52 protein-coding genes, 1 tRNA gene, 1 pseudogene and 1 other annotated feature (2 of these 55 cut by a window edge) are annotated in these 57,671 nt (G+C 33.6%); of the genes and pseudogenes, 41 read left to right on the top strand and 13 right to left on the bottom strand.

Annotated features, from left to right (window positions below; genetic code table 11):
- The 8 genes from HMPREF0446_RS07325 to HMPREF0446_RS07290 all read left to right on the top strand — a co-directional run.
- Positions 1–512 carry the 3' portion of a PIN/TRAM domain-containing protein gene (locus HMPREF0446_RS07325; protein ID WP_020991433.1) on the top strand. The gene continues 619 nt to the left of window position 1, outside the view, so the window shows 512 of its 1,131 coding nt (coding positions 620–1,131); the start codon falls outside the window, past its left edge; the stop codon is at positions 510–512.
- Between the two features lie 360 nt (positions 513–872).
- Entirely contained in the window at positions 873–1,811 is a 939-nt protein-coding gene (locus tag HMPREF0446_RS07320; protein WP_006703129.1) for an ABC transporter ATP-binding protein, read from the top strand.
- An 11-nt stretch (positions 1,812–1,822) separates the two neighbouring features.
- Positions 1,823–2,992 (top strand): ABC transporter permease, encoded by a 1,170-nt coding sequence (locus HMPREF0446_RS07315; protein WP_006703130.1) that lies wholly within the window; start codon positions 1,823–1,825, stop codon positions 2,990–2,992.
- Positions 2,992–4,086 carry an ABC transporter permease gene (locus HMPREF0446_RS07310; protein WP_006703131.1) on the top strand — a complete coding sequence of 365 codons (1,095 nt, stop codon included), beginning with the start codon at positions 2,992–2,994 and terminating at the stop codon, positions 4,084–4,086. Before HMPREF0446_RS07315 ends, HMPREF0446_RS07310 begins: the two co-directional genes overlap by 1 nt.
- Before the next feature lie 80 nt (positions 4,087–4,166).
- Positions 4,167–4,901, top strand: coding sequence for a DUF554 domain-containing protein (locus HMPREF0446_RS07305; RefSeq protein ID WP_006703132.1), 735 nt, complete (start codon positions 4,167–4,169; stop codon positions 4,899–4,901).
- A 49-nt stretch (positions 4,902–4,950) separates the two neighbouring features.
- A complete protein-coding gene (locus tag HMPREF0446_RS07300; RefSeq protein WP_006703133.1) occupies positions 4,951–5,268 on the top strand; it encodes a heavy metal-binding domain-containing protein in 318 nt (105 codons plus the stop codon).
- A gap of 541 nt (positions 5,269–5,809) precedes the next feature.
- A complete protein-coding gene (gene pflB / locus HMPREF0446_RS07295) occupies positions 5,810–8,125 on the top strand; it encodes a formate C-acetyltransferase (RefSeq protein ID WP_006703134.1) in 2,316 nt (771 codons plus the stop codon).
- A gap of 125 nt (positions 8,126–8,250) precedes the next feature.
- Positions 8,251–8,532: a hypothetical protein gene (locus HMPREF0446_RS07290; RefSeq protein ID WP_006703135.1), complete on the top strand. Its 282-nt coding sequence runs from the start codon at positions 8,251–8,253 to the stop codon at positions 8,530–8,532.
- A gap of 26 nt (positions 8,533–8,558) precedes the next feature.
- Here the strand turns inward: HMPREF0446_RS07290 and lacD are convergent, their stop codons facing one another.
- The 4 genes from lacD to HMPREF0446_RS07270 all read right to left on the bottom strand — a co-directional run bounded on the left by lacD (position 8,559) and on the right by HMPREF0446_RS07270 (position 12,760).
- The gene (gene lacD, locus HMPREF0446_RS07285; RefSeq protein WP_020991432.1) at positions 8,559–9,563 is read right to left on the bottom strand and encodes a tagatose-bisphosphate aldolase; all 1,005 of its coding nucleotides are present in this window, start codon (positions 9,561–9,563) and stop codon (positions 8,559–8,561) included.
- 66 nt (positions 9,564–9,629) lie between these two features.
- Positions 9,630–10,790, bottom strand: coding sequence for an N-acetylglucosamine-6-phosphate deacetylase (gene nagA / locus HMPREF0446_RS07280; protein ID WP_006703137.1), 1,161 nt, complete (start codon positions 10,788–10,790; stop codon positions 9,630–9,632).
- A gap of 46 nt (positions 10,791–10,836) precedes the next feature.
- A complete protein-coding gene (agaS, locus tag HMPREF0446_RS07275) occupies positions 10,837–12,003 on the bottom strand; it encodes an SIS domain-containing protein (protein WP_006703138.1) in 1,167 nt (388 codons plus the stop codon).
- Positions 12,004–12,025: 22 nt separating this feature from the next.
- Positions 12,026–12,760 carry a GntR family transcriptional regulator gene (locus HMPREF0446_RS07270; protein WP_006703139.1) on the bottom strand — a complete coding sequence of 245 codons (735 nt, stop codon included), beginning with the start codon at positions 12,758–12,760 and terminating at the stop codon, positions 12,026–12,028.
- Positions 12,761–13,036: 276 nt separating this feature from the next.
- On the opposite strand from HMPREF0446_RS07270, the gene sdaAB reads away from it, so the two are divergent.
- From sdaAB to HMPREF0446_RS07220, 10 genes are all read left to right on the top strand, one after another.
- Complete coding sequence (gene sdaAB, locus HMPREF0446_RS07265; RefSeq protein WP_006703140.1) at positions 13,037–13,708, top strand: L-serine ammonia-lyase, iron-sulfur-dependent subunit beta; 672 nt, start codon at positions 13,037–13,039, stop codon at positions 13,706–13,708.
- 20 nt (positions 13,709–13,728) lie between these two features.
- Positions 13,729–14,631 (top strand): L-serine ammonia-lyase, iron-sulfur-dependent, subunit alpha, encoded by a 903-nt coding sequence (gene sdaAA / locus HMPREF0446_RS07260; protein ID WP_006703141.1) that lies wholly within the window; start codon positions 13,729–13,731, stop codon positions 14,629–14,631.
- Between the two features lie 2 nt (positions 14,632–14,633).
- On the top strand, positions 14,634–15,155 hold the full coding sequence (msrA, locus tag HMPREF0446_RS07255) for a peptide-methionine (S)-S-oxide reductase MsrA (RefSeq protein ID WP_084443534.1): 522 nt from the start codon (positions 14,634–14,636) through the stop codon (positions 15,153–15,155).
- Between the two features lie 306 nt (positions 15,156–15,461).
- The gene (locus tag HMPREF0446_RS07250) at positions 15,462–17,414 is read left to right on the top strand and encodes a BglG family transcription antiterminator (protein ID WP_006703143.1); all 1,953 of its coding nucleotides are present in this window, start codon (positions 15,462–15,464) and stop codon (positions 17,412–17,414) included.
- Entirely contained in the window at positions 17,404–17,868 is a 465-nt protein-coding gene (locus tag HMPREF0446_RS07245) for a PTS sugar transporter subunit IIA (RefSeq protein WP_006703144.1), read from the top strand. Before HMPREF0446_RS07250 ends, HMPREF0446_RS07245 begins: the two co-directional genes overlap by 11 nt.
- 101 nt (positions 17,869–17,969) lie before the next feature.
- Positions 17,970–19,295, top strand: a complete 1,326-nt coding sequence (locus HMPREF0446_RS07240) for a PTS galactitol transporter subunit IIC (protein WP_006703145.1) — start codon at positions 17,970–17,972, stop codon at positions 19,293–19,295.
- A gap of 12 nt (positions 19,296–19,307) precedes the next feature.
- Positions 19,308–19,592, top strand: coding sequence for a PTS sugar transporter subunit IIB (locus HMPREF0446_RS07235; RefSeq protein WP_006703146.1), 285 nt, complete (start codon positions 19,308–19,310; stop codon positions 19,590–19,592).
- Between the two features lie 3 nt (positions 19,593–19,595).
- On the top strand, positions 19,596–20,420 hold the full coding sequence (locus HMPREF0446_RS07230) for a class II fructose-bisphosphate aldolase (RefSeq protein WP_006703147.1): 825 nt from the start codon (positions 19,596–19,598) through the stop codon (positions 20,418–20,420).
- A gap of 13 nt (positions 20,421–20,433) precedes the next feature.
- The gene (locus HMPREF0446_RS07225; protein ID WP_006703148.1) at positions 20,434–21,129 is read left to right on the top strand and encodes a triose-phosphate isomerase; all 696 of its coding nucleotides are present in this window, start codon (positions 20,434–20,436) and stop codon (positions 21,127–21,129) included.
- Entirely contained in the window at positions 21,126–21,647 is a 522-nt protein-coding gene (locus tag HMPREF0446_RS07220) for a YjbQ family protein (protein WP_006703149.1), read from the top strand. Before HMPREF0446_RS07225 ends, HMPREF0446_RS07220 begins: the two co-directional genes overlap by 4 nt.
- Positions 21,648–21,968: 321 nt before the next feature.
- Here HMPREF0446_RS07220 and HMPREF0446_RS07215 read toward each other — a convergent pair whose 3' ends face one another.
- Positions 21,969–23,249 carry an ISL3 family transposase gene (locus HMPREF0446_RS07215; RefSeq protein WP_020991431.1) on the bottom strand — a complete coding sequence of 427 codons (1,281 nt, stop codon included), beginning with the start codon at positions 23,247–23,249 and terminating at the stop codon, positions 21,969–21,971.
- A gap of 161 nt (positions 23,250–23,410) precedes the next feature.
- Complete coding sequence (brnQ, locus tag HMPREF0446_RS07210) at positions 23,411–24,727, bottom strand: branched-chain amino acid transport system II carrier protein (protein WP_006703151.1); 1,317 nt, start codon at positions 24,725–24,727, stop codon at positions 23,411–23,413.
- Between the two features lie 170 nt (positions 24,728–24,897).
- Here brnQ and HMPREF0446_RS07205 point away from each other — a divergent pair, with 170 nt between their 5' ends.
- From HMPREF0446_RS07205 to HMPREF0446_RS08190, 15 genes are all read left to right on the top strand, one after another.
- Entirely contained in the window at positions 24,898–25,839 is a 942-nt protein-coding gene (locus tag HMPREF0446_RS07205) for a nucleoside hydrolase (RefSeq protein WP_006703152.1), read from the top strand.
- A gap of 140 nt (positions 25,840–25,979) precedes the next feature.
- Positions 25,980–26,999, top strand: a complete 1,020-nt coding sequence (gene dusB, locus HMPREF0446_RS07200; protein ID WP_006703153.1) for a tRNA dihydrouridine synthase DusB — start codon at positions 25,980–25,982, stop codon at positions 26,997–26,999.
- Positions 27,000–27,089: 90 nt separating this feature from the next.
- Entirely contained in the window at positions 27,090–28,148 is a 1,059-nt protein-coding gene (locus tag HMPREF0446_RS07195) for a DMT family transporter (protein ID WP_040507651.1), read from the top strand.
- Positions 28,149–28,384: 236 nt separating this feature from the next.
- Positions 28,385–29,890: a lysine--tRNA ligase gene (lysS, locus tag HMPREF0446_RS07190; protein WP_006703155.1), complete on the top strand. Its 1,506-nt coding sequence runs from the start codon at positions 28,385–28,387 to the stop codon at positions 29,888–29,890.
- Between the two features lie 151 nt (positions 29,891–30,041).
- Positions 30,042–31,427 carry a replicative DNA helicase gene (gene dnaB / locus HMPREF0446_RS07185; protein WP_006703156.1) on the top strand — a complete coding sequence of 462 codons (1,386 nt, stop codon included), beginning with the start codon at positions 30,042–30,044 and terminating at the stop codon, positions 31,425–31,427.
- 26 nt (positions 31,428–31,453) lie between these two features.
- Positions 31,454–32,749: an adenylosuccinate synthase gene (locus HMPREF0446_RS07180; RefSeq protein ID WP_006703157.1), complete on the top strand. Its 1,296-nt coding sequence runs from the start codon at positions 31,454–31,456 to the stop codon at positions 32,747–32,749.
- Between the two features lie 38 nt (positions 32,750–32,787).
- Complete coding sequence (gene yycF / locus HMPREF0446_RS07175; RefSeq protein ID WP_006703158.1) at positions 32,788–33,504, top strand: response regulator YycF; 717 nt, start codon at positions 32,788–32,790, stop codon at positions 33,502–33,504.
- Between the two features lie 74 nt (positions 33,505–33,578).
- The gene (gene walK, locus HMPREF0446_RS07170; protein WP_006703159.1) at positions 33,579–35,429 is read left to right on the top strand and encodes a cell wall metabolism sensor histidine kinase WalK; all 1,851 of its coding nucleotides are present in this window, start codon (positions 33,579–33,581) and stop codon (positions 35,427–35,429) included.
- Positions 35,420–36,754, top strand: coding sequence for a YycH family regulatory protein (locus tag HMPREF0446_RS07165; RefSeq protein WP_006703160.1), 1,335 nt, complete (start codon positions 35,420–35,422; stop codon positions 36,752–36,754). The genes walK and HMPREF0446_RS07165 overlap by 10 nt, the downstream gene beginning before the upstream one ends.
- Positions 36,744–37,574 carry a two-component system regulatory protein YycI gene (locus HMPREF0446_RS07160; protein WP_006703161.1) on the top strand — a complete coding sequence of 277 codons (831 nt, stop codon included), beginning with the start codon at positions 36,744–36,746 and terminating at the stop codon, positions 37,572–37,574. Before HMPREF0446_RS07165 ends, HMPREF0446_RS07160 begins: the two co-directional genes overlap by 11 nt.
- A gap of 30 nt (positions 37,575–37,604) precedes the next feature.
- On the top strand, positions 37,605–38,411 hold the full coding sequence (locus HMPREF0446_RS07155; protein ID WP_006703162.1) for an MBL fold metallo-hydrolase: 807 nt from the start codon (positions 37,605–37,607) through the stop codon (positions 38,409–38,411).
- Between the two features lie 150 nt (positions 38,412–38,561).
- On the top strand, positions 38,562–39,875 hold the full coding sequence (locus HMPREF0446_RS07150; protein ID WP_006703163.1) for a S1C family serine protease: 1,314 nt from the start codon (positions 38,562–38,564) through the stop codon (positions 39,873–39,875).
- A gap of 465 nt (positions 39,876–40,340) precedes the next feature.
- Positions 40,341–40,428: transfer RNA gene (locus tag HMPREF0446_RS07145), tRNA-Ser, on the top strand.
- 158 nt (positions 40,429–40,586) lie between these two features.
- Entirely contained in the window at positions 40,587–42,590 is a 2,004-nt protein-coding gene (locus HMPREF0446_RS07140; RefSeq protein WP_006703164.1) for an AAA family ATPase, read from the top strand.
- A 30-nt stretch (positions 42,591–42,620) separates the two neighbouring features.
- Positions 42,621–43,358 carry an AAA family ATPase gene (locus tag HMPREF0446_RS08190; protein WP_051349246.1) on the top strand — a complete coding sequence of 246 codons (738 nt, stop codon included), beginning with the start codon at positions 42,621–42,623 and terminating at the stop codon, positions 43,356–43,358.
- A gap of 38 nt (positions 43,359–43,396) precedes the next feature.
- Here the strand turns inward: HMPREF0446_RS08190 and larD are convergent, their stop codons facing one another.
- The 4 genes from larD to larA are packed head-to-tail and all read right to left on the bottom strand — an operon-like array spanning position 43,397 to position 47,608.
- On the bottom strand, positions 43,397–44,128 hold the full coding sequence (gene larD / locus HMPREF0446_RS07135) for a D/L-lactic acid transporter LarD (RefSeq protein ID WP_006703165.1): 732 nt from the start codon (positions 44,126–44,128) through the stop codon (positions 43,397–43,399).
- Positions 44,129–44,159: 31 nt separating this feature from the next.
- On the bottom strand, positions 44,160–45,581 hold the full coding sequence (gene larC / locus HMPREF0446_RS07130) for a nickel pincer cofactor biosynthesis protein LarC (RefSeq protein WP_020991429.1): 1,422 nt from the start codon (positions 45,579–45,581) through the stop codon (positions 44,160–44,162).
- Positions 45,578–46,321, bottom strand: a complete 744-nt coding sequence (larB, locus tag HMPREF0446_RS07125) for a nickel pincer cofactor biosynthesis protein LarB (protein WP_006703167.1) — start codon at positions 46,319–46,321, stop codon at positions 45,578–45,580. Before larB ends, larC begins: the two co-directional genes overlap by 4 nt.
- A gap of 9 nt (positions 46,322–46,330) precedes the next feature.
- A complete protein-coding gene (larA, locus tag HMPREF0446_RS07120) occupies positions 46,331–47,608 on the bottom strand; it encodes a nickel-dependent lactate racemase (protein WP_006703168.1) in 1,278 nt (425 codons plus the stop codon).
- 164 nt (positions 47,609–47,772) lie between these two features.
- Here larA and HMPREF0446_RS07115 point away from each other — a divergent pair, with 164 nt between their 5' ends.
- The 8 genes and pseudogenes from HMPREF0446_RS07115 (at position 47,773) to HMPREF0446_RS07080 (ending at position 55,559) form a co-directional block, all read left to right on the top strand.
- Entirely contained in the window at positions 47,773–48,435 is a 663-nt protein-coding gene (locus HMPREF0446_RS07115; protein ID WP_006703169.1) for a Crp/Fnr family transcriptional regulator, read from the top strand.
- A gap of 27 nt (positions 48,436–48,462) precedes the next feature.
- A complete protein-coding gene (larE, locus tag HMPREF0446_RS07110; protein ID WP_006703170.1) occupies positions 48,463–49,284 on the top strand; it encodes an ATP-dependent sacrificial sulfur transferase LarE in 822 nt (273 codons plus the stop codon).
- 60 nt (positions 49,285–49,344) lie between these two features.
- The gene (locus HMPREF0446_RS07105; RefSeq protein WP_006703171.1) at positions 49,345–49,875 is read left to right on the top strand and encodes a DUF924 family protein; all 531 of its coding nucleotides are present in this window, start codon (positions 49,345–49,347) and stop codon (positions 49,873–49,875) included.
- Between the two features lie 134 nt (positions 49,876–50,009).
- A complete protein-coding gene (locus HMPREF0446_RS07100; RefSeq protein WP_020991428.1) occupies positions 50,010–51,404 on the top strand; it encodes a D-alanyl-D-alanine carboxypeptidase family protein in 1,395 nt (464 codons plus the stop codon).
- Between the two features lie 187 nt (positions 51,405–51,591).
- Positions 51,592–52,191, top strand: a complete 600-nt coding sequence (locus HMPREF0446_RS07095; protein ID WP_006703173.1) for a nitroreductase family protein — start codon at positions 51,592–51,594, stop codon at positions 52,189–52,191.
- 39 nt (positions 52,192–52,230) lie between these two features.
- A pseudogene (locus tag HMPREF0446_RS07090) lies at positions 52,231–53,073 on the top strand (VOC family protein).
- A 54-nt stretch (positions 53,074–53,127) separates the two neighbouring features.
- Positions 53,128–53,346, top strand: a binding site (T-box leader).
- 91 nt (positions 53,347–53,437) lie between these two features.
- Positions 53,438–54,718 carry a serine--tRNA ligase gene (serS, locus tag HMPREF0446_RS07085; RefSeq protein WP_006703175.1) on the top strand — a complete coding sequence of 427 codons (1,281 nt, stop codon included), beginning with the start codon at positions 53,438–53,440 and terminating at the stop codon, positions 54,716–54,718.
- Between the two features lie 190 nt (positions 54,719–54,908).
- Complete coding sequence (locus HMPREF0446_RS07080) at positions 54,909–55,559, top strand: TMEM175 family protein (RefSeq protein ID WP_006703176.1); 651 nt, start codon at positions 54,909–54,911, stop codon at positions 55,557–55,559.
- Positions 55,560–55,614: 55 nt separating this feature from the next.
- Here HMPREF0446_RS07080 and HMPREF0446_RS07075 read toward each other — a convergent pair whose 3' ends face one another.
- The 3 genes from HMPREF0446_RS07075 to HMPREF0446_RS07065 form a co-directional block, all read right to left on the bottom strand.
- A complete protein-coding gene (locus HMPREF0446_RS07075; protein ID WP_006703177.1) occupies positions 55,615–56,664 on the bottom strand; it encodes a sensor histidine kinase in 1,050 nt (349 codons plus the stop codon).
- Positions 56,661–57,359 carry a response regulator transcription factor gene (locus HMPREF0446_RS07070; protein ID WP_006703178.1) on the bottom strand — a complete coding sequence of 233 codons (699 nt, stop codon included), beginning with the start codon at positions 57,357–57,359 and terminating at the stop codon, positions 56,661–56,663. Before HMPREF0446_RS07070 ends, HMPREF0446_RS07075 begins: the two co-directional genes overlap by 4 nt.
- Before the next feature lie 70 nt (positions 57,360–57,429).
- A protein-coding gene (locus HMPREF0446_RS07065; RefSeq protein ID WP_020991427.1) for a fibronectin-binding SSURE repeat-containing protein crosses the window boundary here: on the bottom strand, positions 57,430–57,671 show its 3' end. Its footprint extends 1,381 nt past the window's final position; only the last 242 of its 1,623 coding nucleotides appear in the window; its start codon lies beyond the right edge, outside the window; it ends in the stop codon at positions 57,430–57,432.

Below are 57,671 nucleotides of genomic sequence, written 5' to 3'. Positions count from 1 at the left end.
AATTACAATATATTGCGGATAGTTCCGATAGTGTGAAACGAGTTCGTGGACGTAGAGGATTAGATATTCTGAATGCTTTACAAAAAGAATCGAAAGTTCCTGTTGAAACATATGATGGAGACTATGATGATATTACAGAAGTGGATCGTAAGTTAATTCGATTAGCTAAATCGATTGATGGAGTCATTATTACGAATGATTATAATTTGAATAAAGTCAGTGAGTTTCAAAATGTTCCTGTCTTCAATATTAATGCATTAGCAAATGCGATTAAACCTGTTGTGATTCCTGGAGAAATGATGAAAATTCAAGTCATCAAAGCAGGAACTGAGCGACAACAAGGGGTCGCTTATATGGATGACGGGACAATGATTGTAGTTGAAGATGGTCAGTATTATATGAATCAAGAAATTGACGTCATTGTAACGAGTGCGTTACAAACAGCAGCAGGAAGAATGATTTTTGCAAAACCTGCTCATTCGCAAAAGAAAATGAATCGACCAGAAGACTAGAGTTTAGGAAATACTTTTTCGATTAATAGTGTAGATAGTACTAGAGTATCGTTTTGAAAATTTTACTTCCTATTTATATAGAAGAAAAGTGTAAAAGTGAGAAGAAACAAAAATGTTTTTTCTCACTTTTTTGTATCGAAAAAAGTGACTAAAGTCATTCTAGTTGGTGACTAAAGTCAGTAGGCGAGTGTAGGAATAATTTGTATAATAAGGATACAGTAAAGCGAAGGGAAGAGAGAGTATGATGACCTATCAAAAAGGAAAAGAAAAAATTGTAATCGTCATATTAGGAATACTCTTAGCTTTTGTCTTTTATAAATTTTTCTTACATTAATAGTAACTTTAAAAAGGAGAACAAATATGGCATACGTTGAAATTCAATCTATTACAAAATCATTCGATGAGAAAAAAGTATTAAATCAAGTATCTTTTGAAATTATGAAAGGGGAATGCTTTGGATTATTAGGTCCTAACGGTGCTGGTAAATCAACACTGATTGATATTATTACAGGATTAAAGAAAACAGATCAAGGAGATGTCTTGATTGATGGGCGTTCGATTAAAGAAGATGCCTTGACGATTCGACAAAAATTAGGAGTTGTTCCACAAGAATTAGCGATTATTGAAGAATTAAATGCAGTCGATAATTTAACGTATTTTGGTGGACTATATGGCTTATATGGGAATACGTTAAAAGAGAGAATTGCAGAAATTCTAGCAGTAACTGGATTAGAAGAAAAGAAAAAAGAAAAGGTAAAAACTTTTTCAGGTGGGATGAAGAGACGATTAAATATTGGGATTGCGCTCTTACATCAACCAGAATTTTTAATTTTAGATGAGCCAACGGTTGGGGTTGACCCACAATCGAGACAGCATATTTTTGACTTTTTAGAAACTTTAAATCAACAAGGAACTACTATTTTATATACTTCGCATTATATGGAAGAAGTGGAAGCATTATGTGACCGTGTATTTATTATGGATCTTGGAGAAGAAGTGGCATATGGAACAAAAGAATATGTGAAAGAATTAGTAGGTTTAACGTATTCTATTGAAGTATTACTGGATCGTATTCCACAAGGATTTGAGCAAGTGGTTCTAGATAGTGAAAATGGTATTCAAGAAGTAACGGTTGAAAATCGTCAAATGAATTTAGTCGTGGATCGTTCGATTTACTCGATGATGAAATTTATTTCTTTAGTAGAAGAAAATCACTTAGTCATTAAAAAAGTTTCAGTCAATGAAACAACATTAGAGGAAGCATTCTTGAAATTAACAGGAAAAGCATTACGAGATTAAAGGAGAGTAATATGAAATTTTGGTATTTTTTAAAAGCAAATCTTCAGATGATGTTCAAACAGTTTCATATGCAGTTTTTTATGATTGTATTAGCACCTTTAGTAATAGGACTGTTTATTAATTTTTCAGGGAAAAGTGTGGTTGAACGTAAACCGAATAAAGTAGATACATTATTATATGTGGAAAATCAAGATCAAGAAGTGTTAGGAAATATTGTCCAAAAAGCACTTGAACAATTGAATGAACGAGAAATCATAGCCCTTACAACTGATAAAGAAAAGGCAGAATTGATTGCTACCATTCCAACAGATTTTTCCAAAACTGTATCGGAAGGACAGCAAACAAATCCGATTCAAATACAAAAGAAATCAAAAGTTTCAACTAGTAATCAATTGACGTATGAAATCATTTTGAAAAATATTACAGGTCAATTATTAGAACAAGTGGAATTGAAAGAATTGGTGAAGAATAAAAAACAAGTGGATGATGCAACAGCAGCTGTATTGTCTACGCAAATTCTTCAAAAAACAAATGAGGTTCTTAGTACAGAACTCTATCAACGAAATGATTATCAAACGAGCCGAATGTTGACAAGCGAGCAATATTTTTCTACTGCGCAATTAACGATGATTTGGTCCATGGTTTTATCAATAGTGGTGGCAGGTGCTGTGAAGCCTGAATTAAGTGGATTAAATAAACGAGTGAAATTATTACCACTTAGTGTTCGACAAAGAGAAACATATGGATTCATCTCGAATTTTATACAATTTTATATTTTCACCTTATTATATGTAGGAAGTTGGAAGGTGATTAATCCATCAACCTTTAATGGCAATCTATTTGGGATTGCAGGAATTTTAGTCATTCAACTATTTGTGATGCTATCGATAGCAGGATTTGTAAGTATTTTTATTACGGAGAAAACATTAGGATTATTTTCTTCTATTATCTCAATTGGATTTGTTCTTTTTTCAGGAGCTATTCCACTTGATAAAATGAGTCCAATGTTTCATTGGTTTGGAGATAATCCATTTAGAAGAGTATTGATTGAACCAATCATTCGTATCATGCAACAAGAATCAGTAGGAGATTTTATGATTATCTATGTTGTAATCGTCATCGTAGCTTTAATAATTATTGAATTACAAATTCGTTGTTTACAAAGAAGGGAGGAATACTGATGGATTTATTAAGAGGAATAGGATTTCATATTAAAAGAATCGTAAAAAGTCCAGCATTAATAGGTCAAATGGTAATTCTTCCAACAATAGTGACACTTTTTATGGTATTCATTCAATTATCGAGTACAAATAAAAACAATTCAACAACTTCGTCATCAACTCCTTCATTGGCGATTGTATTGGAAGAAGGAAATGAGGAGTTTCAAAAAGAATTAGAAAATTTATATTCTAAAAATGTTTTTTATACAGATAAAGAAGAAGCTCTAAATGAATTGGAAAAAGGATATATTCGAAGTGTATATGTTGTTCCTAAAAATTTTGTGCAATCTTTAGGAAATGGACAAAATAAACAGATGGAAGTGTATAGTCGTCAAAAACAAAAAGAAGTTTTATTAGAACAAGATATGCAAGGAATCTTGCAAAAACAATTAGTTGATACAGCTCTTCAAAAAGAAGGAATCTTAGAAAAGGGAGAATTATTCAAGCAAAGTGAAAATCAACTCGTTCATTTTGAAGAAGAAAATGCAACAACTGTAAGCTATGTCTTACTGCTAATGTTAGTGCTGTTTTATATTTTGTTTAATGCCGCTTCTATTTCGTTTGACTTAATTACTTTTAAGAAAAATTTTGTATTGAAACGTTCATTATTAGCGCCACGTTCTAATGCGTGGATTACAAAGAGCTTTTTGGGAGCTTACTTTGTAGTGATGTTTGTTGCGAATCTATTTATAATTTTCTTTATGGATAGAGTGATGAATGTAGGCATTCCAAATTGGTTTAACGTTTGTTTATTAGTTGCAAGTGGAATTATTTATAGTTTGAGTCTAGGATTATTTTTATTTAGAATTTTTAAAAATCCAATGATGGCACAACAAGTTGGAGTTTTCGGAACCCTTTTACTTGCGGGACTTGGAATGGCACCAAAACTATTTCAGTCTGAGATTATTGATATTGTAGCGCATTTTAGTCCAGTTTATTGGTTTGTTCAAATCATTGATCGTCAAGAATTACTTCCAGGTATTCCAATGGTATTAGTAATGGCACTAGTATTCTTTACAGCAGGGAATTATCGTTTAGAAACTTATGTTGATTAATATAAAAAAGTATATCAATTGCATAGAAGTTATAATAATGGTAGGATGAATTGACAAAATTTAAAAATTAAGGAGAATTTATGCCAGTAGGAATTATAGTTGATTCAATTGCCATTTTATTAGGAGGATTTGTTGGGGGATTTGCAGGACATAAAGTACCATCTGAAATGAAAATTCAATTAAATTTAATTTTCGGGTTATCATCTATGTTATTGGGAATCACTTCAATGGGATTAGTACAAAATATTTCAACCGTAATATTTTCAATGATTTTAGGGACGATTGTGGGTGTGTCTTTCAAACTTGGACATCGAATTAATCAGTTGGGATTATTATTAGAACGACCTGTAACAAAGTTAATAGGTTCAGATCATGATGGATTAAGTCGTGAAGAATTTTTAACGCAGTTAGTAACGGTAATTGTGTTATTCTGTTTTGGTGGAACGGGTATTTATGCTTCACTAGATTCAGGAATGACGGGAGATCATAGCGTTTTAATTGCAAAATCAATATTAGACTTTTTTACGGCAGCTATTTTTGCATGTAATATTGGTTATGTTGTTTCATTAGTAGCGATACCACAATTTGCAATTTTCTTTTCATTGTATTTAATTGGGGCACAGATTTTTCCTTTAACAGATCCTGTTATGTTAGCAGATTTTAGAGCCTGTGGAGGAGTAATTATGTTAGCAACAGGAATGAGAATTGCAAAAGTAAAAATGTTTCCAGTAGCGGATATGCTTCCGGCAATGGTCTTTATTATGCCGATAAGTTGGGGATGGGTTCATTGGATTTTACCATTGATTACGGGATAAACTGGGTGTATAATGAAATTGATAAAAAAATCACAAAGGAGTGGTTAGGATGATTATTACAACAACACCAACAATTGAAGGACATAATATTGTTGAATATAAGGGAATTGCTTTTGGGGAAGTCATTTCAGGGGTAAATGTGTTAAAAGACCTTGGAGCAAGTTTTCGTGATTTCTTCGGTGGTCGTTCTCAAGGGTATGAAGAAGAATTGTTAAAAGCTCGTGAAGATGCTCTTCGTGAATTAGAAAAACGTGCAGTTAATTTGGGAGCTAATGCAGTTGTAGGAGTGAAAATCGATGCTGAGACAGTAGGAACAGGTGGTATGTTAATGGTAATGGCATCTGGTACTGCGGTTGTTATTGACTAAGCTTCTTATTAAAAGATAGAAATCATTTATAAGGTTGATGGGTTTTCCGTCAACCTTTTTTAGTTCCCTTTTAAGTAGTAAAAAAACTTACATGATGTATTAGAACAGTGAAAATGGTAAGGTATCTTAAAAATATATAACATTTAAGGATTTAAGTGAAGAATAAAAGGAAGAAAAATGCAAGCGGATACAGTAAAATCAAGAGTTTCCTAAATTGAATGGTGTAAATGATAATAGATTTAATCGTTTATTACATTTATTTTATAATTCTTATCTGTACCAAACTGTATTAATACAGTTGACTTAAGGTGTTTTATTTTGTTGAAAACAGTTGTTTTTAAGAATGAGAGCTTTAAATATAGGCTTTTTAATAGTTTTTCTTTATAAAAAATGAACAAACTGTTTGTATTAAATATCACTTATGTGAAAAAATAGTACAGATTTTTGTGATTATTCCATTGATAATTATTGAGAAAAGATGTATAATGTGCTTGTTAAAAGAAAAACAAAAAACAAAACCCAAAAGAAAAGAGGAAAATAAATGGTTAATAAAGCAGTTGTAGAATCCCAAGAACTTTTTGAAAAAGCTTGGGAAGGCTTCAAGGGTGTAGATTGGAAAGAAAAAGCAAGTGTATCTCGCTTCGTTCAAGCTAACTACACACCTTACGATGGAGATGAAAGCTTCCTTGCTGGGCCAACAGAACGTTCTCTACACATTAAAAAAGTAGTAGAAGAAACTAAAGCTCACTATGAAGCAACTCGTTTCCCAATGGACACTCGTCCAACTTCTATTGCTGATATTCCTGCTGGATATATCGACAAAGAAAACGAAGTAATCTACGGTATCCAAAATGATGAATTGTTCAAATTGAACTTCATGCCAAAAGGTGGTATCCGTATGGCGGAAACTACTTTGAAAGAAAATGGATATGAACCAGATCCAGCTGTTCACGAAATCTTTACAAAATACGTAACAACAGTTAACGATGGTATCTTCCGTGCTTATACTTCAAACATTCGTCGTGCTCGTCACGCTCACACTGTAACTGGTCTTCCAGATGCATACTCTCGTGGACGTATCATCGGGGTTTATGCACGTCTTGCTTTATACGGTGCAGACTACTTAATGCAAGAAAAATTAAACGACTGGAACTCAATTGAAGATATCAATGAAGAAACAACTCGTTTACGTGAAGAAATCAGCTTACAATATCAAGCATTACAACAAGTTGTTCGTTTAGGTGACTTATACGGAGTTGATGTTCGTAAACCAGCGATGAACGTTAAAGAAGCTATTCAATGGGTAAACATTGCTTTCATGGCAGTATGTCGTGTTATCAATGGTGCTGCTACATCTCTAGGACGTGTGCCAATCGTTTTAGACGTTTATGCTGAACGTGACTTAGCTCGTGGTACATTTACAGAATCAGAAATCCAAGAATTCATTGATGATTTCGTTATGAAATTACGTACAGTTAAATTTGCTCGTACAAAAGCTTATGACCAATTATATTCTGGTGACCCAACATTCATCACAACTTCTATGGCTGGTATGGGTAATGACGGTCGTCACCGTGTTACTAAGATGGACTACCGTTTCTTAAACACATTAGACAACATTGGTAACTCTCCAGAACCAAACTTAACAGTTTTATGGACTGATCAATTACCATACAACTTCCGTCGCTACTGCATGCACATGAGCCACAAACACTCTTCAATCCAATATGAAGGTGTAACAACAATGGCTAAAGATGGATACGGCGAAATGAGCTGTATCTCATGCTGTGTATCACCACTTGATCCAGAAAATGAAGAACAACGTCACAACATCCAATACTTTGGAGCTCGTGTAAACGTATTGAAAGCTCTTCTAACTGGTTTAAACGGTGGTTACGACGATGTACACAAAGACTACAAAGTATTTGACATCGACCCAATCCGTGACGAAGTTCTTGAATTCGAATCAGTTAAAGCTAACTTCGAAAAATCTCTAGACTGGTTAACAGACACTTATGTAGATGCATTAAATATCATCCACTACATGACAGATAAATATAACTACGAAGCTGTTCAAATGGCATTCTTACCAACTAAACAACGTGCAAACATGGGATTCGGTATCTGTGGATTCGCAAATACTGTAGATACATTAGCAGCGATTAAATACGCTACAGTTAAACCAATTCGTGACGAAGATGGATACATCTACGACTACGAAACAATTGGTGAATACCCACGTTGGGGTGAAGATGACCCTCGTTCAAACGAATTAGCAGAATGGTTAATCGAAGCTTATACAACTCGTCTACGTAGCCACAAACTATATAAAGACGCAGAAGCTACAGTTTCATTATTAACAATTACTTCTAACGTTGCTTACTCTAAACAAACTGGTAACTCTCCAGTTCATAAAGGGGTATTCTTAAACGAAGACGGTACTGTAAACTTATCTAAACTTGAATTCTTCTCACCAGGTGCTAACCCATCTAACAAAGCTAAAGGTGGTTGGTTAGATAACTTGAAATCATTATCAAGCTTAGACTTCAGTTATGCAGCTGATGGTATCTCATTAACAACTCAAGTTTCACCTCGTGCTTTAGGTAAAACTCGTGATGAACAAGTAGATAACTTAGTAGCAATCTTAGATGGATACTTCGAAAGCGGCGGTCAACACGTTAACTTAAACGTAATGGACTTAAACGATGTTAAAGATAAAATCTTATCAGGTGAAGACGTAATCGTACGTATCTCAGGATACTGTGTAAACACTAAATACTTAACTCCAGAACAAAAAGCTGAGTTAACTCAACGTGTATTCCACGAAATCTTATCTATGGATGATGCTTTAGCATAAAAATAGAACTTACACCACCTAGTCTGTTGGCTAGGTGGTTTTTGTTTCCGAATACTAGTTTATCCTATTGACAAGCTTATAAGAATTGAGTAGAATACAACAAACAAGAAAAGTAGGTGAATGGAATGAGAGAGTGGTATAGAGAACTACGTGAAGATTATAATGTTAGCCGTTCATATCATGAAGGATTTTGTGAATGGTATATAAAAAGAAAAGCACCAGATAGTGTTAGACAAATCTTAGCTTATTCCATCTTTTTCTTTGGAGTATATTTATGGACTAACATACAATTAAGTATATTATTAATTGAATTAGGTTCAGTAGGATATATTTTAATTGTATTGTATGAATGGATTCGAGATATCAGAATTGCTTATCAAAAGAAACTAAAAAAGGCTGGAGAATAACTCCAACCTTTTTTGTATTTATGAATTTATTTTACTTCTACGCGATCTAACCAAGAAGTAGCTGTTGCATCTAACACAACATTTAAGTCTTCAATATTTTGACGACCAGTTGATGCTAACCATTCACGACCTTTTTCGTCTCCTTCGTTAGCGTAAACTGCTACTGAATCTTTCCAAGTAGCACGTCCACATAATACACCATTGAATTTAGAACCTGCTTCTTGAGCAAAGCGTAAAGTTTCTTGGAATAATGATGCAGATACACCTGCACTTAAGAAGATAAATGGTAAGTGAGTGATTTCTGATTGTTCTTTAAAGTATGTTAAAGCTTCTTGACGAGTATATACAGGTTCAACCCCTTCTGCTGTAAAGCCTTCTACAAAGTTCATATTTACAGGAACTTCAACTTTTAAGACATCTACTTGATAACGAGGGTCAGAGAATACTTTCATCGCATCATTTACTTTATGAGGTTTTAAGCTTGCGTAGTGAGCAGATTTTACATCTTCGTTACTTGCATCATAAGAAACGATTTCTAAGAAGAAAGGAATATCTTCAGCAGTACATTCACTACCAACACGTTCTACCCATGCATGTTTGATATCATTGATAGCTGGATCTTCATCAATATCATAGTATAGTAATACTTTTACAGCATCCGCTCCGATTTCTTTAATACGTTTAGCTGACCAGATTGGTAATAAGTCAGGTAAGCGTCCAACTTCAGTAGCATCATAACCTGTTTTTTCATAAGAAATTAATAATCCACAATCTGCATTTCTTTTTTCTGCAGCAGGTAATCCATATTCTGGGTCTAATAAAATTGAACTTGAATATTTTGTTAATTCTTCAGAAATTAATTCTTTAAAATGAATAATTCCTTCATCACCTGTTTGGTCTGGATTTCCAGCAGCAATCATTTTTTTAAGAGAACCACGTTGGTCGATAGCTAATGCGCCGATAACATGATTTTCATTTGATAAACGACGTAGATGTTCGTATTTTCCTTTTGTAACTGTTAGTTTTGACATATTTAACACTCCTAATCATTTTATTGCAAGGGTTTCTCACGCCTTATATTCTCTGTCTAACTTTTTTTATTTTTCAAAATAAGCTTTACCGTCTAAATAAGTGGCTTGTAATTGTAAGTCATCATCTAAAACGATAAAGTCAGCTGCATATCCTGGTTCTAGGTGTCCGCAAACATCATCAATTCCTACTGATTTTGCAGGGACTAAACTAGCCATTAATAGAGCTTCGTGAGGAGTTGCGATTCCCCATTTTACAACATTTTGTACTCCTTGGATTAGTTCTAAAATACTTCCAGCAAGGCTGCCATTATGTTTCAATCGAGCTGTGCCATCTTTTACAATAACGTCAAATTCTCCTAATGTAGATTCGCATTCGCCTAATCCACCAGCACGCATACAGTCTGTAATTAAAGCTGTACGGTGTCGGCCGCAACAATTCATGACAATATTCGCAGCAACTGGATGAACATGGTGACCATCACAAATTAATTCGTCAAACACATCAAATTCATTTGGAAGAGTTAAGGCTGCTCCAACTACACCTGGTTCACGGTGGTGAAGTCCACGCATACCGTTATAAGTATGAACGAAAATATTTGCACCTGCTTCAACTGCATTTTTACATTCTTCATATGTTGCATCTGTATGAGCTAAGGCAACGTAGATATCTTCTTTTACAGCATGTTTGATAAAGTCAACGGCTCCATCACGTTCAGGAGCAATCGCAATTTTCTTTACCCAACCATTTGCTTTTTGTTGCCATTCATCTAAAATTTCTGATTTTGGATCTCCCATATATTTAGGATTTTGAGCCCCTTTATGAATTTCACTAAAGAAAGGTCCTTCTAAGAAAATTCCTCTAATTTTCGCACCAGGAATAGATGCAGCATTATCCCCGATTGTTTGACAAACATCATTTAGTAACTCTCTAGAAGCTGTTAGAGTAGTTGGTAAGTAGGAAGTAACCCCACAACTAGGTAAACCAGCAGAAATGGTTTTTAAGCCTTCTACATCATTATCCATGACATCTGCGCCTTTGTATCCATGAATATGTGTATCCACAAGACCTGGGGCAATGCTATAGGTAGCATAGTCTATAATAGAACCATCTGTTGGTCTTTCTTCTTGAAATTCTCCAAACACCCCTGATTCTAAAATTGGTAAATATCCAGGGCCTTTGACAACATCTTCAAAATAAAATTGTTTTGCATAAATATAACTAGTCATAATATCCCTCCTTTTAATCTTTTTTTACGATATATTTATGAACGAATTAAACATTTAATGGGTGAATGGTTACCCCTTTTACAACACGGTTTACTGTTCCACTTGGAGAAGGTGTGTCAGGTTTATTTCCCACTTTAACAGAAGATAATAGTCCAATTGTTTGTCCGAAGATAGCATATGGTAGTGCTAAATAAGCATCTGGAACTGAAGAGAATTCTTCTGCAAAATTAAAGCTTGTTCCTTCATATTGACCTTCAACAGATACTCCTACTGCACAAACTAATGGAGCAATACTGTCCCCATTCATTTCTTCTAAAATATCTAAGTCATATTGACGTGTATAAGCATCATTTGAAACAAAGACAAATGCTAGAGAACGAGCATCTACGAATGATTTAGGACCGTGACGGAATCCCATAGAAGAATCATAGATTGTAGCAATTTTACCAGCTGTTAATTCTAGAATTTTTAATTGTACTTCACGTGCTAGACCCGCTAATGGACCAGATCCAAGATAAATGACACGATTATAGTCTAAGTCTACAAATTGTTGTAAGACATGTTCACGTTCTAACACACTTTCTCCCATTTGACGAATAGCTGTTATAAAAGCTGCTTTTTCTTCAAGTGAGTGTCCTTCATCGAAAATTAATAAAGCTGTTAATGTCATACAAGTAAAGCTACCAGTCATCGCAAAACCAGCATCATTTGAGCGGGCAGGCATCATTAATAATAAGTTATGGTCATCGCCAGGTGCTGCTAGAGCTAATTTTCCTTCTGGAGCACAAGTAATGGTAATTTGATAGAAGTCTTTCACAATTTGTTGTCCTAATTGAACGCTGGCTAAACTTTCTGGAGAATTTCCGCTACGTGCAAATGATACTAAAATAGTAGGGATTTCTGCTTTGAAATAATCTAGAGGATTACTTACTAAGTTAGTTGTTCCTACAGATTGGAATTCAAAACGATCCTCACGTCCATGACGTTTTAAATAAGGTAAAATTGTATCTCCTACATATTGAGATGTACCTGCACCGGTAAAAATAACACGATAGTGATCATGTGGTAATGACTTTAAGAATGCTTGAATACGGTTTAAGTTTTCTGAATAATAATCAAATGCTTCCTGCCATAATTCTGGTTGTTGGCGAATTTCACGAGTTGTGATTTCTGCTGTTAGTGCTTCTAGTTGTTCTTTTGAAAATTGAAACATTTCAAAACCTCCCATTTTTGATTTATTTATGTGAATTTCTATGGTAACGAACTTTATAGAAGAATTGGTCACTTCTTGCAACACTGATTGTAAATTCGATGACATGATTTTCGTTATTTACACTAATTCTTTTTAAGCGTAGACAAGCAGCATGCATCGGTGTTTCCAAGATAGGGGCCTCATCTTTTGTAAGAATACTCGCTGAAAATTCCTCATCTGCATAAATGATTTTTTGTTGAAAATCATCTGAGAAAACTTCATACAAGGAACGATTTTGTAATTGTTCTTGTGTGAGATTAGGGAATAGTCTAGCGGGTAAGAAGGTAGTTTCCTTCATCATTGGTACGCCATCTGCAAAACGAATTCGTTTGAGTCGATAAATATATTCACCAGTTTCAATTCCTAATTGCTGAGCAATATAGCTATCGGCTTTGTAGTAATGAAATGCAGTAATACTGGTTGAAGGAGTTCTGCCTAATTCTTTCATTTGTTCCGTAAAACTATAGCCTTCTAGTAAATTTTGACGTTCTTTCCATTGGCTAGAAATAAAAGTGCCTTTTCCATGGCGTTTGTAAATGTAGCCTAAGGATTCTAATTCTTTTAAGGCTGTGCGGACAGTCGTGCGACTTACACCATATTCTTTACAAATTTCTCGTTCGGACAACATTTTTTGGTGTACTTGTCCATGTGTTGTAATATATTCGATAAGATCTAAACTTAATTTAGAATAAAGTGGCACTTGTTCTGTTTCTACCATTGGATTTCCCTCCTTTCTAAAACATTAACGTATACTGGTCATTACCAGTTATTGTTATTTTAAGTTTAAAAAACTCATAAGTCAAGAATTCTATCAAAAAAACTATTCTAAGCGAGAATTTTCCTTTCTTAGAAATAGTTTAAAAGAGAGTAGGCAATCTATAGCAAAAAGTGATGAGTGGTTTGTATTATTTTGAATAGGAGAAGATGATGCAAAACTTGACGAGCTTCTTAGAAAAAAAGTACAATAAAGGGTACAAAAGAGAGGGGTATCATTGTGGATAAAGTGTTCAATTATAAAAGTTGTTTCGATATTATCGGTCCTATTATGATTGGACCATCAAGTTCTCATACAGCAGGAGCGCTTGCGATTGGAAGATGCGCTAGACAATTGTTTGGTGGAACTCCCAAAAGTGTCCAATGTATTTATTATGAATCATTTGCTCAAACTCATAAAGGGCATGGCACAGATTTTGCCATTATTAGTGGAGTTCTGGGCTTTGAAACAGATGATGAACGTGTTCCACAAGCGGTGGAGATTGCTACGAAACAAGGCGTTTCCATTGAATTTATCGAAAGAGATGAACCAAGTCCAGTCGCTCATGCGAATACGGCGGATTTAACGTTGATGTCTGCAACAAGACGAGTCCGTTTAATCGGGACTTCTATTGGTGGAGGAACTGTGGAAATCAAATATGTGGAAGTAGATGGATTTATCTCCAATTTTTCAGGACCATTACCGATTATTTTAGAAATTCTTCCAATTGAAGAAAATTCAATAGTGAAACCTCTATTAGAAGAATTTGGTGTTTCGATTGGGAAACAAAAAGAATTAAAGGAAGGTTCATCGCGCTTTATTAGTTATGAATTGAATGGATTAATTTCTCCAACTCTTCAAGAAAAATTACAATTCATTCAACAAGAAAAAACAATCTATGTCTTTACATAAAATAAGAAAGGAATTTCGTGATGTTTGTTAGCATACAGGAATTAGTCGCATTAGCAACTAGCCAAAATAAATCTATTTCTGAAGTAATGATTGAACAAGAAATGGAAATGACCCAACAAAGTCGAGAATTTATTTGGGCGAAGATGGAAAAAAATCTTCAAACAATGAAAAATGCGGTAGAAAGAAGTGTACAGGGTCAAGGTGTATTCTCTCCAACAGGACTAACCGGTGGCGATGCTGTAAAAATGAAAAAATATCGCGAAAAGGGAAAAACTTTATCTGGAGATAATATTTTAGCAGGAGTGCAGTACGCTCTAGGAACAAATGAAGTGAATGCAGCAATGGGAATTGTGTGTGCGACACCAACTGCGGGAGCAAGTGGGACATTACCAGGCGTTATATTTTCCATTGCAGATAGCATGGACTTAACTCAAGAACAGCAAGTGAGATTCTTGTTCACTGCTTCAGCATTCGGAATGGTCGTTGCCAATAATGCGATGATTTCGGGCGCTATGGGTGGTTGCCAAGCAGAAGTGGGAAGTGCTAGTGCGATGTCTGCAGCAGCAGCTGTTGAAGCTGCTGGAGGGACGCCGCAACAATGTTCAGAAGCTTTTTCGATTGCATTAGGGAATTTGCTAGGATTAGTGTGTGACCCTGTTGCCGGATTAGTAGAAATCCCATGTGTGAAGAGAAATGCGATTGGAGCAGGAAATGCATTGATTGCGGCTGATATGGCGTTAGCAGGAATTACAAATGTCATTCCAGCAGATGAAACGATTGAAGCAATGCGTTCTATCGGTAGAAGAATGCCAAGTGAATTAAGAGAAACAGGATTAGGCGGAACCGCCGGTACTCGAACAGGACTAGCGATAAAAATGAAAATTTTCGGGCAAGATGTTTCGCTAGAAAAAGAGGAGGAATAATGATGGCAAAAGAAATCGCAACATTTGCAGGAGGCTGCTTCTGGTGTATGATTAAACCATTTGATACACAACCAGGAATTGAATCTGTCATTGCAGGTTATACAGGGGGACATAAGGAAAATCCTACTTATAAAGAAGTTTGTTCAGGAAAAACAGGACATACAGAAGCTGTACAAATTACCTTTGATCCAGAAATCTTCTCTTATGAACAATTAGTGGAAGTCTATTGGCAACAAACAGACCCAACAGATGCGATGGGACAATTTGTAGATAGAGGCGATTCTTATCGACCAGTGATTTTCTATCATTCTCCTGAACAAAAAGCGATCGCAGAAGCTTCGAAAAAAGCTTTACAAGAAAGTGGACGATTTAAAAAAGATATTGTAACAAAAATTGAACCAGCTAGTACATTTTATCCAGCTGAAGAATACCACCAAGATTTTTATAAGAAAAATCCAGATCATTACTACCGTTACCGTGGGATGTCTGGACGTGATACGTTTATTGAAGAAAGTTGGAAATAGGATTTCAGTTGAAGTTATTTAAAGAATTGAATCATAAGAAATGTGGACAACCCGTTTTACTTTTTAGGAAGTAAGCGGGTTGATTTTTTGTATTAGTATAGAAATAATCTTTATATATATTGAAAAAATACGAAATTTATAGGAACAAATGTTGTTGACAAATAGAGTTGAGGGGATAAAAATAGAAACACTTCCACATTAATATGGAAGTACATTGACTAAAAAATGGCAACTGCTTACTTTATACTAATAGTAAGTTAAACGGTACCATTAAATTCAATGAAACCTTGAGTTAGGGGTGAGGGGATGAATAAAAGGCAAGTATTATTATTAGAGTACCTAATGAAAAATATAGAGTATTTATCTGCTAATCAATTAGCTGATAGATATAAGGTTTCGACTAAAACTGTTTATCAAGATATTGATAAGATTAATGATTTTTTGAAGGGGAATTCAATAGAAACAGAAGTAATAAAAATTCCAAGAAAAGGAATTAAATTATTATCACAATTGGAAAATAAAAAGATTCACACGAAAATAATAAAACTGAATGGAGAAATGAAAGAATCATTTTCTCCTGAATATCGTGAAAAAGAGCTTATAAGGAAATTATTTATTACTCATGAAAAAGTAGACTTATATGAATTTTCAGAGGAAATGTTTGTTACTGACTCTACGATTCATAGACTGATTGATAAATTAAATAGTATATTTATTTCCTTTGACGTGAAGTTAAAAATAAAAAGGGATGAGATAATTCTAAAAGGAAATGAAAGAAATATACGTAAGGCTCTTGAAATATTTATTGTGAAATTTGTATCAAACGATAGAGATCGTTTTAAAAATTTGGAATTATTTTTTTCGAAAGAAGATATAAATAATTGTCAAAAATCTATTGTTAAACTATCAGAAAAGTATCAATTTCATTTTACAGATGAATACTTATATTCATTATTACTTGATTGTTTAATTTTTAAAAAACGAAACGAGGCTAATGAAATTTTAACTAATAGATTAAGTAACTTAGTTAATGATGTAAACCATTTAGAAGTATATTTCTTTGCTGGAGAATTATTAGAGACTATTCTAAATTTTACTCTTGAAAAAATTTCTCCTTATGAAATTGAAGCGATGGCATATAATTTATTAGCCTTTGGATTTAATATCCAGTCTGTTGAATATATGAAAAATGTTAACGAACAAGTAAAAACATTGATACAAAAGGTTTCTAATTTATTAAGTTTAAATCTTACAACAGACGAGCATTTACAGATGATGCTTAGTGCTCATATTTCAAAAATGATTATAAGATTACGAAATCAAAATTTTATTTCTAACCCTGCCTTGGAGGAAATAAAAAAACAATATTCTAGTTTATTTAATGTCATTTGGTTATCAATAAGAACTTTATCTCAATATTATGAATTAAGTATACCGAATGAAGAATTGGCTTTTATTGTTATACATTTTCAAGTAGCTATTGAAAAAATAATGAAACCTTTGAATATTGTCGTAATTTGCCAAAATGGAATTGCTACTTCTGAATTAATCATGAATAAGCTACGTAGAATCTTTTCTAGCAATGAGAAACTGACAACTATTAGTTTAAGAGAGCTAGATTTCTATGATTTAAGAAATATTGATTTAGTAATTTCTACTATTGGATTACCTGAACTAAATATACCTGTTATAGAAGTTAGTCCTATTATTACAAAAGAAGAGTTAAGAATGATTCAACAGTTTTATGCTGAACAAAGTACAGATAACTATCGAATGATGAAAACTTCTTTAAATGGAAGGGAATTTAATGTAGCATCTTTGAATACTCTATTAAAAGAACCAAAATTAATTAAGATAAATGTCAAAAATAAACAGGAATGTATTGAACGACTGATAATTGAATGTAGTATTGGAAATCAAACGGAAGAATTTAGAGATTCCATTAACCAAAGAGAGTTATTAGGAAGTACGAGTGTTTATACAGGTATAGCTTTACCACATTGTGATCCAAAAGTTGTTAAACAATCTGAACTAATTTTAATGAGTTTAGATAAACCTATTGAATGGGGAAAAAATCAAGTTAGTTTAGTATTACTAATAGCAATCGCTGAACAGGATATTCCAGTATTTAAAGACAGTCTAATAGCCTTATATTCCGTTATAGAAAATCAAAATTTGATGTCGGAATTAATGTTGATGTCAGATGGAAAGAAAATTAAGAATAAAATACTTGAGGAGGTGAGTCAAAATGCTAGATAAAGAAATTTTTGAAATTAATATAAAAAATATTAGTTCTAAAGAAGAAGCGTTGACTTATTTGTCAGATAAACTGATTGAAAAAGGAATTGTGAAAGAATCGTATAAGGAAGCTATTTTAAATAGAGAAAAAGTATTTCCAACAGGATTACAGTTTGAAAAATATGGAATCGCTATTCCTCATACAGATGTAGAACATGTTAATAAGGAACAAATAGCAGTAATGACGTTAGAAAATCCAGTTTCATTTTATCAAATGGGGACAAATGATGTGGAAGTTTCTGTAAAAGTAATTTTTATGCTTGCTTTGAAAGAGGCTCATAGTCAATTAACGATTTTACAACAATTAATAGAAATTCTTCAGGATAAAGAAATCATGGAGAAATTAATGAATATGGATGAATATACAACATCCAAAGAAGTAAAAGAATTGCTAGCAATTAAAAATATAAAATAATAAAGGAATAAGTTTAGTAAAAAAGAAAGGAGGAAAATTTACTAAACAACCAGAATCAGACTGTTTAAACTGAGTATTTTAATTATTAGGAGGAAAAGATTATGTTGGCATTATTTCAAAAATTTATCGATTTAGGCGCAATTGTAGTATTACCAATTTTAATTTTTATTTTTGGTATGATTTTAGGAACTAAACCTAAAAAAGCATTTGTATCGGGTGTAATTGTCGGGGTTGGTTTTGTTGGATTGAATATGGTAGTTGATTTATTAGGAGGTAGCTTAGGACCTGCAGCTCAAGCAATGGTTGAAAGATTTGGATTACATTTAACAACAATTGACGTTGGTTGGCCTGCAGCAGCAGCAATTTCTTATGGAACATTATTAGGAAGTTTAGCTATTCCAATTGGTATCGGAATTAATGTTTTATTACTATTCTTAGGATTAACAAAAACATTAATGGTAGATATGTGGAATTTCTGGCATGCAGCTTTTGTAGCATCTTTAGTATATGCACTTACTCAAGATTTTACATTAGGATTATATGCAACAATTGTATATTTAGTAATGATTTATTTATTAGCAGATATTATTGCTCCAGCTATTAAAAAATTCTATGGATTCCCTAACATTACATTCCCACATGGAACATCAGCACCTGGATTTTTAGTAGCTATTCCATTAAATTGGGTGTTTGATAGAATTCCTGGGTTTAATAAAATTGAAGCAAATCCAGAAAGTATTCAAAAGAAATTTGGTATTTTTGGTGAAAGTACAGTATTAGGTCTTGTAATTGGTATTGTTATGGGATTATTAGCAGGTTACGATCCAAAAGGTGTTTTACAATTAGGTGTTAAGATGTCAGCTGTTATGGTCATTATGCCTCGTATGGTATCACTTTTAATGGAAGGTCTTACTCCAATTTCTGAGGCTGCAAATGAATTTGTTCAAAAACGATTCCCTGGTCGTGAAGTAAATATTGGTATGGACTCTGCTTTATCAGTTGGACATCCAGCAGTATTATCAAGTTCATTAATTTTAGTTCCAATTACAATTTTATTAGCAGTAATTTTACCAGGAAACCAAACATTACCATTTGGTGATTTAGCTACAATTCCATTTGTAGTATGTTTAATGGCAGCTGTATTTAGAGGAAATATTGTTCGTACAGTTGTTGGGGGAACAATTTATATTGCAAGTATTTTCTACATTACTTCATGGGTAGCTCCTTTAGTAACAAAAGCAGCTCAAGCAGCAAACTTTGATTTAGGTGGAAATACAAGTATTACTGCTTTAGCAGAAGGTGGATTATGGCCAACATGGTTGTTTGTGTTTGCAGGAAAAACTGCACCTTGGGTAATTCTGTCAGTAGTTCTAGTAGCTTCATTAGCAGGATTATATTATGTAAATAAAGTTCGTGCAGAGAAATAGGAGAATAAGATTATGAAAAAATTATTAATTATGTGTGGTTCTGGAATTGCAACATCAACAGTTGTTGCTGGGAAAGTAAAACAATGGTTAGCTGATAATAATTATTCAGATAAAGTTCAAGTTTTTCAATCTAAAGTTTCAGAAGAAGTTAATCGTATTGATGAATATGATATTGTAATTTCTACAACAGTTGTACCTGATTCAATTAAAGATAAAGTGATTATGGGATTACCTTTATTGACGGGTATGGGAATTGACGCTTTATGGAGTGAATTGAAAGCAGCGTTGGAGGCTTAGTCAATGAAAGCATATATGAGAGATGTATTAGGGAAAGCAAAACAAGGTAATTTTGCAATTCCAGCAACAAACTTTATTGATTGGAATTCTGCCAAAGCATATGTAGAAATGAGTGAAGAATTGAATCTTCCACTAATTTTAGCTTTTGCACAAGTACATTCTCCTTATTTAAGTTTAGAAGAGGCTGCTAATATTGGGAAATATTTTCAGGAAAAAGCAAAAACTCCAGTTGTGTTACATCTAGATCATGGACAAGATTTAGCATTTATAAAAAGAGCAATTCAATTAGGATTTAATTCTGTAATGATTGATGCATCTTTAGATTCTTTTGAAGAAAATGTTAGAAAAACAAAAGAGGTTGTTGAAGTTGCCCATGAATTTGGAGTTGATGTTGAAGCAGAAATTGGTTTTGTTGGAGCAAATGGAGATGTATCGAAAGACGAAATAAAGTCTATTTATACAAATGTAGAAGATGCTGAAAAATTTGTTCAAGAAACTAATGTGGATTCTTTAGCAGTTTCAATAGGGACTTCTCATGGCTTGTATAAAGGTATTCCAAAAATTAATTTCCAACGATTATCTGAGTTACGTAATGTATTAAATATTCCATTAGTTTTACATGGTGGATCAGGTTCAGGAGATGATAATTTGAACCGTTGTGCACGAGAAGGAATTTCAAAAATTAATATTTATAGTGATTTTATGGACGCTGGTGCAAAATCGGTTTCTGAAAAATCATTTACAAACTATATTGATGTATTAAAAGCTTCAAGAGAAGGTATGAAAACTACTTTAAAACATTATTATCGTGTGTTTGAGACTAAATAAAAGGAGAAAACAAATGGAAACTATTAAAGATAAATTTTTCATTTTTAATCCGAAGTCATATTTATTTGGAAATGAATTATTAGAATTAGCAAAAGAAGCTGATCGATTAGCTGAACAGTATCCAGAAATTAGTATTTTTGTGACGTGTCCATATGCAGATATTCATAAAGTATCTAGCGAAACGAAACATATTATTGTGACAGCTCAACACTTAGATGGAATTGATTGTGGTAGAGGAATGGGAGCAGTTTTGCCAGCTTCATTATATAACGCTGGAGCAAGAGCTACTTTTTTAAATCATGCTGAACATCCATTAACAACATCTCAAGTAGTCGCTTCAATCAATCAAGCTGAAAAATTGGGACTTATAACGATTTTGTGTGCAGATTCTATTAAAGAAGCACGAATGTTGGCAATGTTAAATCCAACAATCATGTTATGTGAACCTACAGAGTTGATTGGGACAGGACAAACAAGTGACGATTCATATATTTTAGAAACTAATCATCAAGTGAAATCTGTTAATTCAGATATTTTAATGATGCAAGGTGCTGGAATTATGAATGAGAATGATGTCTATCGTACAATTAAGCTTGGTGCAGATGGTACAGGCTGCACAAGTGGAATTGTTAAAGCAAAAGATCCGAAACTAATGTTAAAATTAATGATTGAAGCTATTGACAAAGCAATGAATGAGGAGAAAAAATGACGGTATTTCAAAAAGAATTTAAAGTAGATGCAAAAGAAGGTCAAGTATCATATATTGATATTACAAATTCTATACATCAAACTATTACTGAAAGTGGTATTCAATCAGGAATATGTACAGTTATCACAGCACATACAACATGTTCTGTTTTCTTTGAAGAGGATACACATGATAAAGATGAAAATGGTGTAGATTATTTACAATTAGATTTAAATACTATTTTAGACAAGATTATTCCACCCCATTTAAGTGCGGATAGTTATCATTATCCTGGTGAAAAACATTATCAAGAAGTTGAATCTTGGCCTAACCCTGAAGAATGGTTACCAAATGGAGATAGAAGTGCATTATGGAATGGAGATGCTCATCTAAAAGCCACAATCTTGGGTTCTAGTGAAACCTTAGCTGTTGTAGATGGTAAACTGGCAATAGGAAAAACAGGTTATGTTTATTTTGCAGACTTTGATAAAACTCGAGAAAGAACAAGAAAGTATCGAGTTGTGATTATTGGAGAATAATTAATAGATATACAACAAACCCCGAGGAAATTCGGCTCATCGACAAATTCTGTTGGTGAATCAAATGTAACACCAAATTAAGTATTTAATTTTTAATAAATAAGGTGGGAGAAACTGAAATATTTAGTCTATTGATGAATCCACCACAAACATAACTATGAATGAAATCTAGTTTTAACTTTATAATGAGCAGGGGCATGTTATCCGCGATTAGCGATTTGGGGGCTGTGAAATTTGATATTATTTTTCGCTTCTCCCAATTCAACATGCCCATGGAGGCTCATTGTCAAGTTAAAATGACTCTATACAACCTTTCTTAAATCATAATGACTTTCTATTGACCGGGGTAAAGAAACATCCTTTGATAATCTTTATTCTTAATTTCATATTCTCAAAGTTTCGATATCCATATGCCACTCGTTTAATTACTTTAATGAAATTATTCGTCCCTTCAATAGCTCCATTGGAATATCCTGTCGTAAATGCTTCATAAATCCCATTCTTAAAACGTTTGAATACTTCAAACTTCTTCTTAAATTCATAAGGTAATTGTCTTGGAATCTCCTTTATGCATGTCATAAACACCTCATAATCTTTCTTCTTATAAGCTTTTCTAAGTTCTTGGATGAATTCATAAGCTTCTGATAGTATTTCGTCAAAACTCAATAATTTTTCCACTAATTGTGCTTGGGTGAGATGCGTCTTAAAGTGATAGTTATAGTGCAGTTTTTCTTCATCCAATTCTTCACTTGGTTTTAACAGTAGTTTCCAGTAGCGTTTTAATGTCTTCTGTTGTGTTGATTTAGCAGAGAATTGCTTCATAATCACAACTCGAAGTTGATTAAAATTGCGATTCATATGTTGAACGATATGGAATCGATCTACTACGATAACAGCGTTTGGAAATACTGTTTTAATAAGGTTTTGATAAGAAGCATTCATATCCATCACTAAATATTTTACTTTTAAACGTTGTTTACGGGAGAACTTCATAAAGAAAGAAATCAATTCATGAAGTGTTCTACCAGGTAAAATATCAATTAATTGGCGATTTTCTCCATCTAAACAAATGAAATTCATTTTCCCTTGTTGCGTTTTAACGCCTCTAAATTCATCTAAACAAAGTATTTTAGGTAAATAGTTATATCGTTGCATTGTCTTTATTTTAAATTTTTTCATCACTCTTTCGACTGTCTTGTCAGAAATTGAAAGAAGTTTGGCAATTGTTTTTCTAGAAAAGTTTTCTTTTAAGTACAACATAATTTGGCACGCTAAATCATAAGAAATATTACTATTTTTAGGAACAAGAGGGCAATCTGTAACCCAAGTTTTACGACAATCTTTACAGATAAATCGTTGTACTTTTAATTCTAAAAGAGTTTTATTCCCGTATAGATGTGGAATTCTAATTTTATGTTCCATAGGAGAATGCTTAATAACATTTTTACTAGAACAATATGGACAAGAAGTACAAGTATTTGTCCAAGTTCCTTTAACTTTATGAACAATTTCGTGGTTTTCTGTCACCGTTTCTAACCAATTTTCATCCGTAATAAAATTTTCTTCTGTTAATCCAAGTAATTTTCGTATACAATAGTCCATGAGAGAAATCCTCCTTTGATTTGTTTTGGTCGACTTAATCATAACCTGGATTTCTCTTTTTTGCATGTAAAAAATCCTGTCGGTGATTTCTCACCAACAGGATTTGTCGAACAACCGGAAATTCGAAAAATGAAATTCCTCGGGGTTTCTACTTAATGTATTTAAAATCTCTTACTCCCCAACCCAGTGAATTTACTAATAACCGTAAAGACTACTGAACCGATAATAGCAGGTACTAACCATTCAAATCCAAATTGATGTAATGGTAAGGTGTTTGTCCAATCGGCTAATCCAGAGAGGAAGTTGCCACCTTGCATTTGAGAGAATAGATGAATAGCTTGAATTCCTCCAATGAAGAATGCTCCAACAACTGCACCGGTATAAGTCCAGTTATAAACAATATAGCGGTCAAAAATTGATAAAAAGATTAAGGCGATGACCATTGGGTAAATAGCGCTTAGTACTGGAACTGCTAATTGTAATAAGGCATCCACTCCTAAAAGTGATAGAAGGAATGAAAGAACGACTGATACTACAACAATTTTTTTGTATTCTAATTTTCCATTTGTTAAGGTTGAAAAATAATGACCACAAGTTGTAATTAATCCAACAGATGTTGTTAAGCAAGCAAAGGATACAGCAATTCCCATAGCGACTTTACCAAATGAACCTAATAATTGTTCAATTAATCCGATTAGTAATGCAGGACGTTGAATTGTTGAGTCATAAACCGTACTTACAGTAGCTCCAGCATACGTTAAGCTGCTGTACACTAATGCTAGTAAAATGAAAGATACAATGCCGACTCCAAACATCATTTGATGTTGTTCTTTTTTCTCTGTATAACCTCGTCTAGTTAAGTCAGAAATCACAACTCCTGCCATTAAAGCTGCGCCAAGTGCGTCCATTGTTTGGTAGCCTTCTTTAAAACTTTGAGAAAATAATCCTGCAGAAGTTGTTGTTTGGAAGCCTGCATTTGGCTGAACTACAGCTGCAATAAATACTAGTAATAGAATGATTAATAAAATTGGAGTTAAATATTTTCCAATCGCATCAATAACGGTGTGCGAATGAATCGCAATATATAAGGTTAATCCAAAAAAGATAAGAGAGGTAATCCATTGTGGAGCAGTTGGTACAAAGGATTGTACAAAAATTTCATGAGTAGTAGCTCCGGTTCTTGGAACGGCAAATAATGGTCCAATTAATATAATGGAAATCGCTCCAATAATGATAGAAAAATGTTTACTAACTCTTTTTCCTAAGTCTGTTGCTTGTCCACCTAATAGAGCTGTTACAATAACCCCAAGAATCGGTAATAATGGATCTGATAATAAAAAGGCGATATTGGCAATACCCCAATTATTTCCAGAGATAACTCCTAAATAAGGTGGGAAGATTAAATTTCCAGCGCCAAAGAAGATGGCGAATAATGCAAAACCACAAATCATAATGTCAGTGAGTTTTTTTCGAGACATAAATTTCCTCCTAGATATATTCTTAAAAAATGATTAAAAAACAATTACAAATAGTGTACCACTTCTTTTTTTGGATTGCTAGTGATATGTACAAAGTTTCACGAGTAGATTTTATAAGAGTAATTGATTACAATGTTAGTAGGAAAACAATTTGTTAGGAGGTTGCCCTTTTGCGTAAAGTATATTTAAACCATGATGGTGGAGTAGATGATTTAGTCTCATTATATTTATTATTAAAAATGGAAGATGTTGAACTAGTTGGTGTAGGTGTTATTGAAGCCGATTGTTACTTAGAACCTGCGGTTGAAGCAAGTAAGAAAATTATTCAAAAATTTGGTTCTACAAAAGATCAAAGAATCCGTGTTGCTTCTTCAAATTCACGACCGGTTCATCCATTTCCCAAAGAGTGGAGAATGCATGCATTTACAGTAGACGCTTTGCCAATCTTAAATGAACATAAACCGATTTTAGTACAAGATTCCCCTTATAAAGCACATGAGGATTTAGTGCATGTTTTAAAGGAATCAACGGATAAAGTGGATTTATTATTTGTAGGGCCATTAACGGATTTAGCTCGAGCATTAGATTTGGATGCAAGTATTGAAGAAAAAATTGGAAAACTATACTGGATGGGTGGTACATTTTTAGAGCAAGGAAATATTGAAGAACCCGAGCATGATGGAACAGCAGAATGGAATGTTTATTGGGATCCATTTGCAGCGAAACGTATTTGGGAATCCTCGATTCCGATTGAATTAGTTGCCTTAGAAAGTACTCGTATGGTTCCATTAACGTTAGATGTACGTGATCGTTGGGCGAGAGAACGTAAAGTAGAAGGAATTGATTTCTTAGGACAATGTTATGCCATTGTTCCTCCATTGACGCATTATGTTACGAATTCAACCTATTTCCTATGGGATGTATTAACAACAGCTTCTTTTGGAAAAGAAGATTTAGTGAAACGAGAAGTTGTTCCTTCAGATGTAATTACAACAGGAGCAAGTTCAGGTAGAACGATTCGTGTAGACGACGGTCGTCCAGTTGACCTTGTTTATTATGTAGACCGTGATGCATTTTTTGATTATATTACAGACTTAGCAAGAAAAGATTAAAAAGTTAGATTGACTACAAAAGGGAGAGATTCTTTTTGTAGTTTTTCTTTTTTATTATTGAAATAAACCATGATAATACACGAATGATAGCTATCTATGGTACAATAGCTAAGCAGAATGATTGAAAGTGAGGAAATGAAATGAGTTTTAAGATTGGCAATATTCAAATTGACAATCCAGTAGTCGTTGCACCGATGGCTGGAATTAGTAATTCAGCTTTTCGTGTAACGGTCAAAGAATTTGGAGCAGGCTTAGTTGTTTGCGAAATGATCAGTGATAAAGGGATTCAATTTAGAAATGAAAAAACATTAAGCATGTTGCATATTGAACCAAATGAATATCCATTAAGCGTCCAAATTATGGGCGGAAATAAAGATACATTAGTAGAAGCTGCCAAATATGTAGCTGAAAATACAGAGGCAGCAATTATCGATATTAATATGGGATGTCCAGTTAATAAAGTGATTAAAGCTGAAGCTGGTGCAAAATGGTTATTAGATCCGAATAAAGTTTATGAAATGGTTGCTGCAGTAGTGGATGCAGTGGATAAACCTGTAACGGTTAAAATGCGTACCGGTTGGGATGACGAACATTTATATGCCGTTGAAAATGCACTTGCAGCAGAACGAGCAGGTGCAAGTGCTGTTGCGATGCATGGTAGAACTCGTGTACAAATGTATGATGGAAAAGCAAACTGGGAAATTCTTGGGGAAGTGAAGAAAAACTTAACACGCATTCCATTAATTGGAAATGGAGATGTGCGTTCTCCTCAAGATGCTAAGAAAATGATTGAAATAGCGGGTGTTGATGGAGTCATGATTGGTCGAGCTGCTCTAGCAAATCCATGGATGATTAAACAAACCGTTCATTATTTAGAAACGGGAGAATTATTACCGGAAAATACAGTTCCTGAAAAAATTGAAATTGCTAAAACTCATTTAGATCGTTTAGCTAACTTAAAAGGTGAGTCAGTAGCGACAAAAGAATTCCGTAAATTAGCTGCTTATTACTTAAAAGGAATTCCTCGTGCAACAAAAACAAAAGTTGCGATTAATGAATCTACAACGGTATCTCAAGTGAAACAAATTTTAGACCAATTTGTTCAAGAACATTTAGAACGTGTTGAAAGACAGTTAGAACGAGGAAAAGAAGTAGAGTAAAAAATTATCGAATTTACTATTATCACTAAAAATAGAGGTTGTTCTGATTAAGAATAGCTTCTTATATTTTTCTAGTATTGGGGATGAGATATTTTGAAGGGGAAAACAAAGACAAGTGCGATTATATTAGCGTTCTTAGCAGCTGTATTTTATGCCATTAATACACCGTTTTCAAAAATTCTATTGGAAAATGTTCCACCAACTTTTTTAGCAGCTTTTCTGTATCTTGGAGCGGGTGTTGGGGTTGGAATGATGTATTTATTTCACATCAAAAAAGAAGATAAATCAGAGAGACTTACAAAACAGGATTTACCTTATACAGTTGGAATGATTCTATTAGATATAGTTGCACCTATATTTTTAATGATAGGAATAAAAATGGGGACAGCATCTAATGCCTCACTCCTCGGTAATTTTGAAATTGTAGCAACTACATTAATAGCGTTACTTATTTTTAAGGAAAAAGTATCAGGAAAACTGTGGATTGCAATAGGGTTTATTACATTATCAAGTATTGTTTTGTCATTTGAGGGAATCGGTAGTTTTCAGTTTTCTATAGGCTCTCTTTTCGTTATCTTAGCAACTTGTTGCTGGGGGCTTGAAAATAACTGTACAAGAAAGATATCAGAGAAAAGTACATATCAGATTGTTTTGTTAAAAGGAATTTTTTCCGGGGGAGGCGCATTTGTTATTGCTGTCTTACTTGGTGAAAAGATTCCAGAAATGAAATATATTGTCATGATTATGTTGCTTGGTTATGTTTCATATGGATTAAGTATTTTTCTTTATATACGAGCACAAAGAAATTTAGGTGCAGCTAAGACGAGTGCCTATTATGCAGTAGCACCTTTTGTAGGATCGTTTTTAGCGTTTGCAGTAAATGGAGAAAAACTAGCTGTAGAATATTTTGTGGGATTAGCTTTGATGTTCATTGGAACGGTGTTTGTCGTGTATGATACTATGATAAAAAATCATCTTCATGGGCATATGCATACGATTGTTCATACACATAATGGGGTCACACATACTCATTTGATTACTCATACTCATGAGCATTATCATTTTGGAAATGAAGAGTTTCATCATCATGAACATGAAGATTTTATCAATAGTCATGAACATAAATTGGCTCATGAGAATGGAGTATAAAATTCAGTTTATCACGTGAAATAGAGACGCAATAGGCGATAGAAAGGAAAAATCTATCGTCTTTTTTATATGTATGTTTAAAAAATATTGACGATGATAAAGGAAAAAGACCAGAATGTCAGGAAGGCTTAATAAAGAGAAATAAACATAATCATAAACGCTTTATTTATCAGTCAATAATTGGTACAATAGACTAGAAATACAGTGACTCATGTCACAAAAAAGGAGGAAATACAGTGTCTAACGAAGTAGAAGTACAAGAAACACTGAATGATCAATTACAAGTTCGCCGTGAAAAAATGCATCAATTACGTGAAAAAGGAGTAGAGCCTTTTTCAACAGGATTTAAACAAAAACAATCCACTGAAGAAATTCATCAACAATTTGAAGGTGCAACAAAAGAAAGCTTAGCTGAACAAGAAGAAGTGACTGTTCAAATCGCAGGTCGTATTATGACAAAACGTGGAAAAGGAAAAGCAGGTTTTGCTCATATTCAAGATGGTAAAGGTCAAATTCAAATTTATGTTCGTAAAGATGTTGTCGGAGACGAAGCTTATGAATTATTTGATAAAGCTGACTTAGGAGATATCGTTGGTGTTGTAGGGACAGTTATGGTGACAAACACTGGTGAATTATCTGTTAAAGCTACTCAATTTGTTCATTTAACAAAAGCTTTACGTCCATTACCAGATAAATATCATGGATTAACAAATGTAGAGCAACAATATCGTCAACGTTACTTAGATTTAATTAGTAATCGTGACAGTATGGATCGTTTCGTAACACGTAGTAAAATTATCCGTGAAATCCGTCATTACTTAGATTCTCGTGATTATTTAGAAGTGGAAACACCAGTATTACACACATTAGCTGGGGGTGCGAATGCTCGTCCATTTATTACTCACCACAATGCTTTAGATATGGAATTATACATGCGTATCGCTCCAGAATTACACTTAAAACGTTTAGTAGTAGGTGGAATGGAACGTGTTTATGAAATCGGTCGTGTATTCCGTAATGAAGGAATTGATACAACTCACAACCCTGAGTTTACATCTATCGAAATCTATACTGCTTACACTGACTATCAAGATGTTATGGACTTAACAGAAGGAATCGTATCAAGTGTTGCGCAAGAAGTTTTAGGTAAAACAAAAGTTCCTTATGGAGAATATGAAGTTGAATTAAAAGCTCCTTGGAAGAGAGTTCATATGGTAGATGCCATTAAAGAAGTAACAGGAGTAGACTTCTGGGTAGAAATGACAGATGAAGAAGCTCGTGCGATTGCTAAAGAAAAAGGTGTGAAAGTTGAAGACTCAATGACTTATGGTCACGTCGTAAATGAGTTCTTCGAAACATTTGTAGAAGAAACATTAATTCAACCAACATTCATTTATGGACATCCAGTAGCAGTGTCTCCACTTGCTCGTAAAAATGATGAAGATCCACGATTCACAGATCGTTTCGAATGCTTCATTTGTACAAAAGAATATGCAAATGGATTTACAGAGTTAACTGATCCAATTGATCAACGTGAACGTTTCATGAAACAAGTAGAAGAAAAAGAAACAGGTAACGATGAAGCTCATCCATTAGATGAAGATTTCGTACAAGCATTAGAATATGGATTATCTCCAACTGGTGGGGTAGGTATCGGTATTGACCGTTTAGTAATGTTACTAACAAATAGTCAATCAATCCGTAACGTATTACTATTCCCAACAATGAAACATCAAGATTAATTATTAGAAAAAGGCACTTCTTAGAAAATCCAAGATGGAGAAACCGTCTTGGATTTTTTCTGTTCTACGAAAGATTCTGTCTGTTTCTTTTGTAGAATTTATGGTAAAATGAAACCGTATGTATTGAATGAAAGAAGGTGTCAATGGACAAGTGGATGAACAATTTGAAGGAAGAATTCCACCGCAAAATTTAGATGCAGAACAATCTGTTTTAGGAGCAATTTTATTAGATCCAGATTCAATTGTATCTGTAATGGAATTTTTAATGCCAGAAGATTTTTATCGAGTAAACCACCAAGTGATTTTTAAAGCGATGGTGGAATTAAATAATGATTCTTCACCCATTGATATTGTTTCAGTTGCAGAACGTTTAAATCAAAATAAACAGTTAGAAAATGCAGGAGGACAATTTTATTTACTAGAATTAGCTGAAAAAGTTCCGACTGCTTCGAATGTAGAATATTATTCTAAAATCGTTAGTGAAAAATCAACTTTACGAAAATTAATTCGAACTTCTACGGATATTGCAACAGATGCATATGGTGAAACAGATGAAGTAGCAGCAGTGTTGGATAGAGCTGAGCGAAGTATTTTAGAAGTTTCTGAAAAGAGAAATCGAGCAGGTTTTGTAGATATTACAAAAGTCTTGAACGAAGCGTATTTATCTCTTGAAGAGCGTATGAAAAATACGGGAGAAATTACAGGGATTCCAACAGGATACATTGATTTAGATCGAATGACTTCAGGACTCCATTCAGATGAATTAATTATTTTAGCAGCACGTCCATCTGTTGGTAAAACAGCGTTTGTATTAAATATTGCTAAAAATGTTGCGACAAAAACAAATGAAACAGTAGCAATTTTCAGTTTAGAAATGAGTGCCGAGTCCCTTGTAAACCGGATGTTATGTTCGGAAGGCAGTATTGATGCAAGTAATATGCGAAATGGTCGTTTAACGGAAGAAGAACTTCGTAGTTATTTTGTAGCATCAGGTACTTTATCGAATGCTCCTATTTATATCGATGATACTCCAGGGATTCGAGTATCAGAAATTCGTGCAAAATGTAGACGATTAAAACAAGAGAGAAATAATTTAGGATTAATCGTAATTGATTACTTACAATTAATCGAAGGAAATGGACGAGAAAGTCGTCAACAAGAAGTTTCAGAAATTTCAAGAAATTTAAAGAAACTTGCTAAAGAATTAAGTGTTCCAGTCATTGCTTTATCTCAATTATCTCGTGGAGTAGAGCAAAGACAAGACAAGCGTCCGGTGATGTCGGATATTCGTGAATCAGGTTCGATTGAGCAAGATGCGGATATTGTAGCATTCTTATATCGTGAGGATTATTACCGACAAGAACCAGATGAAGATGGAAATGTTCCAGAACAAGAGTCGAATAATATTATTGAAGTCATTATAGAAAAGAACCGTAGCGGTCCACGAGGAACCGTAGAATTAATGTTTATTAAAGAATATAATAAATTTACATCGATAGCATCGAAAAGTTTAGAAGCTTCAATGCCACCAATGTAGAAAAAATAATTTAAAGAGGTGCGGATATGTCATCAGTAGTAGTAGTAGGTACACAATGGGGAGACGAAGGAAAAGGTAAAATTACTGATTTCCTTAGTGAAAAAGCAGAGTATGTAGCTCGTTATCAAGGGGGCGATAACGCTGGACATACGATTCAGTTTGGTGGAGAAACTTATAAATTACATTTAATTCCGTCAGGAATTTTCTCACCAGAAAAACTTTGTATTATTGGAAATGGGGTTGTGGTTAATCCAAAATCTTTAGTAACAGAGTTAGCCTATTTACATGAACGAAATATTACGACTGATAATTTAAGAATTTCAGATCGTGCGCACGTAATTTTGCCATATCATATTGAATTGGACCGTTTACAAGAAGAAGCTAAAGGGGACAAGAAAATCGGTACAACGATTAAGGGAATTGGCCCTGCTTATATGGATAAAGCAGCTCGTGTAGGGATTCGTATTGCAGATTTATTAGATCGAGAAGTTTTTGAAGAACGTTTACGTTTGAATTTAGAAGACAAAAATCGTCAATTTACGAAATTATATGATGCAAATCCGATGAATTTTGAAGAAATTTTTGAAGAATATTATGAATATGGTCAACAAATTAAGCAATATGTTTGCGATACTTCTGTATTATTAAATGATGCTTTAGATAATGGAAAACGAGTATTATTTGAAGGCGCACAAGGTGTAATGTTGGATATTGATCAAGGAACTTATCCATTTGTAACTTCTTCTAACCCATTAGCAGGTGGAGTGACAATTGGTAGTGGCGTAGGCCCTTCAAAAGTGACAAAAGTAGTCGGTGTTTGTAAAGCATATACATCTCGTGTTGGAGATGGCCCATTCCCTACAGAATTATTTGATGAAATTGGAAGTCGTATTCGTGAAGTTGGTCGTGAATATGGAACAACAACAGGACGTCCACGCCGTGTTGGATGGTTTGATAGTGTTGTGATGAGACACTCTAAACGTGTATCTGGTATTACAAATTTATGCTTAAATAGTATTGATGTATTAACTGGATTAGAAACAGTAAAAATTTGTGTTTCTTATCGTAAACCAAATGGAGAAGAAATTAGTCATTATCCAGCAAGTTTAGTAGAACTAGGACAATGTGAACCAGTTTATGAAGAACTTCCTGGTTGGACGGAGGATATCACAGGATGCCGTACATTGGATGAATTACCAATTGAAGCACAAAACTATGTTCGTAGAGTTTCAGAATTAGTAGGAGTGAAGATTTCAACATTCTCAGTAGGTCCTGATAGAAACCAAACCAACATTTTAGAAGATGTTTGGGATAGTAAATAATATTTCCCAAGCGCTCAATCGCAAGAGAGGAGCTAGTTATGAAAAAGATTTTAGTAGTAGATGATGAGAAACCAATCTCAGATATTGTCAAATTTAGTTTATCAAAAGAAGGTTTTGAAGTTGTTACCGCATTTGACGGTGAAGAAGGCTTAGCAGTTTTTTCTGCAGAAAATCCTGATTTAGTTATTTTAGATTTAATGTTACCAAAAATTGAAGGATTAGAAGTTTGCCGAGAAATTCGTAAAACAAGTAATGTTCCGATTATTATGGTAACCGCAAAAGATTCTGAAATTGATAAAGTTTTAGGACTAGAATTAGGAGCTGATGACTACGTAACTAAACCATTTTCAAATCGAGAATTAATTGCTCGTGTGAAAGCTAATTTACGTCGTCAACATATTTCACCAACTGAACCGGATGAAGAAAAATCAGCAAACGAAATTGTATTAGGAAGCTTGATTATTCATGAAGATGCCTATGTAGTATCTAAACGAGGCGAAGAAATTGAATTAACACATCGTGAATTTGAGTTACTTCACTATTTAGCAAAACATATTGGTCAAGTCATTACGAGAGAACACTTATTACAAACGGTTTGGGGATATGATTACTTTGGAGATGTTCGTACAGTAGACGTAACAGTTAGACGTTTACGTGAAAAAATTGAAGATACACCGAGTCATCCTACATGGATTATGACAAGACGTGGAGTAGGCTACTATATTAAAACTCCAGAACAAGAAAAAGAAGCTTAGAAAGATGCGCTTTTCTTTACCGAGAAATATTCTGGGAAGAAAGGCGCATTTATTTTTAATAAAGGAGAAAAAACATGCAAAAAGTGAAACGATTCTTTCGTTCCATTCAATTTAAAATCCCTGTGTTATTTATTTTTATGCTGATGATTTCGTTGCAATTGATTGTTGCAAACTTTCTTCGTCAATTAGAAACACAGATGATTTCAAACTTCCAAGAACAAATTCAATTACAAGTTGGATTTTTAAAAAATAGTATTCAACCGATAGTGTCAAAAGATGATAAGGATGAAGTGAAAATAGCGGAAATTTCTAAAATACTTCAAGATTATCCGACAGGAAGTAGTATTGTAGAGGCTCGAGTATTAGATTCTCAAGGATATATTTTAGGGACGACGAATCAGTCTCAAAAATCGGTTGTAGGAACTCGAACGACAGAAGCAGATGCGCAACAAGTATTATTAACAAATACCGTGTATGCTTATAATTTTACAGAACATGATAGTCGTTATTGGAAAATAGTCTCTCCAATTTCCTCAACTAGTGGGAATTCAGGAAATCCTATCGGTATTATTTCTGTCACAACCAATATCGAGTCGAGATACACTCAAGTAAAAGATATCGGGGTTATTTTCGTTAGTTCATCTTTAATTGCGATTATTTTAGTGATTATTATTACTTTCTTAATTTCTCAGGGAATTACAAAACCGATTGCTGAAATGAAAAAGCAAACAGAAAAAATTGCTGAAGGAAATTATACTGGTGAAGTAAAAATTTATAGTGATGATGAGATTGGTCAATTAGGGCAAGCCATTAATGATTTATCTTTTAAAATTAAGGAAGCTCAAGAAAGTACAGAATCGGAACGACAACGTTTAGATAGTGTTTTACGTCATATGAGTGATGGAGTTATTGCAACAGATAGACGTGGTCGTATTGTGATTATGAATACGGCGGCTTTAGATATTTTAAATTTAAAATCTGAAAAAGTAATAGGAATTCCATTATTATCTATTTTACCTTTAGATGAAAAAGTAACTTTTAGAGAGTTATTAGAAACGCAACAAGAAAGATTAATTCATTTAGAAGAAGATGGAGAAGACTCAATTATTCAATGTGAGTTTTCTGTTATTCAACGTGAATCAGGATTTATTAGTGGATTAGTTTGCGTTTTAACAGACGTTACCGAGCAACAAAAGATTGATAGAGAGCGTAGAAATTTCGTATCCAATGTATCCCATGAATTACGTACGCCATTAACAAGTATTAAGAGTTATACGGAAGCATTAGTAGATGGAGCTTGGGAAAATAAAGAAATTGCCCCAGGATTTTTAAAAGTCATTGAAACTGAAACTGATCGTATGATGCGAATGATTACGGACTTACTGAATTTATCTCGTATGGATCAAAATCGTCTAGGTTTGGAAAAAGAATTTATAAATATGAATGAACTAGTGCTTCATATTGTTAATCGTTTTGAGATGGTGTTGCAGTCTGAACCATATCGAGAAAAGAATTATCGTATTTTAACAGATATTACCCAGCGTGACTTATGGGTCGAATTAGACCAAGATAAGATTACGCAAGTATTAGATAATATTATTAATAATGCGATTAAGTATTCTCCAGATGGGGGAAGAATTATTGTTCGTTTAATGGAAACTCATACGGATATTATTGTAAGTGTGAGTGATGAAGGCTTAGGAATTGCCCGAAAAGATATTCCTCATTTATTCGATCGATTCTATCGTGTAGATAAGGCACGTTCTCGTGCAATGGGAGGTAGTGGTCTTGGATTAGCGATTGCGCAAGAAGTAGTCCAATTACATGGTGGAAAAATCTGGGTGAATAGTATTGAAAACAAAGGTTCAACTTTCTTTGTTTCCTTACCATATATTCCATTTGAAGAGGACGGTGAATGGGAATGAAAATTCGTTTAAGATATTTAGTATTTATTTTAATACTATTAAGTATTATTAGTTTAGTATTAACGATGGCGGTTGTATTCCGTCCTGTAGAAATTTTCTCTCCAAATGGATTTACAAGAAATGTAGCTTCAACCAACCAAGATGCTAGTACTCAAACAAGAGTTTCTTATTCATTGGAAGATGTTTTTAGACCAACTCGCTTTATTATTTCTCATGAGAATAAAGGAAAAATGACGAGTGATTCTACAATCATTGCATCTGTTAATGAAGATTTAGTTGGTAAATATAAAGATATTTCAAAAAAAGAAGTATTAAGTCAAGAAGCATATGAACAATTAGTATTAAGAGATTCCTATGGTCAATTATTATTTGATGCTCCAGTGACATTTGGGGTAATGACAAGATATTTTAATGATGTACCTGAAGAATACAAACAAGAAACATTTAGTCGAATAATTTATCGTCATGATGATTCAAAAAATGTTTACTTTATTAACGATTATACAAAGCAAGTATTCCAAGCTAAAACAGACCAAGATATTCAATCAGAGTTATCCAAATATTATGATGATACAAAATTTCATGTGGTGGAATCTTATATTTTAAAAAATAAACAGATTTTCATTGAAGTGAATAATCTATCATTAGAAAAACAAACGTATCTGATGGAACAAATTCCAATGAGTTTTTATATTACTCAGTTATTTGCTAATCCTTCAGAATTAAGAAATAGAAGTGATGGACAATCTATTATATACAATGATAATTTATCCCAATTAAAAATGGATCGAACAACAAATGTTATTTCCTATTATCAAAATCGTGTGGATGAGGAACATTTAACTCCAACCGTTCATTTGCAACAATCTTTTGCTCAGATGAAGAAACTAGGTGGATGGAAATTAGGAATGAGTTTCTCAGATTTTGATAGTGATCGAAAAATTGTAGAGTATATGCGTTATGTAGGAACTTATCCAATTCTTTCAAATGCAAAAGAAGGATTATCTCAATTTATTATTACAGCATCAGGAATTGAAAAAATGCGTGTTTCTTCTCTGATTGCGGAAACACCAATTCCTTCTAAAAATGAATCGATTGATTTAATGAGTGGAAAAGACTTAATGGATCAAATTTTAGGAAAAGGAATTGCATTAGATACATTAGAAGATATTCGTTTAGGATATGCTTGGCAATTAAGCCGTGAAAGTAACCAAATTGTTGAGTTTGTCCCAAATTGGTTTATTAAAATAGACCATAAATGGAAAACTCTAGAAGAAGTTTTCTTACCAACATTGGATCAAGGAGGAGATAACGATGGATTTTAGACGATCAACTTTAGTATTAATTATCAGTTTTCTCTTCCTAGATATCTTTTTGTTTGGAACTTTTTGGCAAATGAAAAAAGAAGTGAAAAGCCCTTTAAATACAAGTATTAATGTTATGGAACAAATGAGAACGGATGGCATAACAGTGACAGGAGTAAATACAACAGTAGAGTCACTTCCTATTATTCAAATTAGTCCAACGAATATCGAACATTTAGTGCCTACCTTACCTAGTCAAGTTGCTACATATGATAAAGGAGTTATTTCTTCACAATTATTAGCACCAATTCAATTGACATTAGATGCTAATACTACAGCTACAATCGAAAATTTTGCAGAATTAACAACTTATGTAGAGAGTGGTTCTATTATTAATGGAAATCAATATAGATGGTTTAATTATAATCCGACTACACGTAAAGTCATTTATGCGCAACGTGCCAATCAAATTCCAGTCATGGATGGAAGTAGTCAAATTATTTTTACATTAAATGCGAATAATCAAGTTATCAGTTATGAACAAACTTTCGCAGGAAATGTAGAAGTATTAGGAAGTAATCGTACTTTAATTACGTCTCAAAAAGCAATGGAAGTATTATATTTAGCAGGGAGAATTCCGACTCGTTCAACAGTTTCGGTTGTTCGATTATCCTATTATAAATCTCTAACGGTAAAAGATTTATCCATTTATTCACCTGCTTGGTATGTAGAATTTAAACAAGTAGATGGACAAACTCTCGTTCGTCGAGTAGATGCAATTAGAGGTACTGTATTGACGAATGAAGCAACAGAAACGGTAAATACAACAACACCTCAATAGAATGGTAGCTGCAATAGAAAGGAAGACAATATGAGTGAATCAAGTTTTTTAGTAAGTTTACTAACGAGTGGAAGCTCGGGTAATGCAACATATATTGAAACACCACAAAGAAAAATTTTAGTTGATTGTGGATTAACTGGGAAAGCCATTGCAGCACAAATGGAAAAAATTGGACGATCAGTGGCAGATATTGATACGATTTTAGTAACGCATGAACATGTAGATCATATCAAAGGTATCGGAGTATTAGCGAGAAAATACGGTATGGATATTTATGCAAATGAGAAAACGTGGAAGGCCATGGAAAATAAAAATATCGGTGTGATTAAGCAAGAGCAAAAACATTTATTTGAACCAGGAGTGACAAAGACTTTTGGAGATATTGATGTGATGAGTTTTGCAGTTTCTCATGATGCAGCTTCACCTCAATTTTATTCATTTCAAAAAGATCAAAAACAATTTGTGATGTTAACCGATACAGGTTATGTGAGTGAGAAATTAAGAAAATTGCTTTATAATGCAGATGCTTATTTAATGGAAAGTAATCATGATGTAGATATGCTTCGTATGGGGAATTATGCATGGCATTTAAAGCAAAGAATTCTTAGCGATAAAGGGCATTTATCCAATGAAGATGGCGCATTAGCGATGTGTGAAATGCTAGGAGATAAGACAAAGCGAATTTATTTGGGTCATTTAAGTCAAGATAATAATTTGAAAGAATTAGCATATCAAACAGCTGAGTCGATTTTATTACAACATGATTGTGGAATTCATGAAACTTTTGAAGTGTATCATACAGATCCATATGAACCGACTGAATTGTTTAGAGTTTAATAGAATTTTCAAAAAATAATGGGATTTTTAACAACTTTATAACGATTTAATTACATTATCTTCAAACTTTTTTCAAAAAGCTAGATTAGTATATGAGTATCAAAAGAAAGCAATGAAGGAATTGCTAAAGCGAAAAAGGAGGGGATATTCATGACAAATGAATTCCATGAAGAAGTAGAAAACACACAAGAAAATACAGTATTAAATGAAGAAACACAAGAACCTACTCCAGTAGAAAAGAAAAATACTAAGAAGAAAAAAGCTTTTCGTTCAGGTTTTGTTGGTGGAGTAACCGGTGGACTATTAGCCGTTATCATTGGATTTGGTGCTATGAGTGCGACAGGAACGTTAAACCAATTAACTGGAGCAAAATCAACTGCAACAAGTACAACAACTGTGAAAACAAGCCCGACAGCATTATCTAATAAGGGTGCTGGAGATGTTTCAGATGTTGTTTCAAATGTAAAAAATGCAGTCGTATCTGTGATTAATAAACAAAGTTTAAATCAAAATAATTTATTTGGAAGTAACGGACAAAGTCGTCGACAAAATCAAAAAACAGAAGATAGTGATTTAACAACTGCTTCTGAAGGTAGTGGAGTTATTTATAAAGTTGAAAATGGCTATGCTTATATTGTAACGAATAATCATGTTATTTCAGGTTCTCAAGAATTAGAAGTATTAATGGCAGATGGTACTCGTGAAAAAGCAGAATTAATTGGCGCAGATAAGTGGACTGACTTAGCAGTATTAAAAATTAAAGCAGATAAAGTAACTACAGTAGCTGAATTTGCGAATTCAGATGAAGTGAAAGCTGGTCAAACAGCAATTGCGATTGGTTCTCCTTTAGGAACTGAGTTTGCTACAAGTGTAACGCAAGGAATTGTATCTGCAAAAGATCGTTCTGTTCCAACAGATGTAGATGGTGATGGTAAACAAGACTGGGTTGTAAATGCTATTCAAACAGATGCAGCGATTAACCCAGGGAATTCTGGTGGTGCATTAGTTAATGCAGCAGGACAAGTTATCGGAATTAACTCTATGAAGATTAGTAAATCTAGCGTAGAAGGAATTGGATTTGCGATTCCAAGTAATGAGGTAGTTTCTATTATTAATCAATTAGAAAAATCTGGTAAAGTAATTCGTCCAGTTTTAGGAATTTCAATGGTAGATTTAACCTCTGTTTCTTCTCAAGGTCGTCAACAATTAGAGTTATCAAACGATGTTAAAGAAGGTGTCGTTGTAGCGGATGTCCAAGAAAATAGTAGTGCAAGTAAAGGTGGATTAAAACAATACGATGTCATTACAGAAATTGATGGTAAACCAGTTACAGGAGTACAAACATTAAGAAAAGCATTATATAGTAAAACAGTTGGTTCTAGTATGGAAGTTACATACTATAGAAATGGACAAAAACAAACAACAACTATTCAATTAACAAGCTCAGATAGTCCAAGTTTATAAAAAATAGAATAAGATGATACTATCCACATAGTTATCCACAGAAATGTTGATAACTATGTGGATATTTATTTTAATTGTGTAGAAAAAATAAAAAAGTTTTTTTAAAAAACATTGATATAATAAGCTTTTTAATAAGTGGAGTTATCCACAGAATAATGAACAGTTGTGAATAAGTTTAGTTTAAAACTCATAAAAAAGCCTTTATATCAACGTTTCTGTATGTTTTGTATATCTTTGGATAATAGGATAAAATTGTGGATAAAGTAATCGAACAAGATGTAACAGAAAAATTACAAAAAAAGGGTATTGACCAATATATAGGGGATAAGGGGGAAATAATAAACAAAATTTAGTAGCGAACATGTGTACATGTGGATAACTCTGTGGATAAGTTGTGAGTTTCTTATAAATTTTTGAAAAAATCTTGAGCAGTTGAGGAAAAGGGAATATACTATTGTTAATAGTGGAGAAGTACCCAAGAGGCTGAAGGGGTCGCACTCGAAATGCGATAGGTCGCGAAAGCGACGCGGGAGTTCAAATCTCCTCTTCTCCTTTTAAGTTATTGATATATCAACGTTTTTAGAGGTTTTGTTCCAAGTTTGTTCCGTGAACAAAACCTTTTTTTAATAGAGTTTTATAATGAACATTGGTATAATAATACTATTATAAGTAGAAATTTAACCAAAATAAAAAGATAAAAGGAGTGAGAATATGCCAAGATTTCTTGTTGGAGCAACTGAAGACACTTGGGATTTTGATGCGGCTTATGAAGCAGCGAAGGATGGAGATATTATTGAATTTACTCCTAATTTGATCATGAATTTTACAAAAGAACCTTTTACTGAGATTACAAAAAATATTACAATAATCGGACATGTAGAAGGAAATACATTTCTAAATACAATTACGGGAAAAATTAAAATTTCGAATAAAGCAAAGGTGACATTTCAAAATTTGTGGATGTCCGTATTAGAAAATCAAAATATGTTTCGCATTATTGGAGAATCGGAAGTAACTTTTGAAAATTGTGTCATGCAAAGCGAATTTCCATCAAATGAGTATTTCTTGTTGCTTTCAGAAGAAAAAAGTAAAGTCAAATTTAAGAACTTTACAACAAAATTACCAGATAAACATCAATTAGGGATGAAATTTGTTCATTCAGCAGTTTCTATTCAAGATTCTACCATTCAAAATCGATTATGGATTCGAGAAAATTCGGAATTAGAGTTTGTTCGTTCGAAAATGGAGTGTAGTCGTCCTAAATCTGTATGGAGTGAGGATTCAAAATTAACGATTATTTCGAGTCAAATTTATGGAACTTTTGAAGAAGGAACGAATCCTGTTTTGGATATAAATCAGAGTGAAATCAATTTGGAAGATAGTATTGTCGAGGGTGTTGGAACAAACTATTACACTATTTTAATTCAAAGTGGTAGTAGGGGAGTTTTTAAAAATTTAACCGTTAGTTTTATGAGAATCAAAAATAGCCATATTCGTATGGTGAATGGATCTGTAAAGCATAATTTAGCAATAGCAGAAGAATCAACTTTATATTCACAAGGTAGATTACAATTTTTTAATAAAGAAAGTAGACATATTCCAATTAGTTTAACAACAAACGCTTTATTCGTTGGAGATAGTATAGAAGTGGAAAAAGAAATTTCTCCTATTATTCGTGCCAAGGAAGGATCGTGCTTCGTTACAAATGACTTTATTCATTTAAATGGAGATGCTTCAAAACTGAACTATGAAACAGATGAAACGAGTCAATGCAGAGTTACTCAAAAACATAAAGCAGCTCCAGAAAGAAGCGAAAAAGGGGAGATTATTCGAACTGAGGACGCACAAAAGGCTCATCATACGAATACTGATTACTATGCTCAACTGCAAGGATTAATTGGACTAAAAACAGTCAAAGAAAAAGTTGATAAATTAATTCAACAAGCAAAATATAATCAATTACAAATTGAACAAGGATTACCACCAGAAAAAATGACGATGCATGCAGCTTTCTTAGGAAATCCAGGAACAGGTAAAACTACTGTTGCACGTTTAATGGGACAAATCTTATTCCAATATGGAGCCTTAAAAGGGGAAGAGTTCAAATTTGTAGAAGTATCAGCGGCTGATTTATTATCCGGATATGTGAATCAAACAGCAGAACAAACTCGTAAGAAATTAGAAGAGGCTAAAGGCGGCGTGTTATTTATTGATGAAGCGTATGCTTTAAATAAAAAAGGTTCGAATAGCACCGGCGAAGAAGCGATTAATGAATTATTGACGTATATGGAAAATCATCGTGATGATATTATGGTGATTTTTGCGGGATACACAAAGGAAATGGAACAATTTTTCGATGTGAATCCAGGATTCAATTCTCGTGTGCCACATCAATTAATATTTGAAGATTATTCACCAGATGAAATTGTTCAAATGGGACTTAAAATTTTTGAAGGAAAAGCTCGAAAAGTTGAAGATCCAGAATTTTATGCTCGTAAAGTTAAAGAAGCGTATAAACGTTCCTTAGATAAGAGTAATGCACGATGGATTCGTAATCAAAATGAGCAAATTATGCAAGAATTTATTTTTCGTGTGATGTCACAAGAGAACGAAGATATGACGTTGATTAAAAACCAAGATATTGAAAAAGCATTGTCACAAGGAAGCTATGAAGAATCCGACAATAAAGTTGATGCATGGAAGCAATTGAATTAATTAATTGGTTTAGAAAAAGTTAAAGAACAAGTGAGTGCCTTTATTAGTCAAGTAGAATTATCGAAGGTAAGACAAGAACAAGGAATCGAAACGAAAAATATTACGTTACATTCGTTATTCTTAGGAAATCCAGGAACAGGTAAAACAACAGTTGCTAGAATAATTGGCGAATTGTTGTATCAAAAAGGGATGATTGCAACCAATAAAATGGTGGAAGTTTCTCGTGGGGACTTAATTGGTGGATACCAAGGGCAAACAGCCATTAAAACAAGAGAACATTTACAGGCTGCTCTTGGTGGAGTGTTATTTATTGATGAAGCTTATTCCTTAAAACATGGTCCTAATGATAATTTTGGACAAGAGGCCATTGATGAAATCTTGAAGTTTATGGAAGATCATCGTCATGATATGGTTGTTATTTTTGCAGGATATCATAAAGAAATGAGTACTTTCTTAGAAACAAATTCAGGACTAGCAAGTCGTGTTCCAAATACTTTTGATTTTGAAGATTATACATCTGAAGAAATTGCTCAAATTGGATTGTATGAATTAGGAAGTGATTCCTTAACAGTAGATGAAGAAGCGTATCGTCAAGCGGTTGCGACAGCTTATGCTCGCACGAATGACCGTAGTAATGGTCGTTGGATTCGTAACTTCAATGAGAAATTAAGATTACGTCTAGCTACTCGATTCGGTAATAATCCATCCATTAATCCAAATCAAATTATTCAACAAGATTTAGATGATGTGTTGGCGATGTCAAAATAAGAGAAAACAAAAAAAGCTGCGTTAGCAGCTTTTTTGTTTTACATGAAATATCCTAAGAAATAACGAACAAATAATGCAGCAGCTACAGCACCGATAAATGGAGCAGTACCTGGAACTAATAATCCATATTGCCAGTCATTATTTACTTTATTTTTGATTGGTAATACTTGGTAAGCTAAACGAGGACCTAAGTCACGAGCTTGGTTCATCGCGAATCCTGTAGTACCTCCTAGACCCATACCAACAGCCCAAACGATTAAACCAACAACGATTTGAATTTGATCTTTATTCACTTGTTCAGTAGCTAAGATAGCTGTTAAGAAAATAAATGTTGCAAATGCTTCGACGAAGTAGTTACGAGGTAAGTTACGGCAGTTAGGGTTTGTAGAGAAGATGTTACGAATTGCAATTCCATCTACTTGACCTTCAGAAGCTGTAAAGTGGTCTGCATACATGAACCATACGATAACAGAACCAGCAAATGCTCCTAAAAATTCAGCAATTGAAACGAATAACCATTGTTCAGCAGGTAATAATCCTAAAACAACTTTTGCTAAAGCCATAGCAGGGTTTAAGCTAACTCCACCAAAGATGAATAATGTAACAGTAATACCGAATGCCCATGTTGTGATAGCGAATAAGTGACCTGTTCCAGCATATTTTGTTTTCTTTAAGACGTCATCACAGTGTACGCCAACCCCAAAGATAATCATTAGGGCAGTTCCCATAAATTCTGATAATAATAAGTGAATAAATTGTTGTGTAAACATATAAAATAAAAGACTCCTTTTTGTTTTTAAATTATAATAATATTTCTTTTTCTAATAGTTGATAGACTTTTCCAATGGGCAATTGATGCTGTTTGGCTAGTCTAGCACAATCCTCATATTCGAGAGTTGTTTTAGAGATGTTTTTGTATGTGTTTTGTTTGGCACGAATGGTTCCTAAACTAGTTTTAACTTCTTGAAAAGTTCGTTGCATGACTTTTCTTGAAATTTTTTGATAACGAAATCCAATTGTGCTTGTTTGCTCAAATAAAATATTAGTAAATTCCTCTAATTGTGTAAGAGAAATTAGAAGAGTTACATGAATCGCTGGGCGATTTTTTTTCGCTAAAACACTGAAATAAGTAACGTCTAGTGCTCCTTTTTCATATAGGAAATCCATTAAATAACCCATTTGTTCAGGCGTTTGATCATCAATTGTCGTGTCGATTTGATAAATATCATCGTCTAATTGATGTACTTCTTTGAACGAGTGAGTAGTTGGCTGACATAGACTTCCACGTAGAGCATTGAATTTACCAGTATCTCGTTTACCAAATCCATATCCTACAGTAGTGATTTCCAAGTTTTCAGGAATGGTAAAGTCTGGATGAATTGCTTTTAGTAAGGCAATTCCTGTTGGTGTAATCAACTCAGTTTTAATATCAAAGTCTTGATGAATTAAGATAGAAGTTCCTTTTCTTAATTGCATGACTGCAGGAACAGGCACAGGCATAACACCATGAGCGACTTTAATCGTACCACTACCTTCTACTAAAGGAGCGCTATATACTTTTGTAATCCCTAAGTTTTCAAATAAGATAAAGAAACTAGCGATATCTACAATCGAATCAATTGCTCCCACTTCGTGGAAATGAATGTGCTCAATAGGAACTTGATGAACGGCAGATTCTGCACGAGCGATGTCACGGAACACTTCAATACTTTTTTCTTTTACAAAGTCAGAAACGGTACTATTTTCAAAAATTTCAATAATTTCTTGTAAGCCACGAACGTCATCGTGATGATGGTGACCGTGTTCATGGTGATGGTCGTGTTCATAGTGATGATCGTGTTCATGATGGTGATCGTGCTCATGATGGTGATCGTGCTCATGATGGTGATCGTGCTCATGATGGTGATCGTGCTCATGATGGTGATCGTGTTCATGATGGTGATCGTGTTCATGATGATGATTGTGCTCATGGTGATGATCGTGCTCATGAGTGAAATCTCCGTGAACTCCATGATCTTTTTCTCCATGTTCTAGGTGAACATCAAAATCAATTCCATAAATACTGCTTTTTGCAATTTTATGAATATGTAAATGATAGCCATCTACGGCTAACTTTTTAAGTTCTTGTTGCAAATAGTCTGAACTAGCTCCTAAATCAATAAGAAGACCGTTCAGCATATCTCCACTAATGCCAGATAAAGGCTCTAAATATAAATGTGTCATGATGAAGCACCTCGAATCTGATTAATCATGCTAGCAGAATAAGCAGCACCGAATCCATTATCAATGTTGACAACTGTTACACCAGAAGCGCACGAAGTTAACATACTCATCAGAGTCGTTAGACCTTGTAAGTTACTTCCATATCCTACGCTTGTAGGAACGGCAATGACTGGCACATCTACTAATCCTGCGACTACACTCACAAGAGCTCCTTCCATACCAGCGATAACAATAATCACACTAGCGCCACGGATATCTTCTAAACGATTAAATAGTCGATGGATACCCGCAACTCCAACATCATAAATGCGTTTCACAGGGTTCCCAAATGTTTCAGCTGTAATAGCAGCTTCTTCTGCTACAGGCATATCACTTGTTCCTGCTGTTACAACAGCAATATAGTGTTCAGATTGAATTGGAGTTGGATTAACGACAAAAGCTCTCGCAGTTTCATAATAAAATCCGTGAGGAATTTTTTCTAATAAATATTGTCCTTTTTCGTTATTTACTCTAGTTGCTAGTACAGGAAGATTTTCTTTTTCTAATGATCCAATAATTTTTTCGATTTGCTCTTTTGTTTTCCCTTCTCCATAAATGATTTCTGGAAATCCATTTCTTTTATTTCGAGAAAGATCTAAAGAAGCAAATCCCATATCGTCGATGCCTTCTAATAGAGAGGCAGCTTCCTCTAGTGAAAGCTGTCCCTCTTGAAAGCGAATAAGAATATCTTTTTTATTCATAATAATATCCTAGTCTTCAACGATAACAGATAAACCATCACGAATAACTGTAACTTTAGCATCTTGTCCTTCAATTTCAAAGGCACGAGCTAATGCTTCGTCAAATGTTTTCGCAATTTCCATATGCATATCTGTAATTAATGTAGGATCTACTAAATCAGAAACAAAAATGACACGGTGATGTACTAAAATACGTGCTAAAATTTGAGCAGTCCATTGGTCTGGAATTGTTTCTAAACGTGGAGTGTTAATTGCTTTTTCTAAAAAGTCTTTTGGTTCTTTATAATCAGCTAAATTGTGATAGAATCCTGAACCACCATGTCCGTCACGGCATCCTGCAACCATAATAATTACGCCACCTTCTTTATTAGTAGCTTCAGCAGCAGTCATTCCTTTAACCGCTTGATAAATATTTTGGTCAAGTGGGAATCCACCATTTGTTGAAACAGCGATATCGCAAGGGATTTTCTTAACATGAGCTAATCCACGAACAAATTCACATCCAACATGGTGAGCTTCTTCCATATCACCAGCGAATGAACCGATAATATGTTTTTCTCCATCTAATACTACGTTAACGATAAAAGCTAATTTAGCAGTACGAGCTGCATAAACCATATCTTCATGGATTAAGTTGTGTTTTAAGTTACCTGTTCTTGATTTATCAGAGTCGATAAATTCGCCAGAGTGGTTTGCCATAATTGTTTTATAAGAAGCAATACCTGGTAATACAGATTTACGACCACCTGAGAATCCTGCAAAGAAGTGAGATTCAATGAATCCTTCAGCAATTAATAAGTCTGCTTCTGCAGCAACACGATTAATAATGCAGTCACCACCTGAAGGTAATTGACCGATTTTTACCATATCGTCATCATTTGTAGAAATATGCATTACGATTTCTTCGTTGTCTACAATTTCTTGACCGTACTTATTAATTAACTCTTCACGAGTTGAAGGACGGTGGAAACCTGTTGCTACTAAAATACGAATACGAGCATCTGGAGCAACGCTACGAATACGACGTAAAATAATTGGAGTAATAATATGAGAAGGAACTGGACGAGTGTGGTCTGAACTAATTAAAACAATGTCTTTTTTTCCTTTTGCCAATTCTTCTAATGATTTACTACCAATAGGATTATCCATTGATTTCTCAACAGTTTCTTGTTCAGAAAGAGGATTTGAAAAATTCTCTGCTTCTGATTCTAACAATCCTGCAAAATTTTTATCGGGAATGCTAGCAGTTATTATTTGTTTGTCATAAGGTAATTTAATGTCTACCATTTTTAACATCTCCTTTGTTAATAGCTAACACAATATAGTATATTATTTTTTCTTTTGAATGTGAATACAAATGGTGTTAACATATGTTAACAAAAATATTTTTATCAAGAGGATAATAATGTTTAAGAAATGCAAGTGAATTTTTTGAAAAAAGGAGTATAAAAATGGAAGAAAATTATCTTGTAAACTTTCTTGAAGCGCATAATGCACCTGTCATTAAAAAGAAAAAGCACATGTATTTAGCGTATCACGGATTAGAGGAATCTTATACATATGTATTAAAAGAAGGAGTTGTTAAAACAAGTATTATCTTGAAGGATGGTCGGGAATTTAATTTAGCGTATATTACACCGATTGATATTATTTCCTTATTAAGAGATGAAGTGTCGAATTATACATCTGCCCCCTTTAATGTACGAGTAGAATCAGAAGAAGCAAGTTTTTATCGAATTCAGCGGATTAAGTTTTGGGAATATGTAAAAGAAGATCGAAAACTGCAAGATTATATTCGAGAATATTATCGCCAAAAATTATCCGAAAATATCGAATCGTTACAATATATGACGATGAATGGGAAAAAAGGTGCGGTATGTGCGTTCATTTATAAATTAGTCAAGCAATTTGGGGTACAAACAGAGGATGGAATACTCATTGATTTTGCAGTCACAAATGAAGATATTGCAGGATTTTGTGGTATTTCTACTCGAAATAGTGTGAATCGTATTATTCATGACTTGAAAGAAGAAGATGTTGTAGAAATTAAAAATCAGAAAATCATTGTAAAAGATATTAGTTACTTAGCTGATTTTACTGGAAGAGAAGGCTAATAAGAGCCTGAATGAAGGAGAACCGTTATGGATGAAAAAGAACTAAAACTAAAAGAATTGTTAAAGGAAATCGGAAAAATTGTTGTTACATACTCAGGTGGAATTGATAGTAGTTACCTATTAAAAGTAGCGCTAGACACGCTTGGTAGTGAGAATGTATTAGCAGCTGTAGTGAATTCTGAATTATTCCCAGATTATGAGTTCGATATGGCCATTGATTTAGCTAATGAAATGGGGGCTCGTGTGATTGGATTAGAAATGGAAGAATTATCAGATCCAAGAATTGCAGCAAACACTCCAAAAATTTGGTATTACAGCAAGAAATTATTGTATCAAACGATTAAACAGCATGTAGAGCAAGAAGGCTTTACCGTTTTATCAGATGGTACAATTATGGATGATGTGGATGATTTTCGTCCAGGAGTAAAAGCTCGTAATGAAGAAGGCGTTCGTAGTTTATTACAAGAAGCAGGATTGTATAAAAATGAAATTCGTCAGTTAGCGAAAAGACTTGGTGTAGAAAATTGGAATAAAGTACCTTCTTGCAGTATGGCATCTCGTTTCCCATATGGTACAAAAATTACAGCTGAAAAAGTTCGTTGGGTTCAAGAAGCAGAAGCGTATTTAATTCAATTAGGATTTGAACAAGTACGTGTACGTGTTCACCAAGATTTAGCAAGAATCGAAGTATCTCTTGATTTAGTACCAACATTATTAGAACATCGCCAAGAAATTGAAAGTAAATTACGATCGATTGGATTTAGCTATGTAGCATTAGACTTAGCAGGATATCAATATGGACGAATGAATCAAGTATTAACGGATAAAGAAAAAGCAAAAATTGGATAAGATATAAGGAAGAACTTTGTAAAAGGAGTTCTTCTTTCTTTGCATAGAAAAGAGGAGAGTATGGAAGCTAAAGAAGTATTAAAATTTTGGTTTGAAGAATTAGAACCAAAAGATTGGTTTATAAAATCCGTTGCATTGGACAAAGAGATATACAGACGTTTTTTTAAGATTCATCAAGCAGCTATAGCTGGAGAATTAAGTCATTGGAGAAAGAGTGTTCAAGGAAGATTAGCAGAAATTATTGTGTTGGATCAATTTTCTAGAAATTTATATCGGGATGATGCAAGAGCTTTTTTATATGATGGCATGGCGCTTGTATTAGCGCAAGAAGCCCTACCTTATTCGGAAGAATTAACGGTCATTGAACGCAGCTTTTTATATATGCCCTTTATGCATTCAGAGTCATTAGCGATTCACCAAGAAGCAGAAAAATTATTTTCTGAACCTGGAATGGAAAAGCGTGCGAAATATGAACAGATGCACCGAAAAATTATTGAACAGTTTGGACGCTATCCACATCGTAATGAAATTTTAGGAAGAAAATCGACTGAAAAAGAGTTAGAATTTCTTCGAAATCATTCAGGATTTTAAATAAAAAAGTCGTGAAAAAACATGTAAAAAACGGATTAAAAAAAGTAATGAAACCTTAATATAAATAGAGTTGTTTTTTAAGTGAAAATTCGATACGATGGATAGGCAAAAGAGAGAATTGTGGAGATAAACTTATGAAAAAAATCAAATGGATGAAAGTCGTTGTGACAACTTTAATTGCTTGTTGTTTAGTAAGTCCGATGCAGGCAATTGTACATGCTGAAGAAGCTGAAAAACCTAAAACTGCAGAAGAAATTGCTGCATTAGAAGATGTTGCATCTTATATTGCTATCGAACAGACAAGTGGAAAAATTTTGATGGAAAAAAATCAAGATGATGTTCGAGGCATTGCTTCGATGAGTAAAATGGTTAGTCAGTATTTAATATTAGAAGCAATTAAAAATTCAGAAATTACATGGGAAACAAAAATCCCTATTAGTGAACGAGCAAGTAAATTAAGTGCAAATTATTCTTTATCAAATGTGCCATTATGGCCGAATGAGAAATATAGTATTCAAGAGTTATTTGAAGCAAGTTCGATTTATTCTGCAAATGCCGCAACCATTGCGATGGCAGAATATTTAGCGGGAAGTGAAGCTAAATGGGTAGAGCGGATGAAGGAAAAAGTTGAATCTTGGGGAATTCATGATGCAACAATTGTAAATGCCACAGGATTACCGAATAAATATGGAACCACAGAAAAAAATCCAGATTTTGGAGATGAAGCAGAAAATAGTATGTCTGCTCGTTCGGTTGCGATTGTAGCAAGAAGATTAGTATTAGATTTTCCAGAAATTTTAAAAATTTCTTCTGTTGCGACAAAGGAGTTTCGACCAGGAACTGCGGGTGTCACTAAGATGGATAATTTTAACTATTTAATTCCAGGATTATTATTTGGTTATGATGGAGTAAATGGCTTAAAAACAGGAACTTCTGAAATAAGTGGAGCCTCAATTACAACAACAGCAACACGTAATAATTTCTCAGTGATTGTTGTTACGATGGGTTCTAAACAACCATTGAATCGTTTTAAAGTAACTACGAAAATGTTAGATGAATTATTCAAGAAATACGAAGGCTTAGTAGTTGGAATTCCAGGTAAATCTGTTCAAAATATTCAACCTTATCCAGTAAATGGTGGGGCTGATGAAAAGATTAGTGTGGATTACGGTGATAATTTTGTAGCAGCTGTTCCAAAAGGAACTGCTATGAGTCAGGTAAAAGTACGCTTTGAACCATTTAAAGAATTATTAGATGAAAATAATGCTTTACAAGCTCCTATTACTGCAGGAAAAACAATTGGAAATTTATACTTCCAAATGCCAGGAGAAGATTTAGGATATGTAGATGGTCAAACTGAAGGACATGTTCCAGCTTTTGCAGGATATGAAATTGATCCATCGAATATTGTGACAGATAGCTATCGTCAAGCGAGAGGATTTGTTGAAAAAATTTTTCACCGTATTCAAGAGTTTTTTGGAAATATCTTCCAAAAAGTGAAAGGTTTCTTACATGCGCAAGAAGCGTAAAAATACAATGTTTAAGGGGGACGACAGAGGTCGTCTCTTTTTTTAAATACAAGATACTTCTATATAGAACGTTTTTATTGACAAGTGTTTTGTTTCTATATAGAATTAATTTATAAAGAAAAAGAGTTAGAACACTTATTCTAAACTCAATAAATCATTTAACAATTATAGAAAAGAGGAAATTAATATGACAAACTTTACAGATTTACAAGAAAAACGCCGTTCAATTTACGCATTAGGGAAAAATGTGGAACTTTCTAATCAAGAATTAGTAGAAACAATCCAAACAGCTATTCTTCAAACGCCATCAGCATTCCACTCACAAACAACCCGTGTTGTTATTTTATTAGATGATGAATCAGATTCATTTTGGAATGAAATTGCTTATTCAGAATTAGAAAAAGTAACACCAGCAGAAGCGTTTGAAGGAACAAAACAACGTTTAGCAGGATTTGCGCAAGCTAAAGGAACTATTTTATTTTATGAAGATCAAGATGTTGTAAAAGGTCTTCAAGAACAATTTCCTAGTTATGCTGAAAACTTCCCATTATGGTCAGAACAGGCTCATGGAATTTCATTATATGCAACATGGTTAGCATTAGCAGAAAAAAATATCGGAATGAATGTACAACATTATAATCCATTAGTAGATGCACAAGTAGCGGAAAAATATGATATTCCATCTAACTGGAAATTACGTGCTCAAGCACCATTTGGAGCAATTGTTGTACCTGCTAGTGAAAAAGAAGTTCAAACAGAAAAGCGTTTCAAAGTATTTGGAGCTTAAAAGAAGGTTCTAAATAAAAATTAGAGGAGTTATGGCTTTATGTATCAATCAGCATTTGAATTAGGACATGTTGCCTTAAATGTACGTAATTTAGACCTACAAAGTCAATATTACCAATAAGTTCTTGGACTTAGCGTGATTCATCAAGAAGAGTCGGTAATTGATTTAGGTGTGGGCAGGACTGTTTTAGTTCGATTAATCAAAACTGAGGAATTACTAGATGTTGCAGGTAGTTATGGACTTTATCATTTGGCGATTTTACTCCCTTCTAGAGAAGCTTTGGCGCAGATTTTTAAACATTTTGTAGATAATGCTGTTCCGCTAATTGGAGCTAGTGATCATGATTATAGCGAAGCGATTTATTTAGAAGATACTGAAGGAAATGGAATTGAAATCTATCGAGATAGACCTGTTTCTGAATGGGATATTCGTGAAGATGGACGTATTATTGGGACAACAGAAGCGATGGATGCAGAAGGATTGTATCGTTTAGCTACTCCTTTAGAAAGTCCTTATAAAATGCCAGAAGGTAGTCGAATGGGTCATGTTCATTTATCGGTTCGTAAGAGTGGTGTTTCGAGCGAATTTTATCAAAATGTACTTCAAGTTCAAGATAAATTCTCTGTTCGTTCTGCCTCATGGTTAGCATCTGGAAATTATCACCATCATTTAGCCGTCAATGAATGGGGTGGACAATTAGCCATTAGAACAGAAGGGATGCGAGGTTTAGCTTACTATACCGTTATTTTCGAGGATGAACAATTGTATCAAGATACGATTGAAAGAGCGAAGAAATTTGCTAAAAATATTAAAATTGGGGAACATGAAGCTAGTTTTACAGACTTAGATGGTATTAAAACACGATTAGTCTTGAAAAGTTAATTCTTACGGATTACCTGTTGCACAAGTTTAGAGAATATTGTAAAATACAGACATATAAAACTGTATGAATAGTAACTTGAAGTCTTTTGTAGAGAGCTAGCGTTTGGTGAAAGCTAGTAAAGTATGACAAGCGAATCCACATACTATGATGCATGGCGAAAGCATTGATTAAGCCATCCGGAGCAAACCGTTATCGCAAATGAGTGCAATGGAAACATTGAATACGGGTGGTACCGCGAAGATAAAAGTGAAACACACAACTTCGTCCCAGTGACAATTTGTCGGGGATGAGTTGTGTGTATTTTTTTACAATGGTTTAAACAAATTTTCAACAAGCAAAATAAAAGAAAACGGAGGAATCAATATGTTAGATATGAAACGAGTGAGAGATCACTTTGAAGAAGTTGTGGTTGGTTTACAAAACCGCGGAGTAGAACGTCAAGTAGTAGAAGAATTACGTGATTTAGACGAAAAACGTCGTGAATTAATTTTAAAAACGGAGCAATTAAAACAATATCGTAATACGGTAACGGAAGAAATTTCTCAATTAAAACGTAATAAAGAAGATGCTAGTGCGAAAATCGCAGAAATGAAACAAGTTGGGGAAGATGTAAAAGCAACAGATGCTTTATTAGCAGAAGTAGAAGAAAAATTAGAATATATCGCTTCACGTTTACCAAACATTGCTGCAGCTGATGTTCCTGTAGGAGAAGATGAAAACGAAAACGTAGAAATTCGTCGTGAAGGAACTCCACGTGTGTTTGATTTCGAACCAAAACCACACTGGGAAGTAGCAGAAGCATTAGATATTTTAGACTTTGAAAGAGGAGCAAAAGTATCAGGAAGTCGTTTCTTATACTATAAAGGTTTAGGAGCTCGTTTAGAACGTGCTATTTACAACTACATGATTGATTTACATGTGGAAAAACATGGCTACACAGAAATGATTACACCATATTTAGTAAACGAACAATCAATGTATGGAACAGGACAATTCCCTAAATTTAAAGAAGACGTATTCCAAATTAATGACGAACGTAATTTAACATTAATTCCAACAGCAGAAGTTCCATTAACAAACTATTATGCAAATGAAATTTTAGAAGAAGCACAATTACCAATTTATTTCACAGCATTAAGCCCTTCATTCCGTTCAGAAGCAGGTAGTGCTGGAAGAGATACTCGTGGATTAATTCGTCTACACCAATTCAATAAAGTAGAAATGGTGAAATTCGCAACTCCTGAAACATCATTTGAAGAATTAGAAAAAATGACAGATAATGCAGAAGATGTATTACGTGGATTAGGCTTACCATTCCGTACAATTGTATTATGTACAGGAGATATGGGATTCTCAGCTTCTAAAACATATGACGTTGAAGTTTGGATTCCAGCACAAGATACTTACCGTGAAATTAGTTCATGCTCAAACTGTGTAGACTTCCAAGCACGTCGTGCGAAAATTCGTTACCGTCAAGCTGAAACTGGAAAAATTGAATTATTACACACATTAAATGGATCTGGTTTAGCAGTTGGTCGTACAGTAGCAGCCATCTTAGAAAACTACCAAGAAGCAGATGGAAGTGTAACAATTCCTGAAGTATTAGTTCCGTATATGGGTGGAGTTACAAAAATTACTAAATAATGATTAGATGAAGAAAAGACTTTTTAATAATGGAAAGTACGCTAGCAGACTTATGGGTTTTAGGGTGCAATCTGTTACTAAAGAGTCTTTTTCTTTTTATCAAAAAAATTGCATTTTATCATACGTAGTGATAAAATGCAGAAATGATGATAATATACAAAATAAATATAAAAGTTGAGAGAGGGCATGTATGAAAGTTTTAAAAGAAAGATTTGATACATTAAGTGATGCGATTATTGCTATTATTATGATAGTATTAGTGTTAGAAATACACATACCTGAGACTGTTAATCAACTACCTCAATTAGCTGAAGCTGTAGGGTTATTTTTGGTTAGTTTTGTGATTTTAATGAATTTTTGGTTTCATAGATTAGAAATTAGTTATCTAAGTGATTCTGGGAATTTAACATGTTTTATATTAGATGTGGCATGCCATGCTTTTTTATCGCTTTATCCATTAGCAGTAAAAATGCTAATAATATTTGAAGTAAAATGGATTTCGATTCTTTTATTTGGGATGTTAAACTTAATTACAGGTTTATTTATAAATATTATGGCAATCATTTTAACGAAACAAGAAACTGCTCGTTTTACTCCAGAGGAAAAAGAGTTTCTTGTACAGTGGCAACAACGTCGTACATTGAGTATGTCTATTATAGATATTGCTATTTTAATGATAGCCTTAAACTTTAATCAATTTGGAATGTATTTTTATGTATTTTCACCATTTATTGAGTTTTTATTGAACTATAAACAAGGAAGTAGAATTCAAGATTCTTTAACGAAAGGGCAGTCGCTTAAGAAATTAATTGAACGTAAATATAGAAGAATAAAGATATAATTTTATCAACTAAAAAAGGAATTAACAAACCTCCTGGTACGTTAATTCCTTTTTCTTATTTAGAATTTTTATTTTCAAATGGGATAGAAAGGATGAAGGTACTTCCTACCTCTTTTTGACTTTGAACAGTAATTTTTCCGCCCAGTTGATGAGCTAATTCTTGAGCAATGGCTAGACCAAGTCCATGACCTCCAGTTTTCATATTTCTTGAGCTTTCAACTCTATAGAGTCTTTTAAAGATATGTTCAAATTCTTTAGCATCAATGCCTTTTCCTTTATCTGATACACTAATTGTGAGAATGTTATCTTCTAATGTACCTTTAACATTGATTGGTGTGCCAGGTTCAGAGTATTTAAAAGCATTATTCAATAAGTTGACTAGAATACGTAACAATTTATCGTAATGGCTCATAAATTTAGCAGATTCGGGTAGAACTTGTATATTAATTTCTCTGTTTTCTTGCTCAATTAAAAGGTGGAACTCATTCATCGCATGAACTAATAACTGATCTAAGAAAATCACTTCATTTTTTTGAGGATGCTCCTCTGTTTCTTGTGTATTAAGCGTTAAATCATCTAATTCTTCTACTAATTTATTTAATCGTTCCGTTTGACGGTTAATCGTTGTTAAGTAATGAAATTGTTCTTCTTGAGTAATGATTCCATCTAAAATACCTTCAACGGTTGCTTGTATCGAAGTAATGGGAGTCTTTATATCATGGGAAAGTTGAGCAATCATGATTCTCTTTTCTTTCTCACTTTCTTCTAGTGAATCAAAGGATTTTTTTAAATCGTCTGACATATGATTAAAAGCTTTTCCGAATTCTTGAAATTCAATTGGACCTTTAATATTGACGGAATCATTAAAATTTTTATTGGCAATATCATTTGCTTTCTTTTTAAGTTCGTTAAGAGAAGAGAATATTGGTGATAGAAGTAATAAACTAATCATAGCGCCAATGAAGCTAGCGAATAATGTAACTCCTATCAAAAAGTAAATTTCTCCTTTTTCAATTAACATTTTTTGAACTGCCCAAAAAACAGCGAGTATGGTTAACGTAGTAGAGATAAGATAACCAATAATAATATAATTTTTTAATTTCATAATGAACCTCTTGGTTTTTCAATTTTATATCCTAAACCCCATACGGTTTTAATCGTTGGAGTATGTAAACTAGAGTGTTTAGACAATTCTTGCCTTAAAGCGTGGATATGAACGTTTAGTGTATTCGTATCATCTATAAATTCTTCTTGCCAAACTTTTTCATATAATTCTGTTTTAGAGAAAACTCGTTCAGGATTTTTGCATAAAAGCCATAAAAGTTCAAAAGCTTTTACCGTTAAGTTGAGTAGATGATTGTCGACATAAACTTCATACGTTTCGTGGTTTAATTTTAGATTGCCTAATTGTACTTGAGTAGGATTTCCACCTCGATAAATTCTTCTAAAAATATTATTTACTCGAAGTACAAGTTCTCTAGGGCTGAAAGGTTTTGTAATAAAGTCATCAGCCCCCATGCTTAGACCAAATATTTTATCTTGTTCACTTGTTTTAGCTGTGATGAATAAAAACGGTTGGTCAGGAGATAAATATTGAACTTCACTAATAAAATCATATCCATCCATTTTGGGCATCATAATATCAGTAATAATTAAATCAATGGATTTATTTTTAAACAGTTCTAATCCTTCAACTCCATCATGAGCTACAAAAACCGTGTAACCGGCTTGTGCTAAGTAACGATTTTGGATATCTGTAATTTCAAACTCATCATCTACAAGTAATATTGTTTTTTCCATTAGAGACTCCTTTGATAAAAATAGTGCTATACTTTTGCTCAGTATAACACTATTTTTAGGGGAATTAAACTTAGATTCTTTCTTTTTTAGCTTTTAATCCTAAGATTCCTAGAACGAATGCTAATCCAGCTGAGAATGCTCCTAAAGCAGAAGTGTTTGTAGTAGTTTCTCCTGTTACCGGTAGAGTAGCTTTATTTTCTTTCTTCATAGAATCATTCTTTTTCATTTCTTTTGCTTCTTCTTTTTGTTGTTTCATCATTGGAGTAGAAAGCTCTTCTTTTTTAGCTGTTTCTTGTTCCATTGTTTTAGAAT

The sequence above is a fragment of the Granulicatella elegans ATCC 700633 genome, assembly GCF_000162475.2.
Classification (GTDB): domain Bacteria; phylum Bacillota; class Bacilli; order Lactobacillales; family Aerococcaceae; genus Granulicatella; species Granulicatella elegans.
Note: the sequence above shows the minus strand (reverse complement) of the source record. Positions and strands in the feature narration are given on the sequence as shown.

Bases quoted from the DNA above. Each gene is read 5' to 3' on its own strand.
- HMPREF0446_RS07230 (WP_006703147.1), top strand. From the start codon at position 19,596: ATGAAAGCATATATGAGAGATGTATTAGGGAAAGCAAAACAAGGTAAT.
- HMPREF0446_RS07215 (WP_020991431.1), bottom strand. From the start codon at position 23,249: ATGGACTATTGTATACGAAAATTACTTGGATTAACAGAAGAAAATTTT.
- nagA (WP_006703137.1), bottom strand. From the start codon at position 10,790: ATGACTAGTTATATTTATGCAAAACAATTTTATTTTGAAGATGTTGTC.
- HMPREF0446_RS07155 (WP_006703162.1), top strand. From the start codon at position 37,605: ATGAGTGAATCAAGTTTTTTAGTAAGTTTACTAACGAGTGGAAGCTCG.
- HMPREF0446_RS07160 (WP_006703161.1), top strand. From the start codon at position 36,744: ATGGATTTTAGACGATCAACTTTAGTATTAATTATCAGTTTTCTCTTC.
- HMPREF0446_RS07300 (WP_006703133.1), top strand. From the start codon at position 4,951: ATGATTATTACAACAACACCAACAATTGAAGGACATAATATTGTTGAA.
- HMPREF0446_RS07165 (WP_006703160.1), top strand. From the start codon at position 35,420: ATGGGAATGAAAATTCGTTTAAGATATTTAGTATTTATTTTAATACTA.
- brnQ (WP_006703151.1), bottom strand. From the start codon at position 24,727: ATGTCTCGAAAAAAACTCACTGACATTATGATTTGTGGTTTTGCATTA.
- pflB (WP_006703134.1), top strand. From the start codon at position 5,810: ATGGTTAATAAAGCAGTTGTAGAATCCCAAGAACTTTTTGAAAAAGCT.
- larD (WP_006703165.1), bottom strand. From the start codon at position 44,128: ATGTTTACACAACAATTTATTCACTTATTATTATCAGAATTTATGGGA.
- msrA (WP_084443534.1), top strand. From the start codon at position 14,634: ATGGCAAAAGAAATCGCAACATTTGCAGGAGGCTGCTTCTGGTGTATG.
- HMPREF0446_RS07180 (WP_006703157.1), top strand. From the start codon at position 31,454: ATGTCATCAGTAGTAGTAGTAGGTACACAATGGGGAGACGAAGGAAAA.
- larC (WP_020991429.1), bottom strand. From the start codon at position 45,581: ATGACACATTTATATTTAGAGCCTTTATCTGGCATTAGTGGAGATATG.
- HMPREF0446_RS07235 (WP_006703146.1), top strand. From the start codon at position 19,308: ATGAAAAAATTATTAATTATGTGTGGTTCTGGAATTGCAACATCAACA.
- sdaAA (WP_006703141.1), top strand. From the start codon at position 13,729: ATGTTTGTTAGCATACAGGAATTAGTCGCATTAGCAACTAGCCAAAAT.
- HMPREF0446_RS07305 (WP_006703132.1), top strand. From the start codon at position 4,167: ATGCCAGTAGGAATTATAGTTGATTCAATTGCCATTTTATTAGGAGGA.
- yycF (WP_006703158.1), top strand. From the start codon at position 32,788: ATGAAAAAGATTTTAGTAGTAGATGATGAGAAACCAATCTCAGATATT.
- serS (WP_006703175.1), top strand. From the start codon at position 53,438: ATGTTAGATATGAAACGAGTGAGAGATCACTTTGAAGAAGTTGTGGTT.
- HMPREF0446_RS07270 (WP_006703139.1), bottom strand. From the start codon at position 12,760: ATGGTAGAAACAGAACAAGTGCCACTTTATTCTAAATTAAGTTTAGAT.
- HMPREF0446_RS07075 (WP_006703177.1), bottom strand. From the start codon at position 56,664: ATGAAATTAAAAAATTATATTATTATTGGTTATCTTATCTCTACTACG.
- HMPREF0446_RS07115 (WP_006703169.1), top strand. From the start codon at position 47,773: ATGGAAGAAAATTATCTTGTAAACTTTCTTGAAGCGCATAATGCACCT.
- HMPREF0446_RS07320 (WP_006703129.1), top strand. From the start codon at position 873: ATGGCATACGTTGAAATTCAATCTATTACAAAATCATTCGATGAGAAA.
- HMPREF0446_RS07150 (WP_006703163.1), top strand. From the start codon at position 38,562: ATGACAAATGAATTCCATGAAGAAGTAGAAAACACACAAGAAAATACA.
- larA (WP_006703168.1), bottom strand. From the start codon at position 47,608: ATGGTAGACATTAAATTACCTTATGACAAACAAATAATAACTGCTAGC.
- lacD (WP_020991432.1), bottom strand. From the start codon at position 9,563: ATGTCAAAACTAACAGTTACAAAAGGAAAATACGAACATCTACGTCGT.
- HMPREF0446_RS07105 (WP_006703171.1), top strand. From the start codon at position 49,345: ATGGAAGCTAAAGAAGTATTAAAATTTTGGTTTGAAGAATTAGAACCA.
- HMPREF0446_RS07225 (WP_006703148.1), top strand. From the start codon at position 20,434: ATGGAAACTATTAAAGATAAATTTTTCATTTTTAATCCGAAGTCATAT.
- HMPREF0446_RS07095 (WP_006703173.1), top strand. From the start codon at position 51,592: ATGACAAACTTTACAGATTTACAAGAAAAACGCCGTTCAATTTACGCA.
- agaS (WP_006703138.1), bottom strand. From the start codon at position 12,003: ATGTTTCAATTTTCAAAAGAACAACTAGAAGCACTAACAGCAGAAATC.
- HMPREF0446_RS07220 (WP_006703149.1), top strand. From the start codon at position 21,126: ATGACGGTATTTCAAAAAGAATTTAAAGTAGATGCAAAAGAAGGTCAA.
- walK (WP_006703159.1), top strand. From the start codon at position 33,579: ATGCAAAAAGTGAAACGATTCTTTCGTTCCATTCAATTTAAAATCCCT.
- HMPREF0446_RS07310 (WP_006703131.1), top strand. From the start codon at position 2,992: ATGGATTTATTAAGAGGAATAGGATTTCATATTAAAAGAATCGTAAAA.
- dusB (WP_006703153.1), top strand. From the start codon at position 25,980: ATGAGTTTTAAGATTGGCAATATTCAAATTGACAATCCAGTAGTCGTT.
- HMPREF0446_RS07080 (WP_006703176.1), top strand. From the start codon at position 54,909: ATGAAAGTTTTAAAAGAAAGATTTGATACATTAAGTGATGCGATTATT.
- HMPREF0446_RS07070 (WP_006703178.1), bottom strand. From the start codon at position 57,359: ATGGAAAAAACAATATTACTTGTAGATGATGAGTTTGAAATTACAGAT.
- HMPREF0446_RS07315 (WP_006703130.1), top strand. From the start codon at position 1,823: ATGAAATTTTGGTATTTTTTAAAAGCAAATCTTCAGATGATGTTCAAA.
- HMPREF0446_RS07240 (WP_006703145.1), top strand. From the start codon at position 17,970: ATGTTGGCATTATTTCAAAAATTTATCGATTTAGGCGCAATTGTAGTA.
- HMPREF0446_RS07100 (WP_020991428.1), top strand. From the start codon at position 50,010: ATGAAAAAAATCAAATGGATGAAAGTCGTTGTGACAACTTTAATTGCT.
- larE (WP_006703170.1), top strand. From the start codon at position 48,463: ATGGATGAAAAAGAACTAAAACTAAAAGAATTGTTAAAGGAAATCGGA.
- HMPREF0446_RS07140 (WP_006703164.1), top strand. From the start codon at position 40,587: ATGCCAAGATTTCTTGTTGGAGCAACTGAAGACACTTGGGATTTTGAT.
- HMPREF0446_RS07250 (WP_006703143.1), top strand. From the start codon at position 15,462: ATGAATAAAAGGCAAGTATTATTATTAGAGTACCTAATGAAAAATATA.
- HMPREF0446_RS07290 (WP_006703135.1), top strand. From the start codon at position 8,251: ATGAGAGAGTGGTATAGAGAACTACGTGAAGATTATAATGTTAGCCGT.
- HMPREF0446_RS07245 (WP_006703144.1), top strand. From the start codon at position 17,404: ATGCTAGATAAAGAAATTTTTGAAATTAATATAAAAAATATTAGTTCT.
- larB (WP_006703167.1), bottom strand. From the start codon at position 46,321: ATGAATAAAAAAGATATTCTTATTCGCTTTCAAGAGGGACAGCTTTCA.